At 57.7% G+C, this 57,671-nt stretch carries 47 protein-coding genes, 1 tRNA gene and 1 other RNA gene (1 of these 49 only partly in view); 26 read left to right on the forward strand and 23 right to left on the reverse strand.

Features of this window, described 5'->3' with window-relative positions:
• From tsaA to PKY88_09120, 12 genes are all read left to right on the forward strand, one after another.
• On the forward strand, positions 1-449 hold the 3' portion of the coding sequence (gene tsaA / locus PKY88_09065) for a tRNA (N6-threonylcarbamoyladenosine(37)-N6)-methyltransferase TrmO (GenBank protein HOQ05349.1). It extends 31 nt beyond the left edge of the window; 449 of the gene's 480 nt are visible here — the last part of the coding sequence; its start codon lies beyond the left edge, outside the window; it ends in the stop codon at positions 447-449.
• A gap of 1 nt (position 450) precedes the next feature.
• Positions 451-684, forward strand: a complete 234-nt coding sequence (locus tag PKY88_09070; protein HOQ05350.1) for a thioredoxin family protein — start codon at positions 451-453, stop codon at positions 682-684.
• 34 nt (positions 685-718) lie between these two features.
• Positions 719-1,096 (forward strand): putative zinc-binding protein, encoded by a 378-nt coding sequence (locus tag PKY88_09075; protein ID HOQ05351.1) that lies wholly within the window; start codon positions 719-721, stop codon positions 1,094-1,096.
• 26 nt (positions 1,097-1,122) lie between these two features.
• Complete coding sequence (locus PKY88_09080; protein HOQ05352.1) at positions 1,123-1,713, forward strand: thioredoxin domain-containing protein; 591 nt, start codon at positions 1,123-1,125, stop codon at positions 1,711-1,713.
• Positions 1,714-1,733: 20 nt separating this feature from the next.
• On the forward strand, positions 1,734-2,666 hold the full coding sequence (locus tag PKY88_09085; protein ID HOQ05353.1) for a thioredoxin family protein: 933 nt from the start codon (positions 1,734-1,736) through the stop codon (positions 2,664-2,666).
• Positions 2,666-3,364: a cytochrome c biogenesis protein CcdA gene (locus tag PKY88_09090; protein ID HOQ05354.1), complete on the forward strand. Its 699-nt coding sequence runs from the start codon at positions 2,666-2,668 to the stop codon at positions 3,362-3,364. The genes PKY88_09085 and PKY88_09090 overlap by 1 nt, the downstream gene beginning before the upstream one ends.
• Positions 3,365-3,485: 121 nt before the next feature.
• Complete coding sequence (locus tag PKY88_09095; GenBank protein ID HOQ05355.1) at positions 3,486-3,854, forward strand: metalloregulator ArsR/SmtB family transcription factor; 369 nt, start codon at positions 3,486-3,488, stop codon at positions 3,852-3,854.
• Positions 3,851-4,306: an arsenate reductase ArsC gene (locus PKY88_09100; protein HOQ05356.1), complete on the forward strand. Its 456-nt coding sequence runs from the start codon at positions 3,851-3,853 to the stop codon at positions 4,304-4,306. Before PKY88_09095 ends, PKY88_09100 begins: the two co-directional genes overlap by 4 nt.
• A complete protein-coding gene (locus tag PKY88_09105; GenBank protein ID HOQ05357.1) occupies positions 4,303-4,743 on the forward strand; it encodes an arsenate reductase ArsC in 441 nt (146 codons plus the stop codon). Before PKY88_09100 ends, PKY88_09105 begins: the two co-directional genes overlap by 4 nt.
• An 8-nt stretch (positions 4,744-4,751) precedes the next feature.
• A complete protein-coding gene (gene arsM / locus PKY88_09110; protein HOQ05358.1) occupies positions 4,752-5,591 on the forward strand; it encodes an arsenite methyltransferase in 840 nt (279 codons plus the stop codon).
• The gene (gene arsB, locus PKY88_09115) at positions 5,588-6,790 is read left to right on the forward strand and encodes an ACR3 family arsenite efflux transporter (GenBank protein HOQ05359.1); all 1,203 of its coding nucleotides are present in this window, start codon (positions 5,588-5,590) and stop codon (positions 6,788-6,790) included. The genes arsM and arsB overlap by 4 nt, the downstream gene beginning before the upstream one ends.
• A gap of 16 nt (positions 6,791-6,806) precedes the next feature.
• The gene (locus PKY88_09120; GenBank protein ID HOQ05360.1) at positions 6,807-7,220 is read left to right on the forward strand and encodes a thioredoxin family protein; all 414 of its coding nucleotides are present in this window, start codon (positions 6,807-6,809) and stop codon (positions 7,218-7,220) included.
• 6 nt (positions 7,221-7,226) lie between these two features.
• On the opposite strand, the gene PKY88_09125 is transcribed toward PKY88_09120, so the two are convergent.
• The 10 genes from PKY88_09125 to PKY88_09170 all read right to left on the reverse strand — a co-directional run bounded on the left by PKY88_09125 (position 7,227) and on the right by PKY88_09170 (position 22,796).
• Positions 7,227-8,153: a fused MFS/spermidine synthase gene (locus PKY88_09125; protein HOQ05361.1), complete on the reverse strand. Its 927-nt coding sequence runs from the start codon at positions 8,151-8,153 to the stop codon at positions 7,227-7,229.
• Positions 8,146-8,775 carry a fused MFS/spermidine synthase gene (locus tag PKY88_09130; GenBank protein HOQ05362.1) on the reverse strand — a complete coding sequence of 210 codons (630 nt, stop codon included), beginning with the start codon at positions 8,773-8,775 and terminating at the stop codon, positions 8,146-8,148. Before PKY88_09130 ends, PKY88_09125 begins: the two co-directional genes overlap by 8 nt.
• A gap of 111 nt (positions 8,776-8,886) precedes the next feature.
• A complete protein-coding gene (locus PKY88_09135) occupies positions 8,887-12,021 on the reverse strand; it encodes an efflux RND transporter permease subunit (GenBank protein ID HOQ05363.1) in 3,135 nt (1,044 codons plus the stop codon).
• Positions 12,018-12,452: a hypothetical protein gene (locus PKY88_09140; protein ID HOQ05364.1), complete on the reverse strand. Its 435-nt coding sequence runs from the start codon at positions 12,450-12,452 to the stop codon at positions 12,018-12,020. Before PKY88_09140 ends, PKY88_09135 begins: the two co-directional genes overlap by 4 nt.
• A 72-nt stretch (positions 12,453-12,524) precedes the next feature.
• A complete protein-coding gene (locus PKY88_09145) occupies positions 12,525-13,271 on the reverse strand; it encodes an efflux RND transporter periplasmic adaptor subunit (protein HOQ05365.1) in 747 nt (248 codons plus the stop codon).
• An 8-nt stretch (positions 13,272-13,279) separates the two neighbouring features.
• Positions 13,280-14,677 carry an efflux transporter outer membrane subunit gene (locus tag PKY88_09150; GenBank protein ID HOQ05366.1) on the reverse strand — a complete coding sequence of 466 codons (1,398 nt, stop codon included), beginning with the start codon at positions 14,675-14,677 and terminating at the stop codon, positions 13,280-13,282.
• Between the two features lie 222 nt (positions 14,678-14,899).
• Positions 14,900-14,975 (reverse strand) — tRNA-Pro (locus PKY88_09155).
• Between the two features lie 96 nt (positions 14,976-15,071).
• Positions 15,072-15,632, reverse strand: a complete 561-nt coding sequence (gene efp / locus PKY88_09160; GenBank protein HOQ05367.1) for an elongation factor P — start codon at positions 15,630-15,632, stop codon at positions 15,072-15,074.
• Positions 15,633-15,736: 104 nt separating this feature from the next.
• The gene (gene addA, locus PKY88_09165) at positions 15,737-19,432 is read right to left on the reverse strand and encodes a helicase-exonuclease AddAB subunit AddA (protein HOQ05368.1); all 3,696 of its coding nucleotides are present in this window, start codon (positions 19,430-19,432) and stop codon (positions 15,737-15,739) included.
• The gene (locus PKY88_09170; GenBank protein ID HOQ05369.1) at positions 19,425-22,796 is read right to left on the reverse strand and encodes a PD-(D/E)XK nuclease family protein; all 3,372 of its coding nucleotides are present in this window, start codon (positions 22,794-22,796) and stop codon (positions 19,425-19,427) included. Before PKY88_09170 ends, addA begins: the two co-directional genes overlap by 8 nt.
• Before the next feature lie 151 nt (positions 22,797-22,947).
• Here PKY88_09170 and PKY88_09175 point away from each other — a divergent pair, with 151 nt between their 5' ends.
• Positions 22,948-24,153: an enolase C-terminal domain-like protein gene (locus PKY88_09175; GenBank protein HOQ05370.1), complete on the forward strand. Its 1,206-nt coding sequence runs from the start codon at positions 22,948-22,950 to the stop codon at positions 24,151-24,153.
• A 68-nt stretch (positions 24,154-24,221) separates the two neighbouring features.
• Here PKY88_09175 and PKY88_09180 read toward each other — a convergent pair whose 3' ends face one another.
• Positions 24,222-24,344, reverse strand: a complete 123-nt coding sequence (locus tag PKY88_09180; protein ID HOQ05371.1) for a hypothetical protein — start codon at positions 24,342-24,344, stop codon at positions 24,222-24,224.
• Between the two features lie 120 nt (positions 24,345-24,464).
• Between PKY88_09180 and rpmH the strand changes: the two genes are divergently transcribed.
• Positions 24,465-24,608, forward strand: coding sequence for a 50S ribosomal protein L34 (rpmH, locus tag PKY88_09185; GenBank protein HOQ05372.1), 144 nt, complete (start codon positions 24,465-24,467; stop codon positions 24,606-24,608).
• Between the two features lie 55 nt (positions 24,609-24,663).
• Here rpmH and PKY88_09190 read toward each other — a convergent pair whose 3' ends face one another.
• The 10 genes from PKY88_09190 to PKY88_09235 are packed head-to-tail and all read right to left on the reverse strand — an operon-like array spanning position 24,664 to position 38,497.
• Positions 24,664-25,467 carry a hypothetical protein gene (locus PKY88_09190; GenBank protein ID HOQ05373.1) on the reverse strand — a complete coding sequence of 268 codons (804 nt, stop codon included), beginning with the start codon at positions 25,465-25,467 and terminating at the stop codon, positions 24,664-24,666.
• Between the two features lie 38 nt (positions 25,468-25,505).
• Entirely contained in the window at positions 25,506-26,567 is a 1,062-nt protein-coding gene (gene ispG, locus PKY88_09195; GenBank protein ID HOQ05374.1) for a flavodoxin-dependent (E)-4-hydroxy-3-methylbut-2-enyl-diphosphate synthase, read from the reverse strand.
• 38 nt (positions 26,568-26,605) lie between these two features.
• On the reverse strand, positions 26,606-28,543 hold the full coding sequence (locus PKY88_09200) for an ABC transporter permease (protein HOQ05375.1): 1,938 nt from the start codon (positions 28,541-28,543) through the stop codon (positions 26,606-26,608).
• A gap of 12 nt (positions 28,544-28,555) precedes the next feature.
• Positions 28,556-29,917: a hypothetical protein gene (locus tag PKY88_09205; protein HOQ05376.1), complete on the reverse strand. Its 1,362-nt coding sequence runs from the start codon at positions 29,915-29,917 to the stop codon at positions 28,556-28,558.
• The gene (locus PKY88_09210; GenBank protein ID HOQ05377.1) at positions 29,914-30,609 is read right to left on the reverse strand and encodes an ABC transporter ATP-binding protein; all 696 of its coding nucleotides are present in this window, start codon (positions 30,607-30,609) and stop codon (positions 29,914-29,916) included. The genes PKY88_09205 and PKY88_09210 overlap by 4 nt, the downstream gene beginning before the upstream one ends.
• A gap of 27 nt (positions 30,610-30,636) precedes the next feature.
• A complete protein-coding gene (locus PKY88_09215) occupies positions 30,637-31,932 on the reverse strand; it encodes a glycosyltransferase family 4 protein (protein HOQ05378.1) in 1,296 nt (431 codons plus the stop codon).
• 20 nt (positions 31,933-31,952) lie between these two features.
• Positions 31,953-35,102 carry a multidrug efflux RND transporter permease subunit gene (locus tag PKY88_09220; GenBank protein ID HOQ05379.1) on the reverse strand — a complete coding sequence of 1,050 codons (3,150 nt, stop codon included), beginning with the start codon at positions 35,100-35,102 and terminating at the stop codon, positions 31,953-31,955.
• A 33-nt stretch (positions 35,103-35,135) separates the two neighbouring features.
• Entirely contained in the window at positions 35,136-36,350 is a 1,215-nt protein-coding gene (locus PKY88_09225) for an efflux RND transporter periplasmic adaptor subunit (protein ID HOQ05380.1), read from the reverse strand.
• Positions 36,351-36,386: 36 nt separating this feature from the next.
• On the reverse strand, positions 36,387-37,853 hold the full coding sequence (locus tag PKY88_09230; GenBank protein HOQ05381.1) for an efflux transporter outer membrane subunit: 1,467 nt from the start codon (positions 37,851-37,853) through the stop codon (positions 36,387-36,389).
• A complete protein-coding gene (locus PKY88_09235; GenBank protein HOQ05382.1) occupies positions 37,850-38,497 on the reverse strand; it encodes a TetR family transcriptional regulator in 648 nt (215 codons plus the stop codon). Before PKY88_09235 ends, PKY88_09230 begins: the two co-directional genes overlap by 4 nt.
• Positions 38,498-38,605: 108 nt before the next feature.
• Between PKY88_09235 and PKY88_09240 the strand changes: the two genes are divergently transcribed.
• The 12 genes from PKY88_09240 (at position 38,606) to PKY88_09295 (ending at position 55,080) form a co-directional block, all read left to right on the forward strand.
• Positions 38,606-39,925, forward strand: a complete 1,320-nt coding sequence (locus PKY88_09240; GenBank protein ID HOQ05383.1) for a lactate racemase domain-containing protein — start codon at positions 38,606-38,608, stop codon at positions 39,923-39,925.
• Positions 39,926-40,204: 279 nt separating this feature from the next.
• Positions 40,205-40,822, forward strand: an RNA gene (gene rnpB / locus PKY88_09245) — RNase P RNA component class A.
• Positions 40,823-40,893: 71 nt separating this feature from the next.
• Entirely contained in the window at positions 40,894-41,658 is a 765-nt protein-coding gene (locus tag PKY88_09250; GenBank protein HOQ05384.1) for a S24 family peptidase, read from the forward strand.
• 158 nt (positions 41,659-41,816) lie between these two features.
• A complete protein-coding gene (locus PKY88_09255; GenBank protein ID HOQ05385.1) occupies positions 41,817-44,819 on the forward strand; it encodes a hypothetical protein in 3,003 nt (1,000 codons plus the stop codon).
• A gap of 72 nt (positions 44,820-44,891) precedes the next feature.
• Positions 44,892-45,836, forward strand: a complete 945-nt coding sequence (fba, locus tag PKY88_09260) for a class II fructose-1,6-bisphosphate aldolase (protein ID HOQ05386.1) — start codon at positions 44,892-44,894, stop codon at positions 45,834-45,836.
• 92 nt (positions 45,837-45,928) lie between these two features.
• Positions 45,929-48,250, forward strand: a complete 2,322-nt coding sequence (locus tag PKY88_09265; protein ID HOQ05387.1) for a S41 family peptidase — start codon at positions 45,929-45,931, stop codon at positions 48,248-48,250.
• Between the two features lie 15 nt (positions 48,251-48,265).
• The gene (gene lysS, locus PKY88_09270; GenBank protein ID HOQ05388.1) at positions 48,266-49,747 is read left to right on the forward strand and encodes a lysine--tRNA ligase; all 1,482 of its coding nucleotides are present in this window, start codon (positions 48,266-48,268) and stop codon (positions 49,745-49,747) included.
• A gap of 35 nt (positions 49,748-49,782) precedes the next feature.
• Positions 49,783-51,132, forward strand: coding sequence for an FtsX-like permease family protein (locus PKY88_09275; protein HOQ05389.1), 1,350 nt, complete (start codon positions 49,783-49,785; stop codon positions 51,130-51,132).
• Position 51,133: 1 nt separating this feature from the next.
• Positions 51,134-52,486, forward strand: a complete 1,353-nt coding sequence (locus PKY88_09280) for an FtsX-like permease family protein (protein ID HOQ05390.1) — start codon at positions 51,134-51,136, stop codon at positions 52,484-52,486.
• Positions 52,487-52,512: 26 nt separating this feature from the next.
• On the forward strand, positions 52,513-53,217 hold the full coding sequence (locus tag PKY88_09285) for an ABC transporter ATP-binding protein (GenBank protein HOQ05391.1): 705 nt from the start codon (positions 52,513-52,515) through the stop codon (positions 53,215-53,217).
• Between the two features lie 17 nt (positions 53,218-53,234).
• Positions 53,235-54,092, forward strand: coding sequence for a branched-chain-amino-acid transaminase (gene ilvE, locus PKY88_09290; GenBank protein HOQ05392.1), 858 nt, complete (start codon positions 53,235-53,237; stop codon positions 54,090-54,092).
• Positions 54,079-55,080: a polyprenyl synthetase family protein gene (locus PKY88_09295; protein HOQ05393.1), complete on the forward strand. Its 1,002-nt coding sequence runs from the start codon at positions 54,079-54,081 to the stop codon at positions 55,078-55,080. The genes ilvE and PKY88_09295 overlap by 14 nt, the downstream gene beginning before the upstream one ends.
• Positions 55,081-55,142: 62 nt before the next feature.
• On the opposite strand, the gene PKY88_09300 is transcribed toward PKY88_09295, so the two are convergent.
• Together PKY88_09300 and PKY88_09305 are read right to left on the reverse strand one after the other, a co-directional pair.
• Positions 55,143-55,904 (reverse strand): hypothetical protein, encoded by a 762-nt coding sequence (locus PKY88_09300; GenBank protein HOQ05394.1) that lies wholly within the window; start codon positions 55,902-55,904, stop codon positions 55,143-55,145.
• 183 nt (positions 55,905-56,087) lie between these two features.
• Entirely contained in the window at positions 56,088-57,440 is a 1,353-nt protein-coding gene (locus PKY88_09305; GenBank protein ID HOQ05395.1) for a folylpolyglutamate synthase/dihydrofolate synthase family protein, read from the reverse strand.
• Between the last annotated feature and the right edge of the window lie 231 nt (positions 57,441-57,671).

Genomic DNA, 57,671 nt, shown 5'->3' on the forward strand with positions numbered 1-57,671 from the left:
CTCCCTTCTGTCAGGCCGACGGAACACCGATTCAGTCAGCGGCGGCGCGTCAGGCCCGCGGCCGACTGGAGATATTTCCGGAGTATGCGGAAGGTCTTTCAGACCTGGAGGGCTTTGAGCGCATCTGGCTTCTTTACTGGTTTGACCGCGCCGCCGCCCCGCAAATGAAGGTGGTCCCCTTTCTGGACACCGGTCCTCGAGGCCTCTTTGCCACACGGGCACCCTGTCGGCCCAATCCGATTGGAATGTCCTGTGTAAAGCTCCTGAAAATTGAGAACAATTTAATTGAGATAGAAGACGTCGATATTCTCGACAACACCCCGCTGCTGGACATCAAACCGTATGTGCCGGCGTTTGACGTGTTTGATGTCAGAAAAATTGGCTGGCTGCAAAACAAAAAGCCGGAAAACCGGCAGGCAGATCAGAGGTTTTGGAGAAAGGAATTCTGAGATGAAAAAAATCCAGATTTTAGGGACGGGCTGTCCCAAATGCAAAAAGCTGGCAGAGAATGCCGAACTTGCCGCCAAAGAACTGGGGATTGAATATCAAATTGAGAAAATCACGCAGATTAACGACATCATGAAAATGGGGGTGATGATGACGCCGGCGCTGGCTGTCGATGGGGTGGTCAAGGTCGTCGGCAAGGTTGTTTCCCCCGAAGACATCCGAACCATGCTTGTCTGAAACAGAAACTTTTTTTGCGAAAGGAGACCGTACTATGACTTCCGGCAATTCCTGTGCGTGCAGCGGCGGAACAACACTGATTTTCGCCTGTTCGGGGGCTGCCGACGTCGGAGCCGTCGCCGACCGGGCCGCCCGCAAAATGATGCAGATGGGCCTCGGAAAGATGTTCTGCACCGTCGGCATCGGCGGACGCATCAGCGGCATCCTGAAAACCACCGAGGCCGCCGAAAAGATTCTGGCCGTGGACGGCTGTCCGCTCAACTGCGTCAAGCAGTCGCTCGAGCTGGCCGGCTTCAAGAAATTTCGGCATCTCCAGCTGGCGGATTTGGGGATGGAAAAAGGCAAAACCCCCGTCAGCGACGAAGCCGTTGAAAAAGTCGCCGCCAAAGGCAGAGAACTGCTGACCGATTGAGCACAGTGCCATAAACAAGGAAAGTGATGGAGATTCTTCTTCCGCGTCCCTGCTGCGGTCCCGGCGGATGGATGGTTTGGCTGCTGACAGCGGCAGGGGTGTGGCTGTTCATTCAATGGATGCAGCCGATTATCCGTTCGAAAGGGGGTACAATGAACAAGACCGTTAAGATTCTGATTGTTGTCGGGTTGGCGGCGGCGGTGCTGCTTGTTTTCGCCGCCAGACATTCCAGAACCGACAAGACAGCCTCGGCCTCGGCGCATTCTCTTTTCCAGCCGACAGGTCCCTCTTCGCTGCCGCGTCTGGTGGACCTCGGCGCCGGCAAGTGCATCCCCTGCAAAATGATGGCCCCCATCCTCGAATCACTGAAAAAAGAATATGCCGGCAAATTTGATGTGGTTTTCATCGACGTCTGGGAAAAACCGGACGAAGGGGCACAATACGGCATCCGAATGATTCCGACACAGATTTTCTTTGATCCGTCCGGCAAAGAACTGTTCCGCCACGAAGGATTCTTTTCCAAAGAAGATATTCTGGCCAAATGGAAGGAGCTGGGCTTTGACTTTTCCGCCCCGGCGGGTGAATCGGCACCGCAAACAGAGACTCTGTCTCCATAAAGAAAAAGGATGAAACCTGTATGAAGCATTTTTCCTTTGTCTTGCTTTTGCTTGTATTCCTCTGTGTACTTGTTGTCACCAAAGCCGAGGAAACCCCGCCGGCTTCCAAACAAACCGTTCAGCAGCTTTATCCGGATTTAACGCAGGGAGCCCTTTCGCTGGCGGTTCTCGAGGACCTCCCGGAGGGCATCCTGCTGCAGGCGGGCTCGGTGCAAATTACGCTGGATACAATCGCCAAACTCATCGATTCCCAGCCCGCTTCCGTCCGTGACGAGTTCAAAAACAATGCCTTCTTCCTTTTGGAGCAGGAAGCCGTTCAGAGAATTCTCCCGGAACTTGCCAAACAGGCGCTGGCCTCCACCGGGACCGAGCCGCCGAAGGAGGATTTTGCCCTGATGGAGCAATTCTTCCAGACAGTCGTCTTTCAATCCCTCCAGGTGTCCGAGCCGGAAATAAAAACCTTTTACGAGGCCAACCCGGACCTGTTCGGCGGGGCCTCCTTTGAGCAGGTCAAGGCGCCGCTGAAAGCGTATCTGCTCGACCGGAAAAAACAGCAGGCCGCCTCCGAGTACATCCAAAAACTCGGAGAGCAGATTCCGATCCGTGTCTCTAAAGACTGGCTCATCAAACAAGCGCAGGCGGCCCTCGAGAATCCCGTGGACAAGGCCCGCCGCAGCGGAAAACCGTCTTTGGCGGACTTTGGGGCCGACGGCTGCCGCCCCTGCGAGATGATGACTCCCATCCTCGAAACCCTTCGCAAAAAGTACGAAGGGAAATTGAATGTCGTGTTTGTTCACATACGCAAACACCCGATTCTGGCCTCCCGATACGGCATCCAGGCCATCCCCGTTCAGATTTTCTATGATGCATCCGGCAAAGAGGTCTTTCGGCACGAAGGGTTCTTCCCTCAGGACGAAATCGAAAAAAAATTAAAAGAAATCGGAGTGCCCTAATGCAGGAGCTGTTCGCCCAGCTGACCCGTGCCGTAGAAGGCGCCGGATGGATTGCCGTATTTGCTTCCTTCATCTGGGGCGTACTGAGCATCCTGCTAAGCCCCTGCCATCTGGCCAGCATTCCGCTGATTGTAGGGTTTATCGACGAACAGGGACGGATTTCCGCCCGACGGGCCTTCTGGATTTCGCTGCTGTTTTCCGTCGGGATTCTGACAACGATTGCGGCGATTGGGGCCCTGACCGCCGCTGCCGGACGAATGATGGGCGATGTCGGCAAATACGGAAACTATTTTGTTGCACTCATCTTTTTCGCCGTAGGGCTGCATCTTGTAGAGGTCATTCCAATGCCCTGGTCCGGACCGGGACAGGTGAACACACGACGCAAAGGACTTTTGGCGGCCTTCTTTCTCGGACTGATTTTCGGCATCGCGCTGGGGCCGTGCACGTTTGCCTATATGGCCCCGATGCTTGCCGTGACCTTCAAACTGGCCTCTGCCCATACGGTTTACGGCATTTTTCTGCTGCTGATGTACGGCATCGGTCACTGCTCCGTCATCGTCCTGGCGGGCACCTTTACCGAGGCGGTTCAGCGGTATCTGAACTGGAATGAACAATCCAGGGGAGCCGTCCGATTAAAGAAAATCTGCGGCGTTCTGGTCCTGCTGGCCGGACTGTGGCTGATTTACACCGCCCCGTGAAACCGAAGGGTTTTGAATACCCAAAACGGCAGAAAAACAGAATCCGAAAAATTTTTTCTTTTCAGAAGAAAACCGCCGCGCTATTATATGCGTATATGTGCATATATACAGAAAGAGGCATATGGAAAAAGAAGCGGCCTATTTAAAAGGTCTGTCGGACCCGATTCGCCTGCGGCTGGCGGTGATGCTGGCGGTCCGCGGAGAGCTGTGCGTGTGCGTGCTCGCCGAAGCCCTGCGCCAGCCCCAGTACAAAATCTCCAGACATCTGAGCATCCTGCGCCGTGAGGGAATCGTCGAAGTTCGGCGGCAGGGCACATGGATGTATTACCGTCTGCGTCCGCCCGCCTGTCCTGTTGAACAATCCCTTCAGCACTGCCTGGCGGACTGCTTCCGGAGCCATCCGACGGTCCGGCAGGACCTTCAGCGCCTCGGCCGGGCCCGATGCGGTCCCAAAACATCCGGAAAACCTGGAAGGAAACAACGGTCATGACGGAAGATGAAAAAAAACTTCGCATTCTTTTTCTTTGTACAGGCAACTCCTGCCGAAGCCAGATGGCCGAGGGCTGGGCCCGTCATCTTAAAGGCGGCTGCGTGGAGCCCTATTCGGCGGGCATCGAAACACACGGCTTAAACCCGCTGGCCGTCCGCGTGATGGCCGAAGCGGGCGTGGACATCTCCGCCCATCGCTCCAAGCACCTCGACGAGGTCCGCCATATCCCCTTTGATTACGTCATCACCGTCTGCGACCATGCCCGCGAAAGCTGTCCGCTCTTTCCCGGCAAAACCAAAATCCTGCACGTCGGGTTTGAAGATCCGCCGCGCCTGGCCAAAGCCGCCAAAACGGAGGAAGAAGCCCTGAACTGCTACCGCCGCGTGCGCGACCAAATCCGCGCCTTTGTGGAACAGATTCCCGATATCCTCACAAAGGGAGGAAGTCAATGAAGAAAGAACGTGTGCTGTTTTTCTGCAAACACAATTCCTGCCGGAGTCAGATGGCCGAGGCATATCTAAAGAAACTGGCCGCCGACCGCTTTGAGGTCTTCAGCGCCGGCCTGTTCCCGGAAATGATTCATCCGCTGGTTGAGGTTGTGATGCTGGAGGACGGCGTGAGCATCCGCGGCCAGACCGCCAAGAGCATCGACCTGTATCTGGGCAAACAGCCGCTGGATCATATCATTATCGTCTGTCAGGAAGGCGAGGCCGAGTGCCCCCGGCTGTATCCCTTTGCCCTGCATGTCGAGCGCTGGCCGCTTCCCGACCCAGCGAGCGTTCAGGGCGACAGGGAAACCATTCTGGCCGCCTTCCGTCAAACCAGAGATGCCGTCAAAGAACGCGTAAAAGACTGGCTGAAAAAGAAAACGGAACCGCAGGGAAAATGAGGTTTGCTATGGCGGAGCCTTCCAAAGAAACCATCCGACAAACCGTTCGGCAGGAGTATTCCAAAATTGCTCAGAGGAAGTCTTCCTGCTGCTGCGGCTGCACTCCTTCCGCTCAGCTGGCACAAAATCTTGGCTATTCGAGCGATGAACTGGCCCTTTTGCCGGACGGAGCCAACCTCGGGCTGTCCTGCGGCAATCCGACGGCGCTGGCAGACCTGAAACCCGGACAGGTTGTACTGGACTTGGGCAGCGGCGGCGGAATCGATGTCTTCATCGCCGCCTGCAAAGTCGGCCCGGCCGGACGAGCCGTCGGGGTGGATATGACCCCGGACATGGTCAGCCGGGCCCGGGCCTCTATTGCCGTCTTCACACAAAAAACCGGACTGTCCAATGTGGAGTTTCGACTCGGAGAAATTGAACACCTGCCCGTCGCCGACGGCACCATTGACGTGGTCATCTCCAACTGCGTTATCAATCTTTCCCCCGACAAACAGCAGGTCTGGAATGAAATCGCCCGGGTTCTCAAGCCCGGCGGCAAGGCCTGCATCTCCGACCTGGCCCTCCGAAAACCGCTGCCGGAAAACATTGCCCGCTCGGCCGCCGCACTGGTCAGCTGTGTTGCCGGAGCTGTTCCGGTCGAACAAACCCTTCAAATGGCCCAACAGGCCGGCCTGTGCAGTCTGAAGATAGAAGAACATCCCTACAGCATCGAGCTGGCAGCCGACTGCAATGACCCGCTGTATCGGCAGGTCAAAGAATCCCTGCCGCCGGGGGCCAAACTAAGCGACTATGTCATCAGCATCAATCTGACGGCCTTCAAACCTGAAAGAAAAGAGGTCTTACAATGAACCAGGAGCCGATGATTCAGAAACCGCAAAAGGGACTCAGCATCTTCGAGAAATATCTGACCGTGTGGGTGATTCTCTGTATTGCCGGCGGGATTGGGCTGGGCAAACTGGCCCCCGGTCTGGCCAAAACCCTGGACGGAATGGCCGTATATGTCAATCAGGCGCCGGTCATCTCCATCCCGATTGCCGTGTGCCTGTTTTTTATGATGTACCCGATCATGGTCAAGATTGACTTTGCGGAAGTCCTCCAGGCCGGCAAGAGCATCAAACCCGTCGCCCTGACTCTCTTCGTGAACTGGGCGATTAAGCCGTTCACCATGTACGCCATCGCCCTGTTTTTTTTAGGCACGCTTTTTTACGGCTTCATCGGTCCGGACGCCGTGGACTTTGTCAAGATGCCCTTCGGGCTGGATTTGCCCGTCGGCGCTTCCTACGGCGTCGGCACCGTCGTGCTCGAAAACGGCGTCAAGATGCTTCAGGTTCCGCTGTGGCGCAGCTACCTGGCCGGCTGCATCCTGCTGGGCATCGCCCCCTGCACCGCAATGGTGCTGGTCTGGGGCTATCTGGCCAAGGGCAATGACGGGCATACGCTGGTGATGGTGGCGATTAATTCGCTGACGATGCTGGTTCTGTACGGCCCGCTGGGCGGCTTCCTCTTGGGCGTCGGCAAGCTGCCGGTTCCCTGGCAGGCCCTGCTGCTGTCCATCGCCGTTTATGTCGCTCTGCCGCTGGCCGCCGGATTCTTTTCCCGCCGGTGGATTCTGGCCCGCAAGGGTCCCGAATGGTTCGAAACAAAATTCCTGCATATCCTCACGCCGATTACCATCGTCGCTTTGCTGCTGACGCTGGTGCTGCTGTTTTCCTTCAAGGGCGAAACGATTCTGAACAATCCCCTGACGATTCTGTGGATTGCCGTCCCGCTGTTTATCCAGACCTGTCTGATTTTTGCGGCGGCCTATGTGCTGGCGCGTTGGCTGAACCTGAATTATACGGATGCGGCGCCGTCGGCGATGATTGGGGCCAGCAATCATTTCGAAGTGGCGATTGCCACGGCGACGATGCTTTTCGGCCTGTCCTCCGGCGCGGCACTGGCCACGGTGGTCGGCGTGCTTATTGAAGTGCCGGTGATGCTGATGCTGGTCAAAATCTGCCTGAAAACGCAGCACTGGTTCCGGCCCGCCGTCGTAGAAACCCGTTAGAAAGGAAACGGAACCGATGAAGCAGAAAAACTCTGTGTGGCTGGTGGTTGCGGCGGCGCTGGTGCTGCTGCTGATTGTCCAGTTTATCCAGACCCGCCGCTATGAGGCCCAGACTGAGAATTTTCCGGATGACTCCATCGTCGGACAGGGCAGGCCTGTGCTTGTGCAGATTACCTCGGCCTCCTGCATTTACTGCCGGCGGATGATGCCAACCCTGACGGAGCTGGCCCGGACACACGCCACGCACTTTGCGATTGCACTGGTTTCCCTGGACCGGCAGCCCCAGGCAGGCCGAAAATACGAGGTGCAGGCCCTTCCGATGCAGATTTTTTACGATGCACAGGGAAAGGAGCTGTCCCGTCACGTCGGTGCGATGAGCCGCGAGGAAATCCTGCAGCAGTGGCGTCAGGCGGGGCTGGAGATTCCGTAGCGCAGTTTATTCCCGCCGCTGCTGCTGGCGCAGGTAATCCACAGGCGCCCGGTCATCCGTCAGCACCCGCGCCTGCGGGTCCGGCTTCAAATCCGGACGAAAGCAGCGGGCAACAGCCGGAAGACTGAACGCAAACTTGTGCTTGTCCTGCAGCATTCGGGCCCGCTCCAGAAACGCCGGCCCCTGCGGCACCTGCACCTGAGCCCCCGGCGAAATCAGAATCGCATTGCCGCTGGTTCGTCCCAGAAAGACATCGCACCGGTCAAACACCTTCAAAAACGTCACCCACTCTGCGTCAAACAGCTGATTATCATAGAACACATTGGCCGCAACGACCCCCGTCGGCGACAGGACCCCCTTGACCTCCTCCAGAAATTCGCGGGTCATCAGATGAAACGGAATATAATCGCCGTTGAAGGCGTCCAGCACGATGATGTCATACTGCGTGGGATTGGGGCGGCGGAGCCGCTTTTTAATAAACATCCGCCCGTCATCCACATAGACTTTCATTTTGTCATCTTCCGCAAAGGCAAAAAACTCTTTGGCCAGCGGCGGGATGGCCTCGTCAATTTCCACGACATCAATTTGGGCCTGCGGAAAATAGAAACGAAAATCGCGCGGAATCACCCCTCCGCCCAGTCCGAGCACCAGAATGGAATTGGGCTCCGGCACATAAAGAAGCGAGGCATAAATCAGTTTGGTATATTCAAGCTGATGATTCCGCAGATTTTCCAAATCGACCTGCGTCTGAATCGGCACGGCGGCCCGCCGCCCAAACCGCAGCGTTACCACAGAATCTTTCTGATAAACGAAGATCGTATTGTACAGCGACTCTCTGCGGGCTGCCAGACGGCCCCATTCCTCCGGAGCCGCCGCAGACAGCACGGAAATAACCAGAAAAACATACAGAGAACCCCACCGTTCTTTAAGCATTTTGTTTCCTCCGCACCAGCGCCGTGACAAGCACGACCATTCCTAATAGGGCCAGAATCAGGCCGGAAATCGACAGTACCAGACGCATCGAATACAGAATCAGATAAAATGCCGTCACGACGCAGCCCGCAAAACTGGCAATTGTCGAAAGGGCCATCACCAGACCGGCACTGACTCCCGCCTCTTCCGGCCGCTGTGTCAGCCAGCGGACTACCGTCGGCGAGACCGTTCCCAGAAAGGTCGTCGGCACGGCAAACAGCACCAGCGCCGCCAGCAGCGAACCCCATTTTTCATCCAGCCCCCAATCGAAAATCCTGTCGCACACCGGACCGGTAAAAAAAGGCAGAACGGCCGTCCAGACGCCCGCCAGCAGGATAAATACCCCCAGCAGAATGCCGCTGTTTTTTAGAGCCGACAGGCGTCCCCCCAGCAGATACCCCACGGACAAGCTCAGCAGAAAGGTTCCGATGACGCTGCCGGTGACTACATAGACTGCACTGCCGAAATAGGGGGCCAGCATCCGCACCCCCAGAATCTCCAGCTCCATCACGAACCAGCCGCACAGACAGGCGACCAGGACGGCCGCCGCCGTGCGAACCTTGCTGTTTCTATCAGAATTCAATTCCGCTTCTTTCACCGATTCACGAAACACTGATGCGTTTCCGCCGCTATTATAGTCTGCCCCGCACAGTTACGCCGCAGGAAACATTGCATTTTCCCGAAAATTCCGCAATTACTCCACGGCATCCGGTGTGAAAACAGCAAATCCCCGCCGCTGCAGAAATTGGACGATATCCTCCACTATTACATACAGACAGGGCACCAGAATCAGCGTCACCACCGTGGAAAAGAGAATCCCAAAGCCCAGCGAGATGGCCATCGGAATCATAAAGCGGGCCTGACGGGAGGTTTCAAAAATCATCGGCGCCAGCCCGCCAAAGGTCGTCAGCGTGGTGAGCATCACAGGACGGAAGCGGCGGACAGCCGCCTGATGCATCGCCTCAAACGCCGAAACGGCGGGGTTCTCCTGTCGGAGCCGATTGGCATAGTCAATCAAAACAAGCGAATCATTCACCACCACCCCGGACAGCGCCACAATCCCCATCATACTCATCACCGACAGCTCGTAGCCCATCATCAAATGCCCCAGAACCGCCCCGACAATCCCAAAGGGAATGGCCACCATAATAATCAGCGGCTGAATATAACTGCGAAACGGAACCGCCAGCATCGCATAAATCGCCGCCAGCGCCCCCAGAAATCCTTTCCAGAGCGACTGCATGCTCTCCGCCCAATCCGCCTGACGGCCCTCCCAGGCGTACGAAAGTCCCGGAAAATCGTATTGAAGTTTCGGAAGAATCTCCTGAATCAGCGTCTCTTTGACCTGATTGGTTTGACCGATTGGTTCCACATTGGCCGTCACCGTTACGGTGCGGCGCCCGTTCCGCCGATTGATGCTCGTATACGAGCGTCCCCGCTCCAGCCGGGCGGCCTGACGGAGAGGAATCTCCGTGCCGGACGGCGTGCGAATCAGCAGCTCCTCCACATTGTACTCGCTGAGCCGCTGTTCCGGCGGAAACTTCACCCGCACCCGGATTTCATTCCGTCCCCGCTGCTGGCGCAGGGCTTCGGCTCCGTAAAAGGCATTGCGAATCTGCCGGGCAATTTCCCGAACGGTCAGACCGACGCTCTGCCCTTCCGGGGTGATGCGGAAATTCAGCTGCTGCTTGCCGGGCGTGTATCCGTCATTGATATCCTTGACATTGGGGAAATCCGCCAGAAGCGCCGCCAGCTTTTCGCTGGCCTGGTCAAGAACCCGGATATCGCGATGGCTCAATTCAATCGTCAAAGCCGCTCCCGAGCCCGGACCGCCGCGGTCGGCCTCAAAAAGAATGGATTCCAGACCCGGAATCGGCCCGACCCTCTCCCGCCACAGCTGCGTCACGCGGGTCGTACTGATCGGCCGCACATCCGGGTCGGTCAAAAAGATGCGAACATCAATCGTATCCTCATCAATCACCGCAAAGACTCCCTTGCTCAGACGCTCTCCTCCGTTCTCTTCGACAATCTTCCGGGCCGCTTCGACCAGCCGATTGCAGACAGCTGTCACTTTCTCCTGAGAACTCCCGAAGGGAAGCGTCGCCTGAACGGAGGCGTAATCGGATTCCACTCGAGGCATCAGAATCATCCCGATTCGTCCGCTCAGAACGATTCCCAAAACTATCAGAAAAACGGTGAACCCGACTGCGGCGGTCAGATATCGTATCCGGACGCAGCGATCGATGAACGGCGCAATCACCCTTTCCACAAACCGTTCAAATTCCCGGCTGAAGGCCTGCTGGCGCCCGTGGAGAAAAACCGCCAGAGGACGACGGCTTCGCGGACGGGCGTGTGCCAGATGCGTTGGAAGAATCAGCGTGCTTTCAATCCAGGAAATCGTGAAAACCGTAATCACCACCAGCGGAACGGTCTTCCAGATTTTGCCCATAATGCCGGGGATAAAATAAAGGGGCACAAAAGCAACCAGATTCGTCAGAATGCTGAAACTGACGGGCATCGCGACATCCCGTGCCCCCTGAACCGCCGCCCGAAAGAAACTCATTCCCCGATTGCGGTACTCATAAATATTCTCGCCGACCACAATCGCATCATCCACCACAATACCCAGTGCAATGATATAGGCAAACATCGAGACCATATTGATGGTCACATCCAGACTCGGCAAAAACAGGAACGACCCGAGGAAGGAAATCGGAATCCCCAGCGTCACCCACAGGGCCAGTTTGATTTCCAAAAACAGCCCCAGCAGAACAATCACCAGAATCAGCCCGTAAAAGGCGTTTTTCAAAAGCAGAGTCAGCCGCTGCCGGTACACATCCGCACGGTCCTGCGTAATGACCCAATGCACCCCCTCCGGCAGCTGCGGTTCCAGCCGCTTCATCGCCCGCTGAACGGCCTCGGAGATGCCGATGGGAGTCTGGTCCCCCACCCGATAAACACTAATCCCCACCGCACGTTTGCCGTTAAAAAAGGCCATCCGGTCCACATCGGCAAAATCATCCCGCACTTCGGCGATATCCTCCAGCCGGATGACGGTCCCGGAAGCGGTGGTCAGAATGGGAATGCGGGCAAATTCCCTCGCCCACTGCCGCCGCTCCGTTACACGAAGCAGCACTTCCCCGGCCCGGGTTTCCACATGCCCGCCGGGAAGTTCCAGGGCCGTGGCGCGAATGCGGTCGGCCACCTCCTGAAGTGTCAGACCGTACGCCCGAAGCGTCTCCTGCGGAATCAAAACCTGCAGTTCATAATCGCGGGCTCCGGCCAGGTCCACCTGCGTAATCCCCGGCTCCTGCAGAAGCCCGTCGCGGATTTCCTCCGCAAGCTCCCGGAGGACCCACTCCGAAACATCCCCGTAAATCTGCAGCTCCACAATCTGCTGCCGCCGCATCGCCAGCGACACTTCCGGACGTTCCGCATCCTCCGGAAACGTCGTAATCCGGTCGATTTCCTGTTTGATATCCTGATAAACCCGCTGCCGGTCGAATCCCTCAATAATTTCCGCCGTGACCGTTCCGAATCCTTCCGAGGCAACCGCGGTAATCTCCTTGATGCCCTCCAGACCCCGAATCGCCTCCTCCACAGCCAGAATAATGCCCTGCTCGACTTCCTTCGGACTGGACCCAGGATACGGCACCCGGACAATCACCAAATCCAAATCAAATTCCGGAAACACCTCCTGCCGGACGTTTAGCGCAAAAAAGAAGCCGCCGACTAAAAACACCACCATCATCAGGTTGGGGGTAACCCGATTGCGGGTCATCCAGCCGATCAAACCGCGGCTGTCATCCAGAACAGGCCGTTCCGTCATTGACCGCCTCCTGCATTCCCAGAGTTGCTCTTTTCCGCCGAAGGTTTCTCAGCCGTTCGAAGAAGCATCCCTTCCACCGGTGAAGACAGGTCGGTGGTGACAATCCGCTGGCCGTCCTTAAGTCCGCTGCGGATATAAACCGTCTCCGGCCCCCGAAAAACCGTCTGCACGGTGCGAATCCGCAGCCGATTCTGCTCATCCATCAGCCAGACCTGATTGCCGTTTCGAATGTATTCACGCGGAACGGCGAATACATCGCGGGCTGCCCGTCCGATGATTTCAGCCCGCACATACGAGCCCAAGAGCAGCGGCGGCAGCGTCCGTCCTTCGGGCGACTCCAGCGGCGAAGGCACCGAAACCAGAAGCCGGGCCATTCGCCCCTGTTCCTCCAAATGAGCCAGAAGCCGCAGAACCCTCCCGACCCGAAACACCTCCTGTCCCCACGCCGGGTCGGTAATGCGGACCTCCGCACCGCCCTCAAAACCCTCCCGAGGAATCTCAATTCAGCCCAGCTGGTCCACAGGCACCAGCAATTGGACCCAGAATTCATCCACCCCAACCAGCGAGGCCAGGGAAGTGGTGGGGGAAACCCGAGAACCCAGTTCAGCGTATTTGGTGCGAACCACGGCCCGGAACGGAGCACGAATTATACAGCGCTCCAAGTCCAGCTGCGCCTGACGCACGGCCGCCTCCGCCGCCTCTGCGGCCGCTTTTTTGGCGGCCAGATAGGGCCTTCGAAGAATCAGGTCCTCATCCGCTTCATCCAGAACCTCCTCCAGCATCCGATATTCCCGCTGGGCAACCCGCTGACTGCCTTCCTCAATCTTCAGATTCAGCCGGGCCTGCTCCAGTTCGCTTTGCCGCTGCGCCAAGGCCGTTTCATAGTTCCGCCGGTCAATCTCATACAGCACCTGCCCCGCCTCCACAATCCCGCCGGGCAGAACCTCCGGAGCAATCTTTTCCACCAGACCGGACACCTCCGGATACAGCGTAACTTCCCGGGCCGCCGTCACGGTCCCCATCGCCTGAATCACCACCGGCAGCGTTTGACGGTGGACCGTCTCCACCGTCACCAGCCGCGCCTGCTGGTCGGCAGGACGACGCGGCGCACGGGGACGGGTATCCATCAAATACTTAAAAAAAAGAACCGCTGCAGCGACAATCAGCAGAGGAAGAACAGCCCGTACAAAAATCTTAAGCAGCTTGTTCCCGCCGCCCGTTTGATGGGACACAGTATCTCGATTCTCCATAAAAAACCTCACTGTGAAGGTTCATTCAGCGCCCACGGACCTGCTATCGCACGGCACAAATCAATCCGCCGTTCCAGCTGGGCACGCTGCGCCGCCAGAAGCTGACGTTCCAGTCCCTGCTCCGACAATAACGACTCCAGTACACGCAGATAATCCAACTGCCCTTGAAGATATTTGCTTTCGGTCGTTTGACGCACCTGTCGGGCCAAATCCAGCTGAAGACGCAGATTGTCCGTCAGCCGCTGCCGACTGCGGTCTTCCTCGAGGGCTTCCTCCACCTCCTGAAGGGCCGTTAAAAGCGTCTGGCTGTATCGATGAATCCGCTCAGAAAGAACGGCCTTTCGTTTGCGTACTTCCGCCTTTCGGTACCCGGCATCCCAAAGGGGGCCGACCGCATCCGCCGCCAGCCGGCCCAGCCAGTCTTCAAACAAATCACGTACCCGTTCATCGGACGTCTGCGCTGCAGCACCTAATGTAATTTTGGGATACTGGTCGGCAATCGCCGCCGCCAGTCGCCGGTCCGCCGCCAAAACCGCTTTATAAGCGGAGGCCACATCCGGCCGGCGAGTGAGCGTTTGAGCCGGCAGTCCTATGTCCGGCAGCGGAGGCAGCGGAGGCAAAGAGCCCTCGGCGGCAAACAAACCCTGCGCAGGCGTTCGGCCCAGCAGAACCGCCAGCTGATACTCAAAAAGTACGATTGATTTTTCCGCCTCAATCAGCTGGCCGCGTGTGGCTTCCACCAACTGACGCTGACGGAGAACATCCGCCGCGGTTCCCTGCCCCTGCCCAAACTGCATTCGAACTATCTCTAAAACCTTCTCATTGGTTCGCAGCTGCTCTTTCAAAAGGGCCGCCTGAAGGCGGGCCTCGACGAGCCGATACCACGTCTGGGCCGCCGCTGCACTGAGCGAAACAGCCGCCGCCGCCAGGTCATCCCGGGCCGCCTGTGCATCCAAAAGGGCCGCCTGCTGAGCCGAACGCACCCGCCCCCATAAATCGGCTTCATAAGAGGCCGTCAGACCGGCGGAATATTCGCTTGCATACTGGGTCTGGCTGGAAACGTCCCGACGGGTTCTCGCCGCTTCCCCTGAATACTGAACCGCCGGAAACAAGGATGCCCCCGCCTGGACAGCCGCCTCTTCTGCCTGTCGAAGCCGGTCCCAGGCGGAGCGAATCGTAAAATTGTTCCCGAGGGCCTCTTCTATCAAAGCATTCAACAGAGGGTCCTGAAACGACTCCCACCATTTTTCCGGCAAAGGAACCGTGCCGCTTTGGGAAAACTGCTGCGGGATTTCCAGAGGAACTGAAGGCGATACCGGCTGCCGGCAGCCCAGACAGCACAAGACCGCTGTCAGAACTCCCCAGCTCGTCCGGGATGGATTTTTCCGAACACGTCCGCCCATCATTCCCCTGAAACAAAAAACTAAATAGACAAACCAAATCCATTATCCACGGTATCAACACCGCTCCCCCGCACGTACTTAAAAACAAGAACGCTGAATCCTAAAGGAATCTTTCAAAAAGAATCAACAGTTTTTTTTGAAGCAGAAAGAACTGGTGAAGTGCCGGAAATGTCCGATTTGGGATATTCTCCAAAAAGCCGCCGCCTGTTTCATCCGGCGGCCGAATCGGGGAGACAGGATTTGAACCTGCGACCTCTGCGTCCCGAACGCAGCGCTCTAAGCCAAGCTGAGCTACTCCCCGCATCCTCACAGGACCCCGAAGGGCCTGCTGGGTGCGAAACCAAAATACTACCAAAAATCTGCAAAAAATACCAGTCTTTTTTGCCGATGCCGTGGGTTATTCCTTCACGCGAGTGACATACTCGCCCGTGCGGGTATCGACGCGAACCACTTCCCCTATCTTAACAAACGGCGGCACCTGAATCACCAGACCGGTCTCGAGAGTGGCGGGCTTATACTGGTTGGTCGCCGTGGCCCCCTTGATTTCCGGAGCCGTATCAACCACTTTCAGGTCCACAGTATTGGGCAGCTGGACAACCACGGGCTTGCCGTTGTACATATTAATCAGAATCGGGGTGTTCGGCTTGCAGTACTTAGGGCCTTCGCCGAAGGCATCATCATCCAGCGTAATCTGATCGTATGTTTCCAGGTCCATAAAGACGTGCTCGTTGCCCGTCGAGTAAAGATACTCAAAGTTCCGCTTTTCGAGAAAGGCCTCTTCGAGCACTTCTTCGGCCCGGATGCGGACATCGCGGATGCCGCCGTCCGTCAGATTTTTCAGTTTGGTCTGATAGACCGCCCCGCCCTTGCCGAGTTTGACGTGCTGATAATCAACAATCACATACAGGACGCCATCCATCTTGATGGTCTGTCCTTTTTTCATTTCCGACGCTTTCATATTCATCTCCGCTTTGAAGAGGCCCACGACCGCAGCCGGGCCTTTTTATCCCGTTTTGTCTGATGCGGCAAAGTGCCGCAGTATGGCAAACCCGCCGGAAAAAGTCAAGAGGACAGGTCGATTGGAACGGATTTTGAATGCGCAAGGAAATACAAATAAGCCCGCAAAGGCATCCGGCCGAGGACCTTTTCCACCGCCAACGCATACAGCCGCAGCTGCGGACGATACCGTTCAACCCGCCCAGGCCATTGACCTTCAGAAACCCTGTCTGTCTTGAAATCGGCCAAAACCAGCCCATCCGGACTGTCCAAAAGAAGGTCCACAATGCCCTGAATAATGATTTTTTCATCCGTCGGTGCAATTCGGGCCTGTCGGGCGGAAACCGATACTGTAAAGGCCCATTCTCGATGCACTCTATCCGGATACTTCAGGACCAATTGTCCCAATTCACTGTCAAAAAAGCCCAAAATCCATTCCGTCTCCAGCGCAGCGGCTGTTTGTGAATTGATAAGTCCTTCTGCAGCAAGGGCTTCTATTGTATTTGCCACTTGTTGTCGGTCGGGTTTGGAATGCAGGTCCAGCCGGGCCAAAAGCAGATGAGCCGCCGAACCGATTTGGGCGGATGAGAGGGTGCTTTTTTTGCCGGTTTTTTCGAGAACGGCCTTCGGCACAGAGCCGAACGAATCTGCCCCGACGGCTGGTGCAAATTCATCCATCATTTCCAGCGCCCCGCTGACGGACAGTTTGGCGACAAGCCCAACGGCGGGAGAAAAAGGATATTTCCACTCGAGTATTCGCCGGCACTCTTCAATGACCGGCTGATACTGTTTTCGTTCGGCCTCCGTCAAGGTCGGCACGGATGCAGTACGCTTTCTTTGACAGGCGGCCTCAATTTCTCGGCTGCATGCCTCCAGAGCGTCTTGCTCCACACACTGGACGGTAAAAAACGTCGGACCCGCCGGGGGCTTATTCAGAAAGACCTCTTTCATCAGCGGCTGATGGCCCAACCCGTAAAGAATCCAGTCCATTGGACAGGATGCCCCCAAAAGGCACCCGTCGGGAACATCCTTATCGCCCAGCACGGCACACTCCTTCACAATTCGTTCACAGGCCGAGCCTCGGCGGGAGGCCGTCAGAATCAGTTTCTCCCGGGCGCGGGTGAGGGCCACGTAGAGAATCCGCATTTCCTCTTCGAGCATCGTCTTTCGCTTGCGTTCCTCCAGCACCTGCCAGGCCAGTGTAGGAAACTGGATATTTCGTTCGGGACAGACGGCCTGAATGCCGAGGGCATCTTCATCCGCCAGACAAACCCGATTGAAATCCTTCCAATTCCATTTCGCATTCAGCTCCGCCAGAAAGACAACGGGGAACTCCAGCCCCTTGCTCTTGTGCACACTCAAAAGCCGCACGGCATTTTCGGCGGCGCTGTCGGGCTGCGCCGGGGCCCAGTCCTGCTTTTCCCGGCGTATATCTTCGAGAAACTCCACAAACCGAGCCAGAGAGACCGACTGCGGGCCTGTGCTGAAATGTTCAAACTGGACGGCCCGCTGATGAAGTTTGAGCAGATTCGCCCGCCGCTGCCGACCGTTGGGCAGGGCCGAAACAAAGGCCAGATAGCCGGTCTGATCCAGAATCGAGCCCAGTACATCGGACAGCGAACCGATTCGAATCCGCCGGCGCCAGTCGGAAAGCTGCTCGAGGGCCCGGCGGGCCTTTTCCGCCAGGGGACCGGCGGCTTCGGCAGCCTTCTGCACGCATTCATAAAACGTATCGGACTTGCCGGCCGACAGACGAATTCGGGCCAGCTCGGAATCCGTGAAATTAAACAGGGCGCTGCGGAGCACGGCGGCCAGCTCGATATCCCGGATGGGGTTGTCCAGAACCTTCAGCAATGCCAGCATGTCGGCGATTTCCGTCGTTTCAAAATAGCCCTCCGAGGTTTGAGAGTGCAGCGGAATGCCCGCCAGCCGGAGGATTTCCGTGTAAGTCTGGGCCCGATTGGCCAGCGAACGCATCAGAATCACAATGTCGCGATACTGGACATCCCGGCGGCATCCCAACTCTTTATCGAAAATCTGAAACTCGGGTTTTCCGGTGTCGGCTCCGACGATTTGCCGGATGCGCCGGGCTATCCACATCGCCTGCCGCTGCTCTGCGGACAAATTCTCCGCTTCCGGCAGAACAGACTCCAAACTCTCTTCGGCCCCGTTCTCTTCTCCATCAAACTCCTCTTCTTCGAGGTCTTGCCCCTCTTCATCCAGCACAACAACCTCCACCGGCATCGAAATCTCCTCCGGCTTGACATCGTCCCGCCCGCAGACCAGAGCCGCCCGCTCGTCATAATCCATCGAGGCGGTCTCCTTCGTCATAATCCGCTCAAAGACTGCATTTGCAAAGGCCAGGATTTCCGGGCGTGAGCGGAAATTGTCCCCCAAATCAATCCGCTGCGGAACCAGCGGCTCGGTCGGGTCCTCCTTGGCCTCCTGCAGCGCCTCCAGAAACAGCTCCGGCCGGCTCCGGCGAAAGGCATAGATGCTTTGTTTGACATCGCCGACGACAAACACATTGTCCGGACGGCGGATGCTGTCGAGGATGCGCTTCTGGACGGCGTTGATGTCCTGAAACTCATCCACAAAAATAAAATCGAACCGGCAGCGGAGTTTTTCCGCCACCGCCGGATGCGCCTCCAGCAGCCGCACCGTCTTGTGCTCCAAATCCGAAAAATCCAGCGCCGCAATCTGTTCTTTGGCCTGCGTGTAGTGCTGGACATATCCCTCCAGCAGCTTCAGGATTGTCCGCATCTGAAGCCGCACGGAGTCGCCCTCCAGCGAGGCATACACAGGATGAACGGCCGCCAGATTCGCCAGTTCTTTCAAATCATCTCTCACATCTTTGAGAGGGGCCTTGATGCGGTTGCCAATGTCCTCCGGTATTTCCTTCGGCCGGTTGGGGGCTCGGGAAATCTCAAACGCTGCAAGAATCTCCCACAATTTTGCACAATCCCCCTGCCGAACGGCGGCCTGGAGCAAATCGAGGACAGAATGATACTCCGCCAAATGGCCTGTCAGCCAGTTCGACGCTCCGAATGCATCCTGCAGACGCCGAACCAATTCCACCTTCTGCCGGGCCTGCCGCAGCCGCCGTTCTATGATCCGGAGCTGTTCCTGCCGGAGTGCATCTGCCGCTGAATGATGCCCCGTGCAGAAGCCCTCAATCCGCTCCAGAAACCGCTGCGGGTCCGGAATGCTCTCCAGAAAATCCGCCAGCGCAAAAATCTCCTCCACAAACCCCTTGGCCCCGTACAGAGTGCGGCCGGACAGCAGCACCCGCAGCCCTTCCGCCAGCGTCGGCTCTCCCCAGGCCTCTTCGAGCGTCTGCAACAGGGCTTCCCTCTGGAGGAGCGTCTGCTGGTCAGGGTCCACAATGCCGAAATCCGGCGCAAGGTTCAGCAGATAAAAATGCTCCGCCAGAATGCGTTTGCAGAAGGCGTGAAAGGTGCTGATGGAGGCGGCATCCAGCAGAAGCATCTGCCGCCGCAGCGCCGAAGAAGGCCGGGCGCTGCAGGCCTTGCGCAGGGTGCGGGCGATGCGGTCGCGCATCTCTTCGGCGGCGGCGTCCGTATAGGTCAACAGGAGCAGCCGGTCCACATCCGTCGGACGCTGAACATCGCACAGCCGCTCCAGACACCGCCGGGCCAGTACGGCCGTCTTGCCCGTGCCCGCTGAGGCACTGACCCGGACGTCCCGCCCGACGGCACGAACGGCCTTCTCCTGCGCCTCTGTCCATTTGACCTCACCCATTGGCCTTCTCCTCCAAAGCCCTCAGCACATCTTCTTTTCGCATCGGAGAAAGCGTCCGATACCGATTGAGTTCCCAGTCAAACTTGCAGACGGATTGGTAATCGCATTCGCTGCAGGGACTTTTGCGGCTTAACCGATACGGGGCGGCGGCAATTTCCCCCTGGCGGATTTGTTCAGCAATCTGCTGAACCTTCTGCTGTGAGACCGCCAGCAGCCGCTCAAACTGCTCGGGATAAAGAACCCCGCTTCGAGCGAAATCACTGTAGGGCTGCCGGTCCTTTGTGCGGAATGCAAAATTATAATAGGCACTCCGCTGGCGGGCCTGCGTGTCCAGATATTCGGCAAAGCACCCGCTGAAAAAGCCCCTGGCTTTGAAGGGAAATTTGGCCGGTTCCTCTATCTTAGCCAATTCCCTTCGCTTAATGGGATGCTGAATGGGGATATAAAAGGCCCCCGCCGCCTGCGCAATCGTCACCCCTTCGACGGTTTGGCCCAGCAGCGCCTGCAGATACACCGGCATCTGCAGGTCCAGTCCGTAGTGCCACTTGACCCAGACAAACGGGTGCTTACCGGTTTTGTAGTCAAAAATGACCGCCGCCGCTCCCTGCGGTGTTTCCAAAATATCAATCCGGTCAATCTTGCCGCGAACCTCTATTCCGACCGACGGAAAGCTCAAAGCCGGCAGGCCGCCGCTGCCGAACTCCAGCTCCGTCGCCAACGGACGAAGGGTTCCGGCGGCCGTCATTTCCTTGAGGCCCTCGGCCAGCTGAATCAGCTGCTCAACCGCCGTTTGCAGCAGAAACCACTGATGAGCCGAATGCCGCTGAAAACTCTGGAGAAACTCGCTCCGCTCAATGACCTGCCCGCTCACCTGCCGGACGAGCTGGGCAATCTGCTCGTTTGTCAGCTGCCGCCAATCGAGCCCTTGCTGCCGGACGGTCTTAAACAGCGCATCGAGAACCGAGTGATAAAATGAACCCAAATCGACCGGCTCCATCTGCACCAGCCGGCGTTTTTTCAGGCGAAGCACATACGAAGCAAAATGCCGATACGGACAGGCCGCAAAAGTTTCCAGCCGGCTTACCGAGGTCTTCAGCGGCTCCCCGGCAAGCTGCCCAATCACCTCCGGCTCCAGCCGGGCCTGGTTGCGGTAATCCAACGCATGCCGAACCAGTCCGGCCGCCGCCCCGTCCGCCGATTCGAGCAGGGCCGCCGCCGTCCGGCGCACCGTCTCCTCCGCCGTACTGTCGCGACCGAGCACCTGACACAAATACAAGGCCCACTCCGACTCCGTCTGAATCTCCTGCGGCGTCTGCGGCTCCGGGGCAGGCCGGAGGGTCTTGAAGTCCGCAAACATCCGCTCCAGCAGCTCCAGCCCGCTCCAGGGCTGCAGGGGACTGCCGTTCTCATCCGCCAAAGGCCGTGTCAGAATCAGCCGGCGCTGCGGACGCGTGAGGGCAATATAGGCCAGATAGCGCCGACGCAGCAGCTGCCGCTGGAGCGGTTCGGCAAAATCCGGCTCAAACCTTTCCAGCACGGCCCGGTCATCGCGGCTGAAAAATCCTTCCGATTCCAGCGGCACTGGAAACTGCTTTTGCGTTGCCCCCAGCAGAAACACCGCCTCCACCTCCGGATGGCGGCTTCGCTCAATCTGTCCGATGAGCACCTGGTCCAGTGTCGGCGGGATGAGTTTGACCGTCAGCGTACTCAGCGCCGACTCCAGCAGCCGCAGATAGGTCTGTGCCGGATGCCGCCGTTCTCGATACACAATGCACAGTTCATCCAGAACCTGCACCAGTTTTTCCCACATCTGCCGATGACCGTACCGCTGGTCCGAAGGGTCCTCCTGCGCCCATTCAGCCAACACCTTCCGCACCCCGACGGCCTCCAGAAACTCCCAGAGCGCCTCGACAAACTCCTGCGGCTCTAAGGAATCCCCCTGCCGGATTTTCAGCCGCTCGCGCAGCTGTCCCAGCGGCTCAGCAATCCGCCGACGCAGCCGGTCAATCCATTGTTCAGGAAATCCATCCTGCGGGTCGGCAAACCGCCAGGGCTCCGCAATGAACCAATCATCCCCTTCGATTCCGCAGGCCCGGCAGTAATTGTCCAGCCAGTCGGCCTCCTGCCCGCTCAAACCGGTCAGGGCCGTCTTCAGATAAGCCGTCATATCCGGCAGGCGGAAGTGCAAGCAGACCGCCCGCAGGGCGCTGTCCAGCAGTTCGGCAGCCGGATGCGTTCGAAGCGGACGGGGCTGGTCAAGAAAATACGGAATCCGGAGCCGCTCCAAGGCCCACACGAGCAGATGCTGATACGAGGCCATCTCCGGCACGACGACGGCAATCTGCCGATAGCGAAGGTTTTCCTGCCGAACCAGCCGGCGGATTTCGCGGGCTGTCCACAGACACTCGCCGCGCACATCCGGCAGGGCCGCCGAGACCACCGCCCCGGCGGATGAAGGCAGAGTCGGCGGCCATTCCTCGGCAAAGTGCCGTTCCAGAAACTCCAGCGCCGGGGCCTGAGTCCACCGCCGCGGCTGCTCCAGCACAATCGGCTCCTGCATCGGCAGTCCCGCTCGGTGAATCTGCTCACAAAGCCGCTGGTAAGTCCGCTCCGTCGGGGCAAAGATGCTCAAGGGGTCCGGCGGACCGTTCAAGGCCGAGGGGTCCAGACACAGCGCAATCTGCGAGTGCGCACAGACCTTCAGCAATTCCAGCAGCACCGCTTCTTCGCGGGCGGTAAATCCGGAAAAACCGTCCACCCACAGACGAGCCCCTTTCAGAAAATCCGCTTCTGCAATCCGCCGGCTGACCTGCCGGAAAAGATGTTCCGCATCGTAAAAATCCTGATTGGCCTCCAGAAACTCCTGATAAGCTCCCAGCAGGACGGCCAGATCTTTGAGTTTGGCGTCGGTCCGAGAGCTGCCGGCCGACGCGGCCAGTTCGCGGGCCATTTCCTCCAGCCGCTGCGGGGTCATCTGGGCGCGGTACAGCTGAGCCAGCACGTCGGCCATCTGGCCGGCCGAGCCGGAAAAGTCATCATCCGAGCCGAGCAGCTCCAGCCGCCCCCGGCAGTCGGCCAGAAGCCGCCGGACTATCATCTGTCGGCCGACGCGGCTGAGCTCCCAGCGCCCGCCGACGGGGGACAGCCAGTACCCCAGCCGCTGAAACGACAGAATCCGCAGACGGTGGTATCCTTCGATGTCCGACAGCGAGAGCATCGCCTGTTCCATCTGGTAGGTGGCCTGCTCGGGCACCAGCAGAATCAGCGGGTGCGGCTCGTCGCGGCGCAGGGCCTCCGCCGCGGCCTCCAGACACAGCCGCGTCTTGCCCGTGCCCGCCCGACCCAGAATGAACTGAACTGCCATAGCCCGCCCTTTCCCTTGAATGTCTTTTTCTACCACAGAAAGACCAATTTTTCCATTCGTATTCCGTCCGGATTTGCCGTATTCTGTACAGCGACGGAATGAGCATTTTGGAGCATCGGCTGAGGAAACAAACGATTGAAAGGTTAACCGTATGATTATGAATCGGCGTCAATTTATCGGGCACACGGCGGCCTTGGCCGCGGCGGGTTTCAGTCCCCGCCTCTTCGCAGATTTTCCGGAAAACGCCGAGAGCTGGAAAAAGACCCTGGCAGGGCATCGCTTGTCTTCCCTGGACATACAAACCGTGCAGCTCAACTGGCCCCGACTTGTCGGAAAGAACTCGCGACTGGATGTTCACGGGCGAGGCGCGAGAGAAACGATCTGCCGCATTCGAACTGACCAAGGGGCAGGCGGCTGGGGACCATTTCTTGCAGACCCGCGGCGGGCCGAAGAGATTCTCCCGCCTTTCAAAGGAATGCCTGTCTCAGAGCTCTTTGACCCGGCGGTCGGAATCCTGAGGCCGGAGGCGCGTCCGTTGGATTTTGCCCTTCACGATTTGGCCGGAATCATCCTGAATATTCCTGTTTACCGGATGCTCGGCTCGCAGGGGCCGCAGGCCAATCCCTGCTACAGCGGTATGATTTATTTCGATGACCTGGAGCCGCCGGAAAATCCCGCCGGCATCGACCGGGTGCTGCAAAACTGCCGACAGGACATCGACTTCGGCTATCGTCAGCTGAAAGTGAAAATCGGCCGAGGAAACCGGTGGATGGAAAAAGAGGCCGGCCTCCGACGGGATATTGAAGTCACAAAGAAAATCGCAGAGGCCTTTCCGGGGACTGCCATTCTGGTGGATGGGAATGACGGGTTTACTTGTGAGGAGTTTCTTCGGTATCTGGAGGGAATCGGGGATGTGGATTTGTTCTGGATCGAAGAGCCGTTTCGGGAAACCCGCGAAGACTACGAGAAACTGAGGGCGTGGCTGGAGAAAAACAAGAAAAAAACGCTGCTGGCGGATGGAGAGGCAAATCCCGAGCACACATTGATTATGGAATTGCTCCGGGACGGTCTGCTGGATGTCAATCTGTATGATGTCTGCGGGTATGGATTGACCCAGTGGCGGGCGCTGATGGGACAGCTGAAAAAGATGGGGGCCCTCGCCTCGCCCCATGCCTGGGGCTCCGCCCTGAAGACGAATTATGTCGCTCACCTGGCGGCGGGTTTAGGGAATGTTGTGACTATCGAAGGTGTAACCTGCACGAGCGAGCAGGTCGATTTGGGCCGCTATGAATTGCGGGAGGGAAAACTGGTCGCTTCCTCGGCTCCGGGCTTTGGGATGGCCTTGAAGATTGACTGAATATAACCGGAGGATAAAAGGAAAAGACTATCGTCTCCCTCACTGCAGCCTCCTCATAGAGAAAAACTTTACGATTCGAATTCCTTCCGGCCGCTGGCCGCCGTCTTCCGGCTGCCGGGAAGATCTTCTTCATTCTTAAATTCGTAATCCTTCATCTCCCCAATCTGCGTCATCCGCGGTGAACACTCCATTTCCCTCTTTTCCAAATTACCCTCTTGCCGAACGCCTGCCGGCCGATATAATCTTTACGCTCCTGTATATACAGGATAAAATGAATCCATAAAAATCTAACGCCCAAAGCGGAGTAAACTATGGAAAATCATCGCAAGAGTTTAATCAAGCGGGCCCGCAAGCACGGATTTCGGGCTCGGATGCGGACAAAGAAAGGCCGTCAGATTCTGTCGCGCAAGCGCCGCACCGGACGCAGCACCAACGTCAAGCGGAGCTTCAGTTAAGCAGTCCTGCAAAGCGGATATCTTCTCCGCCCGCCCCGGGGGGATGGTCCGCCCCTTACCGGTCAAAGCGCGCCGGGTCGTTCTCAGGGGAGCGCTGGTTGGGCGGCGGACTTTGCAGGTATCCCCGGCGGTAAAACCACCGCATTAATCCCCGCCGCAGCTGTCGAAACGGCCAGGCCAGGGCGCGGTGAACCTGAATCCAGATGCTTTTGTGATAGCTTTCCTGCCGTTCCTGCGGGCTCATCAGGTCCGCTCGAAGCCGCCGCTTATGCTTGAGCAGATGATAGCGGTCCTCCCGCTGAAGCAGCCGGCAAAGCCGTCCGCTTCGGCTGAAGACCAAGGAAATCTGAAAATCAATCAGATAGGGTCGTCCGTCGCGTCCGACCAGAATATTGCCCCGCTTGTTCAAGTCAACATAGCAGATGCCGCGCCGATGCAGCCGCTCGAGCAGATGCGATAACTGGTCGAAAAAATCATCCGGAATCGGCGGCTTTTCATCCAGCGACCGCCCCTCAATATAGTCATACAGAAACCCCGTCGGCCCCCAGCGTCCGACCAGATGCGGCACCTGGTCCATATCCTGCAGGCGCTCGAGAATCTCCAGTTCCCGCCGGCACAGCCGCCGTCCCAGCCACAGAAGCCCAAACCCCAGAAACGGCTGCATCCGAGCGACTTTGAGCACCTTCAGGGTGCCGACCTCGGGCTTGTCGGCCAAAACGGCCTCATACAGCCCGGTGGCTGCAAAGAAATCGTGCTTGAAGGTGCGAAGGAGCCGATACCGCCGACCGTCCACTGTAATTTCCTTCGGCAGACCTTCCTGTCCGCAGGCATATAAATCGGATTTGAGCCGCTTGAACATCTCGTCCCCAATCCCCTGTGTTGATGGAGCTGCGTCGGTTATCGGCAGCGGCGAAGTTCTCCCCGCAGGGCCTCCAGCAGCCGTTCGGCAGGCACAATAGCCGTCCGGACCCCCTGCCGATACAAAAAGCCCTTGCCTTCGGCGGCACAGACGGCGATGTCTGCATCCGCCGCTTCGCCGGGGCCGTTGACCACACAGCCCATCACTGCCACACGAATAGGCTTGTTCAGATGTGTCAGTTCTTTTTTGACCTTGCGGGCCAGAGCAACCACATTGATGCGGCACCGCCCGCAGGTCGGACAGACAATCAGCTGCGGGCCGGTCGGCTCCTGCAGCCCCAGCGAAAGAAGAATCTGTCGAGCAATTTTGACTTCCTCGACCGGGTCGCCGGCGGCACTGACGCGAATCGTATCGCCGATGCCCTCCGCCAGCAGCGCCCCGAGCGTCACCGCCGAAGGAACGGCGGCATCCTCCGGAAGGCCCGCATGCGTGAGCCCCAGATGCAGCGGATAGTCAAAATCCTTTGCCAGAAGCCGATTGATTCCAATCGTCCGCACCGTATCGGCGCTCTTGGCGCTGAGAACCAGATTGTCAAAGCCGGCCTTCTCAAACAGCCGCACATACCGGGTCATTTCCGTGCGCATCAGACGCACGCGGCGGTCCAACGCCGTATCGCCGCTTGTTAAGTCGCGAATGCTCGCTTCATTGACGCCGATGCGGATGGCAATGCCGTGCCGTTTGGCGCAGTCGATAATCCGCAGGATGTCGCGGCGGTCCTTGATGTTGCCCGGATTGAGCCGAATCTTGGCGGCGCCGGCCTCAATGGCCTCAATCGCCCGCTCCGCCGAAAAGTGAATGTCTGCAACCAGCGGAATCGAAACCTGCTGGACGATGCGGGCGAAGGCCCGGGTGTCGTTTCGCGTGGGCACCGCCAGCCGAACCAGACCGCAGCCGGCCTCCTGAAGCCGGACAATCTGCTGCACACAGGCGGCCACGCGGGTGGTGAAGACCTTGGTCATCGACTGGATGACAATCGGATGTTTCGAGCCCAGCCGAACGGAACCCACCTGAACGGTTCGTGTTTTTCTTCGTGCAATCATAGCCGGCAGGATAATGGAAAAGGGCGTCCTTGTCTATCTTATTCGCTTCGCAGGGCGTTCAGAATCGGCCCGGACAGAGCGGTGGCCGCCGCCAGACGAATCCACAGCCAGCCGCTCAGGACAACAGCAGTCAGGGCCGTCAGCAGCAGTCCGAACGGCACCGGTTCAATCCGCCCGGCCAGGGCGGGCAGCACCGCCGGCACAGCGGACAGCAAGCCGCCAAGCACACCGGCCGACAGAACAAGCAGATGCTCCTGAACCAGCATTGAGACAAGAACCTGTTTGCGAAAACCGACGGCCTGCATCATCGCCAGTTCTCCCCGCCGCTCGAGAATATTCAGCCAGAGCACCCAGCCCATCCCGACCGTCCCCAGCAGAAGCCCCAGCCCGCCCAACACCAAAAAGATGGACAGATACGTATTTTCAACTGCCTGAAAGACCGCCAGCCGCTGACCCGTCGGAACGACCTCCAGCCCCCATCGACGGAATGTTCGGCTCAGAGCCGCAGAAAGGGCTTCGGCTTTCTGCGGCGGCGCATCGAGCAGGAAGACCTGATAGCCTGCCGTCGAAGGAAACCGCTCCAGAAACGCCTTTTCAGGAAGAATCAGGCTGCCCTGAAGCACAGAGGATTCGAGCATGCCGACAATCTTCAGGGTAAAGGGGCGTCCCTGCTCATCGGTCTGCACAAGTGTATCGCCCACCTTGCGTCCGAGGGCCCAATAGACCGTTCCGATATCGCCGACGGCCGGCACGATATCCGGCCCCCAGTCGGCCTCGAGCAGATGCCAGGCATCCTCCAGAGACGATGCTGTGCCCGGCAGAACCTCCCGAAAGACAAAGGCCCTGCGGTTGCGGAGCGAAGCCGGGTCAACCCCCAGAAGCCGCGGCTGAACGGCCCGATTCAGATTCAGACAGCTCGCCGGCTCGCCCTCTCGAACCCGAAAGGCGGCCGCTCCTTCCAGCCCCAGCGCATCCCAGGCTGTCTCGGGGGCAAGCCGAGCGGCGGCCTCCGGCAGGTTCTGCAGAATCGGCAGAGCACTTTCGGCCGTCAGAACAAATCCGCCGGTGCCGCTGCGGCGGTTGCGAACATCCTTCGGCGGTGACTTTTGATTCAGGGAAACAGCGGCAATCAGAAAGACGCCGGCGGCGGTCATAGCCGCTGCCGCCATCGAGCGGCCGGGCCGGCGGCAGGCATTCCGCCAGGCCGCCCAAATAAGACCGCTGACGGGTCGTTTGAAAACAAGAATACCCGATGCGGAAAGACTGTATCGCAGAAACAAAAGCAGCGACACCAGCAGCAGCGAACCGGACACAAAAAAGACAGCTGTGGCCTTCTGAAGGTCTGTGCGAAGCCCCCAGCCGCTCAGCACAAGGCCGAGGATTCCAAGAAGAACCGCGGTCCACAGAAGCCGCGGTTTGGGAGATTGCGGAGGGGCAATCTCTGCGGGCATTCCCAGCAGGACCGCGGCGGGCAAAGCCAGGCGGTGCCGCAGCGAGAGCATCATCGAAAAAAGCGAAACCGCCAGCCCGGCCGCCGCCCCTTTCAGAAGCGTAGCGGCGTGAAAATCAAATACCAAAGAAGCCCCGGCGACGGCCTGCGACCAGACGCCCGACAGGGCCCAAAGCAGCAGACGCGTATAGAGAACCGCCGGCACAATCCCCAGACAGGCCCCCGCCGCCGACAAAACCAGCCCTTCCAGCAGATACATCAGCCGGAGGCGGCTGCGGCGAAAGCCCAGCGCTTTAAGCAGACCGATTTGTTCGGACCGCCGCTCGACGGCAAAGCGAAACAGCAGCGCCGTCAGCAGCAGCGAGGAACCCAGCAGAAACATACTTAATCCGAAAAACAGGGAGCTGAAGTCCGTCATTCCGACGGACGACTGAGCGGCCTGCCGCCGAACCGGTTCAATCTGCAGTCCGGCAGCCGCAGGCGGCAAAGAAGCCCGCAGATGCTCCGTCAGCTGTTTTGCAGTCATCAAAGGACCGAGTCACACGGCTGTCAGATTCCCGAACCGTCCGCCCCAGAGCCGCTGGGCCTGCGGCAGAGAAATAAAGGCCTTGGGAGAACCGCGGTATCGATTCCAGTAGGCCTCGTCTTTTGGGCGAATGCGGCTCAAGTCGATGGGGATGCCCGGTTTCCAGTCGCGGCAGCTGTCGGCCTGCGCCAGCTGGGGATAATCCGGCATCAGCGTTTCGTCCGCCCCCAATCCCATCATCGGAATCACGGAATGCACCCGAAATTCCGCCGTCTGCTCAATCAGGGTTCGTCCGGTGGGTGCAGGAACATAATACGTCAGGGTGACAATATCGCCCGCATCGGCCTTCAGGTCGTCGGCCAGCCATTCATTGAGAATGATTTCATCATCGGCCAGCAGCGAAAAGACGGTCAAGTCCGCCGAAGACGCCGGAGCGATTGCCGAAACCGTCGAATAGGGACAGCGGCGGTCCTGATGAGCGATTTCGTTGACAAAATAGGTGAGGATGCCGACGGCCTGTTCATCCGCCCGCAGCAGCACCTCGGCAATCGGCTCCGGAATAAAGATGCGCCGGCTGAGCACCTCGCCGCCGGTTTGGCCCTTGAGAGAACGGACAATCAAGCCGATATCTTCAGGCAAAAAGGTCCGCCGAAGGGCCTGCTCGGCCTCCGAGAACCCGCAGCTATCCGGCAGAAGAATGGCGTTGGCCCGGTGCGGCTGCTCAATCCGCTCGGCCAGTTTTTCGAGGCGGACAAACACATTCAGCGCACCGGCCGTATCGGCCCGCAGACTGAATGTGCCGAAGGAGTCGGCATCCGCAACGGCCGAAACCGCCAGACGAACCGAGACAGACAGCTGGGACTCCGGAAACAGCACCGACTCGGCCGCCAGCCCGCCGATTTTTTCAAAGGTGAGGATGATTTCATCTCCCGCCCGAACGTTCAGTCGGGAGGCAAGGAGTTCATTAAGCACCGCTCCGTCGTCCAGACCGGACAGCCAGGGTGCTTTTCCGGACGGGGCAAAGTCGGCGAATGCGTCATCGACGCCGATGATCGAGACATTCACGGCCCGGGCGGTTCCGTCGGCATTTTCTGCCCAGCCGTTCAGCAGCAGAATCGCCGCTGCCGGCTGCTGGAGGGAATCGCAGAGGTCCTTTGCCAGCTGTGCCCGAAAAAGGGTCTGAGAAGCCGTCAGCACCAGACCGGTTCGGCCCAGCCGCAGATGGTTTTGCCGGGCCAGAGACAGTCGCACCGAATCGCCGACCAGCAGAGAACTGGTAAAGACCGTCACGGCTGCCGCCGCCGCCAGCACAACTCCCAGCCAGATGCGGCGGTCAAAAACCAGCGAGCGAATGAGCCAGCGAAACAGCGTCATCGCACAGCGTCCTGTGTCTGCTCAGAAAGCAAGCCGCCGGAGAGCACAAACCGCCTCTGCATCCGGGCGGCCAGAAGGGCTGAATGGGTTACAACAATCAGAGTCAGGCCGTGAAGACGGTGAACCTCGTCCAGCAGGTTCATCACCGATACGGCGGTCTGTTCATCCAGCGAGCCGGTCGGCTCATCGGCCAGCAGCAGCACCGGCCGCAAAAGCAGGGCCCGCGCGACCGCCGCCCGCTGACGCTGGCCGCCGGACAGCCGTCCGGGCAGTTCGCCGGCCCGGTCGGCCAGCCCCACCTGCTCCAACAGCTCCATCGCCCGCCGATGCAGAGCCGACGGCTCCTCCCGAAGCCGCCCGCCGGCCAAAGCCGGCAGGAGCACATTCTCCAGAACCGTACACTGCGGCAGGAGATGATGCTGCTGAAAGACAAAACCGACAAAACGGTTGCGAAAATCCGCCAGGGCCTCCTCATCCATTGTCGAAAGGTCCCGCCCCTCAACCCACACAGCCCCCTCATCGGGTTTATCCAGCCCGCCGATGAGGTTCAGCAGGGTGCTTTTGCCGCAGCCGGACGGACCGACGATGGAGGCCGACTGCCCTTTGTCCAGCCGCAGGTCGATTCCCCGCAGCACCTCCAGGGGGCCGGCGGCGGTCGAATAGCGTTTCCGGACCTGCTTGAGCTCGAGCATAGACGGCTCCTCAAAAGGGTCGAAAAACTACGGTCTGGTTTTCGGCTCCAGCCGCTGGAGAAAACGGCGGGCATTTTGTTCCATATCGAAATGATTCCGCAGGGCCTGCCGGGCAGTTTGTCCCATTTGAGCGGTCTGTTGCGGGCTGCGCAGAAGCGGTTCGAGGGTCTCTGCAAGGGCCTGCGGACTGTTCGGCTCATACAGGACTCCCCCGCCGGTCTGCTGGGCCCATTCCGGATAGACCCCTGTGCGGGGGGCGGCAAACGGCACCCCGCAGGCCATCGCCTCCAGCACATTCATCGCATACGCCGGACTGTACCGCACCGGGCAGACCAGCAGGTGAATCTGCTGCAGAAACGCCAGACGCTCGGCCTTTTCGAATCGTTCGAAAAAGCGAACCCGCTCGGACAGTCCCGCCTGAGCGAGTTTGTCCCGAACGGAGCAAATCATCGGCTCATCGGCGGCGTTCTTTCCCCCGCAAATCAGCAGCCGCAGACGCTCCAGCCCCGGCCTGGAGGTCAGCTGTGCAAAGGCCTCCGCAGCGATGTCCAGCCCATTGATAAACGCCATCCGCGCCAGAAAGCCGATCGTCGGCTCCGCAGGAGGCGTCTGTGCGGGCGCATAATCCGCCAGCTCCAGACCGGGCGGGCAGACAAACAGTTTCTCTTCCGCAATGCCCAGACGGTTTTTCATCACTTCGGCATAATAGCGGCTGACCGGCAGGAACAGGTCAAAATGTTCGAGCAGCTCCCTGAGCCGCTGCCAGACGCGCTTTGTCCAGGGCTCCCCCAGCCCGTCAATAAACCCGTCTTCATCCTGCAGCCAGCACATCAGCCGACAGCCCAGCCGCTGCCGAAGCGGTCCGGCCAGGCCCGCCAAAAGCAGATTGGACAGAAGAATCACATCAGGCCTGCGGTCCAAGGAAGCCAGAAAATCCGTCAGACGGTCCAGTTCAGCGGCCTGGCGTCCCTGCGGGCCCTCGAGCATCGACAGCGTCATTTCCCCCAGCTGGCGGGCACTGGTCATTCCGGCCCGTCGGCTGATGCGCCGCAAAAGGGCCTCCGAATCCAGCCAGCGCCGCAGCGGACCCGGAAGGCGCCCCAGCGGCCCCAGCTTCTGCTGAAGATAGACATTGATGCCGCCGAAAAAGACTTCCGTGCGCTCCAGCGAATTGTCTCCGTCCAGCGACAGCGGCAGGTACATCGGCACCAGCACCACATCCGTCCCCAGCCGGCGCATCGCCCGCACCAGTGCGGTATCGCGCAGGCAGTTCTCACAGTAAAACTGGTCGCCCGAGCCCGGTGTTATCTGTACAATCCGCATCCGCATCTCTCCGCGGACTATTATCCCGGCCAATGCGTTGCGGCGTCAAGAATCTTCCCTTCCAGTTCAGCGGCTTTTTCTTTGGTTCGCTGAACCACCGTGTAGAAGACAGGAATCAGCACCACGCCCAGCACGGTGGCGACAATCATTCCGCCGAAGACCGTGGTTCCCAGCGCCTGCCGAGCTGCAGCACCGGCTCCCTTGGCCACCACCAGCGGCACCATTCCCAGCGCTGTCGTCAGCGCCGTCATCAGAATCGGGCGGAAGCGAATCCGGGCGGCCTCCACCGCGGCATCCACCACCGAGCGGCCCTCCTCGTGCAGCTGCTTGGCAAACTCCACCAGCAGAATCGAGGTTTTGCAGACAACGCCGATCAGCAGAACAATTCCCATCTGGGTATAGATGTTATTGTCCAGTCCCCGCAGCCAGGTATAGCCCGCCGCTCCCAGAATGCCCAGCGGCACCGCCAGCACAATCGCAATCGGAATCGTCCAGCTTTCGTACTGGGCACACAAAAACAGGTAGGCAAACAAAGACGCCAGCAGAAACAGGTATATCATCATTCCGCCGGCCTTGACTTCCTGCAGACTCATTCCCGACCATTCATACCCCATTCCCTCCGGCAGTTTTTCCTCGAGCAGCTGACGGACCCGCTCGATGGCCTGACCGGAGCTGCAGCCGGGCCGGGCGGAACCGGTCAGCCGCGTCGCCGGATACAGATTGTAGTGCGTAATCGTCTGCGGCCCGGCCGTTTCGCGAACGGAAACCAGCGTACGCAGCGGCACCATCTGACCGGACCGATTGCGAACCTCCAGCCGGCCGATGTGCTCGGCTTTCGAGCGGAAGTCCGCCTCGGCCTGCGCCATCACCTTAAACGTCCTGCCGAACAGATTAAAATCATTCACATAGGTGCTTCCCAGATAGGTCTGAAGGGCGTTAAAGACGTTCTCCAGCGGCACATCGAGCGTCTGGGCCTTCACGCGGTCCACCTCCAGATACAGCTGAGGTACGGCGGCCTCAAATGTGCTGTTCAGCTGCGTAAGGATTGGATCATTCTGACCTTCAAAGACCAAGTCGCTGCCGATCCGCGCCAGAGTCTCCAGCCCGACGCCGCCGCGGTCCTGAATCTGCACCTCAAAGCCGCTGGTGGTCCCCAGACCCATAATCGCCGGCGGCTGAAAGGCCAGACACAGCGCATCCGGAATCATAAACAGCTGCTGCTGAAGCCGCTGCACAATCGCCGACACATGCAGCTGCGGGTCGCGCCGCTTGGACCAGGGCTCCAGCCGGATAAAGCAGGTTCCGCCGTTGGCCATCATTCCCCCCTGCAGCATTGAAAACCCGCTGATGCTGGCAAAATTGGCCACGCCGGGCGTCTGCGCCAGAATCGCATTGACTCGTTCCATCACCTGCTCTGTGCGGTGCAGCGAAGCCCCTTCCGGCAGCCGCACACCCAGAAAGATGGCCCCTTCGTCCTCTGTCGGCAGAAAGCCGGTCGGCAACTTTTCAAAACCGGTCAGTCCCACGACTGTCAGGACGGCAAAGACGGCCAGCGCAATCACTGTCCGCCGCAGGATGCTTTGAACTACTCCCGTATAAGCCGTTGTCGTGCGCTTCAGCCAGTGATCAAACCAGCGGAAAAAGCGGCCTCTTTTGTGCTCCTGCGGCCGCAGCAGAAACGCACAGAGCACCGGACTGAGCGTCAGGGCATTGAGGGTCGAAAAGCAGACAGCCACCGACAGCGTCACGGCAAACTGCTGATAGAGTTTTCCGGTAATCCCCGGGGCCAGAATCGTGGGGGCAAAGACCGCCAGCAATACCAGCGTGGTGGCAATCACCGGGCTGGTTACCTGCTCCATCGCTTTGATGGCCGCCGCCCGCGGAGACAATTTCTCATCCGCAATCAGACGCGAGCAGTTTTCCACCACGACAATCGCATCGTCCACCACAATCCCGATGGCCAGCACCAGACCGAACAGCGAGAGCGTATTGATGGTAAAGCCGAGGGCCAGCATTACCGCCAGTGTTCCAATCAGCGAGACGGGAATCGTCACCGCCGGCACGAGCGTCGCCCGCCAGTCCTCCAGAAAAACAAAGACCGTCAGTACCACCAGTGCCACAACCATCAGCAGTGTTGAAACCACTTCCCGCAGAGATTCCCGAATAAACAGCGTCGGATTGTACGGCTCTTCGTAGGTGAGTCCCTTGGGGAAGGATTTGGACAATTCCGCCAGTGCATCCCGCACCCCGTCGGCCACCCGCAGGGCGTTGGCTTCCGGCGTGGCATAAATGGCCATCGCCACCGCGGGCTTGCCCCGCAGACGCACCGACCAGGAATAATTCTGGGCCCCCAGCTCGACCCGCGCGACATCCTTCAGCCGCAGCAGACGCCCGTTTTCCTCCGCCCGAAGAATAATATTCCCGAATTCCTCCGGCGTGCTCAAACGGCCCTTGGTCTGAATCGTCCACTGGAACTGCTGGTCCGGCGGGCTGGGCATACCGCCGATTTGTCCGGCGGCCACCTCAATATTCTGTCGGCGGACCGCCGCGAGCACGTCATCCGTCGTCAGCTGCCGGGCCCGCATCTTCTCCGGGTCCAGCCACAGACGCATCCCAAAATCCTTGGCCCCGAACACCTCCACCTGTCCGACGCCGGGCACACGCGTCAGAACATCCTTAATATATAGATTGATATAGTTGCTCACATACACATCATCGTAGCGGCTGTCTGATGACTGAAAAACCAGAAGCATCGTAATATTCGGGGAGCGCTTGTGCGTGCGGATGCCGTAGCGCTTGACCTCCTCCGGCAGCTGCGGCTCGGCGGTCGCCACCCGGTTCTGCACAAGCACCGTCGCCATATCCACATCCGTGCCGACTTCAAACGTCACCGTCAGCATCATCATTCCGGTGTCGCTGCTGCTGGAGGTCATATAGAGCATTCCGTCCACGCCGTTGATGGCCTGCTCCAGCGGCGTGGCGACGGTCTGCGCAATCACCTCCGCACTGGCGCCCGGATACTGGGCTTCCACCATCACGGTCGGCGGAGCAATATCGGGGGTTTTTTCCACCGGCAGAAGCGGCAGGGCAATCAGCCCCACCAGCATAATCACAATCGAGATGACCGTCGCAAATACCGGCCGATCAATAAAAAATCTGCTGAACTGCATCGCTTTTTCTCCTCAAATCGGCTCTGAAAACGGTCAGGGTTTTCCGGCCGGAGCCGGACCGCCTGCGGCGCCCGGTGCTCCGCCGGCTCCCGGCGGCATCTGACCCGCCGGAACGGGCTGAATCGGCATCCCGGGGCGAGCCATATAAAAGCCGCCCGCAAGAATGGTCTCACTGCCGTCCAGACCCTGCAGGACAATCCGCATCGTTCCTTCTGATGCTCCCAAAACAATATCGCGCCGCTGGAGCATCTGCCCCTCTCCGACAACCAGGACATATTTCCCGCCCAAATCCGTCTGAATCGTCTTTTCGGGAATCAAAACAGCTTTCGGACGCTGTCGAATCGGCACCCGTACGCGGACAAACATCCCCGGCAGCAGCTGTTCTTTTTCGTTGCTCAGCTGCCCCCGAACATAGACCGTCCCCGTCCGCGGGTCCACCGTGTTGTCCGCAAAGCACAGACGCCCCTCAAACGGATAGTCCGTCCGGTCGCCGAACCCGACAAAAAACGGCACCGGATTGTCCCCGTCCGCCTGACGAATCCGGCCAAGAAGGTCGGCATCCAGCAGCGACTCACTCATATAAAAGAACACATACATCGGCTCCGTTCGGACCACAGAAGCCAGGACCGGTTTGGACTGGGGACCGACCAGATTGCCCACATCCGCCAGATGGCGTCCGATGCGTCCGCGCAGCGGGCTTCGAATCTGGGTATAACTCAGATTCAGCTCCGCATCGGCCAAAGCGGCACGGGCGGCATCGACCGACGCCTGAGCCGACAGAAAAGCCGCCCGGCGAGTGGACAGGTCCTGCCGGCTGACGGCGTTGGTCTCAATGGCCTTTTCGATTCGCTCCAAATCCACGCGGGCCCGTTCCAGCTCAGCTTCCGCCGCCTTCAGACGGGCTGCCGCTTCATCCCGGCGGGCGGCGTAGGCCTGCGGTTCAATCGTAAACAGCAGCTGCCCTTCTTCGACCAGCTGGCCGTCGGTAAAATGAATCCCCTGGAGATACCCCTCCACGCGGGCCCGAATCTCCACGGAATCAACGGCCTCCGTCGTGCCGGTAAACTCGTAATAATCCGTCACATCCCGAACCTCACAGGCGACAACCGGCAGGGGCATCGGTCCCCGCTGAGCCGACTGTGCGCCGACTTTAGGCCGGTGCATCCAAAACCAGATACCGACAGCCAGAATCAATACAAGCAGTACGGTCACGGCAGCAGCAACGGCAACGGCTTTTCGACTTTTCATAAACTTGTATCCTTTCGAAAGTCCCCTCAAAACCAGTTAGGATTGTTTCTGAGATTCTGCGGAGGAAGGAAGATTTTGTTCCTGAGACGGGTCCCATCCGCCGCCGAGAGCTTTGTAGAGCCGAATCAAGTCCAGCACCACGGCCCCTTCGCCGGCGGCCAGAGAATCCTGCTGGGCATACAGCGTCCGCTGGGCATCCAGTACATTCTGAAAATCCGTCAGCCCGTTTCGATACAGGGCTTCTACCAGCCGAACGGCATCTTCTGCGGCCGCCGCGGAACGCCGGAGAGCCCCCAGACGCTCTTGATGGCGGGCATAAGCCGCTATGGCGTTTTCGACCTCTTCGACGGCGGCCAGAACCGTCTGTTCGTAAGCCGAATACAGCTGCTCAAACCGCGCCTTTTCGGCCTCCACAAGACGGCGAAGCCGCCCGCCCGCAAACAGATTCCAATCCAGTCTGGGGCCGAAGGAAAACGTCCGGCTGGACCAGCGGCCCAAATCGGAAAAATGCTCCGACGACAGCCCGAACACCCCGGACAGAGACAATGACGGATACAGCTGCGCGGCGGCGATTCCGATGCGGGCGCTTTGGGCCGCCAGCTGACGCTCAGCCCGCCGGATATCCGGACGCTGGCGAAGCAAATCCGCCGGCACCGTGGGAGGAATGCCTCCTTCTGAGGGTGTCGGAATTAAATCGGCACGTGCGGCTCCAATCTCAAAATCCCGCGGAAAACGCCCCAGAAGCACCGCCAGCCGATGGATCGCCTGCTGTTCGGCCAGCCGAAGAAGCGGAATCTGGGCTTCTGTGTTCGCCAGATTCTGACGGGCCTGCGCCACATCCAGTTCCGGGGCCAGTCCGGCGTCAAAACGACTGTAGGTCAGACGAAGCGTTTCCTGCTGCGTTTGAAGATTCTGCAGGGCATAGCGAAGCCGCAGCTGAGTTGTGCGCAGCTCCACATAAACTGACGCGACCTCTGCACACAAACTCACCCGCACCGCCCTTTCGGATTCGACCGTCGCCTCCAGGGATGCCTGCGCCGCTTCGACGGAACGTCGGATTTGTCCGAACAAATCCAGCTCCCAGAGGGCATCCAGACTTGCCGAATAGGTACTGATTTCCGTGCCCCCGCCGTATGCAAACGCAGTATTTTCACTCTGTCGGCTGCGCGTATAGGAACCTGAAGCGCCTACAGACGGATACCGTCCGCCGGCGGCGGCATCGCGCAGGGCCCGCGCCTCCTGAATGCGGAAATAAGACTCCTGCAGGGACAGATTGCTTTCAAGGGCCTGCTGAATCAGTCCTTCCAGCACAGGGTCGTCCAGCACCGTCCACCAGTGTTTGAAGAGGTCCGGCGACGGGGCGGAGGCATCCTCCAGCCGGCTCCAGGCCGCAGGCATCTGCGGCTTCGGCGGCTGATAATCCGGCCCCACCCTACAACCCGCCGTAAAAATCATCCCCATCGGCAGCAAAACAAGAAATCCTCTGACAGATGCGTTCATCATTCCGCTGTTCCTTTCAAACAACTCCGAAGCCCGGCTGCTCCAACCCGAACGATCTGCTCGGTAATTTCCTCTACCGTAAAGCCCGGCAGCACCAGGTCATACATCTCAAAAAACAAAATCGGGTGCATCACGAGCGATTCGAATGTCAGGACCGCCCGCCACGCCGCCCGCTTCTCAAGCCCCGGAAGCAGCTGCTGAAATGCCGCCGCCAGCCGCTCAAAAAATTTGTCAATCAGTTCCGCGGCGATTTTGTCCCGATCAAAACGTCGATGAAGGGCCTCCCGAACCAGAAACCGCGCCACACGCGACCAGGTATCCCCCCGCAAAGCCGATTCCATCGTCGGACGCACCAGTTCGCGCAGCAGGTCTTCAATCGTCGCATCGGACCGGCCGCAAACCCGCTCGATGGTTTTCATGTGACCCTGAATCTTTTCCGAAAGCCGCCTGTGAAACATCTCTTCGTAAAGTTTTTCCTTGCTTCCGAAATAGTAATTTACCGCGGCGATGTTGCAGCCGGCTTCGGCGGTGATGTCCCGAACCGACGTTCCCTCGAACCCCCGCTGGCAAAAGAGCTTTTCCGCAGCATCGAGAAGCCGATTTCGAGTATCTGAACTGATTTCAGGGTTATTATCGGTATTTTCCATAAATCAAACGTTTGTTTAAAACGAACATATTAAACATATGTTTCAATCGTGTCAAGTTTCTTTTTCGATTTTTTTTGAAGCCTTGTTTCCATCGAAGCAGCGCGTACAATGAGCTGTATGGAAGTGTCGCTTCACTACGGCCGGGAACAGATGAAACTCTACCTGCCTTCGGAAAATCTGGCCGGCTGGATTCGGCCCAGACCGATGGCGGATGCTCACCCGCAGGATTCCCTCGTAAATCTGTCTGCCCGCCCGCAGGCCCGGCAGTTTGTTCAGCAGATTCAGGGAAAGCGTCTTTGTGTGCTGCTGCCGGACGGGACAAGAGATTTTCCGTGGAATGCGGTCCTGCCGCCGGTCTTTGGGCTGCTGAAAGGCGCCGAACAGCTGTCCTTCCTGATTTGCACCGGCACCCACACCGCCCAAACACCGGAAAACAAAGCCATCCTCGAAAAAATTGTGCAGCTGGTGCGGCAGGCGGGAATCTTTTCGTATGAAACCGTCCTCCACGACTGCCAGACGTCCCGGATGTCGGATGCGGGCAGAACAAAATACGGCACGCCGATCCTTTACAACGCCGTTCTGGACAATGCGGATGTGTTTCTTGTCTTCAGCGATGTCAAATTTCACTACTTTGCGGGCTACTCCAACCCCGTCAAAAACTTTGTGCCGGGCGCCTGCGCTTTCCAAACCGCTCAGGTCAATCACAGTCTGACCTTTGACAGCCGCTCGATTTCCGGCGCGCATCCCTGGCATCCGAACCCGGCCCGCCGACTTCAGCCGCTGGCGGCGGATCAGCTGGAGGCAATGGAAAAAATTGTTCGGGGGCGAGCCGTTTGGGCTGTCGTGACCATCAGCGACAAAAGCAAACTGTACTGGGCCCGGTTCGGACCGGCTCAGGAGGTCACCCCGCAGGCCTTCTTCGCCGTGGATGAACATACGGAATATACCCTTCCGCGCGTGGAGCGAATGGTCATCTCCTGCGGCGGACATCCGGACGACAGCGATTTGTATATCGCCCAGCGGGCGCTGGAGCTGACCCATCGGGTCGTGCTCGACGGGGGGCAAATCCTGTTTCTGGCGGCCTGTACCAACGGCATCTGTCCGCAGATTGCCTACAGGGATTTTTATCTGAAGCTGACCGAGCCGATTGAACAAATCCTCCGCGAAAAACCGGCGCAGTACAAACTGTACAGCCACAAGCCCTACCGGTTTGCCCAGCTGCTGCGTCGTCTGAGCAGGTTTTATATCTACACCCAGCTCGAGGAGCCGCTGGTGAAAAAGATTCATTTAACGGCCGTGAAAAACCCCCAGTCTCTGGTCAACGAATGGATTGAAGAAAACCCGCTGGTCAAAATCCTGTTTGTGGATGGAGCCAACAAACTGGCCATTCGCCCCAAAACTGAAAAACAGGGGTCAACGGCGGAATGAGATGTTCAGTCCGAAAAACGCGCAAAAGTTAAGGAGGATAGTCCCGAAGGGATTACCCTCCTTCTCCTAACTTAGCAACTATTATATCCAAAATGTTAACCAAGACAAAATTAAAAAGACGTGAAAAACGAAAATATTTTCAGAGATTACAAGGCGTATTATATCCTTTATTGTAAACCGTTTCAGACAATCAGGTTATTTTCGCCGCTTTGTTTCCCGGAAATAGAAATAATTTTTGAATCGTTGCTCTCGAAAGAATTTTTTTCGTATAATAAAAGAAGAGTGGGTCGGGCGGTTGCCCCGCACCTACTTGGAGTGTTTGAAGTCTCTTGCAGCGGATGGTTCAACCCCTCCGCAGAAAAACCGGATTACGCTCCAAGTAGGTGCGGGGAGGAAAGTCCGAGCAGGACAGGGCACGGCGACGGCTAACGGCCGCCCGGGGCAACCCGAGGGAAAGTGCCACAGAAAACACACAGCCGATGGCCCCGCACCTACTTGGAGTGTTTGGTATCTCTTGCAGCGGGTGCTTCAACCCTTTAGCGGAAGAAACGGACTACCCTCCAAGTAGATGCGGGGTACAGGCAATGGTGAAAAGGTGCGGTAAGAGCGCACCGCGCTGTCGGCAACGGCAGCGGCACGGCAAACCCCGCCGCCTGCAAAACCAAGTATGCCGGAGCCTGGCCCGGGCAATTCCGGCGGGTAGGTTGCTTGCCGGAGGGGAAACCTTCCGGCAGAGCCGATTGGCAACAATCGGTCCAGTGTAATAACCGCCGCCCCGCACCTACTTGAAGAACAGAGGGTTTTGATTTGGACGACTTCAATCTTTCAAGACAGAACCCGTTCGGCTTTTCAAGTAGGTGCGGGGAACAGAACTCGGCTTACAGACCCACTCATTTTTTATCTTTCCCTTGTTAGATATTTATCAAATATTCTTTGATTGTTTTACAAACAGTTGTTAAACTGGCCGTATGACCTTCGGACAAGTCATCCGTCAAAAGCGCAAGGAACTCCGGCTGACCTTAGATGAAGTGGCCGCCAAGACCGGCTTTTCCAAGCCCTACCTTTCCACCATCGAGACCGGACGAGTCAAAAACCCGCCGTCGGATGAATTGATTTGCAAACTCGAAAAAATTCTCCGGTTCAAGAGCGGTTATCTCCTGCATCTGGCCCATAAAGAGAAAATCCCTGCTGATATCCGCAGGGAATTTGAGACCCTCAGCGCCGAAAACCGCAAGTACAGAACGCTCATCCAAAACATCCTCACCCGACGGCAAAGCATCTCGGAATTGCACAAATTATTCCGTCAGGGGGACCCGGATGCTCTGAACCGCACTCCTGGAAACTGGATACCTGTCATCAACAAAGTAGCTGCCGGCTACCCGAACGATTTTGACGACCTCGGCTATCCGGCCGGGGTGGCCGATGACTATGTCCTGGCTCCGGACCTGCACGACCCGAACGCCTTTGCCCTGCGGGTGGTCGGCGATTCGATGGAGCCGGAGTTTCGTCAGGGCGATATCGTGATTTTTTCCCCGGCCGCACCGGTCCAAAGCGGGGCGGATTGCCTAATCCGCCTCCAAAACCCCTATGAGACCACCTTCAAGCGGGTCTTTTTTGATTCCAAAGACGAGATTCGCCTCCAGCCCCGCAATGAAAAGTATCCTCCGCAAATCATCAGGACCGCCCGGCTTAACGGGCTCTATCGGGCGGTTATCCAATACAGACGACTGTAAAAAACAAAGCCCCTCTCCCCCGCCGAAACCTCTCGATTATTCGCTTTTTTGTATGGAATTGACCCGCTGAATCGATATAATCTCCAGGTTTGAAGAGCCGATTGTTCTCCACGGAAAAGATACAGAGAGTCTGGTTTGCTTCCGGAAAGGTTTAACTCATGCAGATTCGAAGGATCGGATGGCTTTTCTGGTTGTTCGGCGCCGCGGCGGGAACAGCCCTGGCAGAGAGTACCTCTCTGTTCCCGGCAGGCCAGGATTTACATCTGTCCGCCTCCCGAATGGTTCGAACAGCAGCAGATTCCCAGGGACAAAGCCGCCTGCTCCTCGAAGAGGGAGTTGAAGGAACAATCGGCGACAATCAATTCTCCGCCGAGCGGGCCGTGGCCCTGCTCCAGTTGCGCGGGGAAACATCCGGCCTTTCCGAAGGGCAGTATTACGAAGTCCATCTGTATCTGGAAGGCGGGGTCTCTTTGAAAAAAGGGAGCCGTTCCAAAATGACGGTTCTTTCCGTGCCGATAGCAGAAAATGCACACCGGCTGGCGGTTCGGTTTCTGGTAACCGGACAGGTTTTCGTAACGGCCCGTCAGGAAAAAACCCTCCCAGCCGAATCCCTCGAGAGTGAGCCGCTTTACACGCGAGCGACGGAAACATTCCGGCGAGTTCGGCAGGGGCCCGTACCTCCTTTGACAGCGTATGTGCCGCAGATGAAAGACCGTTTTCTGTCTCCGCACATTCCGGCCGTCCAGAAAGCCGCCGCTGCCCAAAACTGTCTGGCTCAGCCGCCTGCCGCCCCAACAGAGTCCAAACCCGCGGTATCCTATCCGATTCACATCAACGCCCTTTGGGAACCGGCCCCGGAAATCGAAACCCGAACCCTGCCGGACGGCCGCAAAGCCGCCACCATTTCCGGGCGCTTTTATCTGTGGCAAAAACGCGACGAGGAAGGCACGCTGCTGGAGTTCCTGGCCGACAGCGCTGTGGTTTATTATGCCGGCGACTCGCTGACCCAAAGCCGACCGGGTCCCGGCGGCAACGAAATCGCCTCCGGAACCATCGAAGGCGTCTATCTGGCCGGCAATATCGTGATGACCGAAGGCGATATGACCATCCGGGCCGACGAAATCTATTACGATTTCTTCCGCCGGCAGGCCTTAGTGGTCCACGCTGAACTGCGGACCTTCAGTCCCTCCCGCTCCATCCCGATTTACATTCGGGCCGAAACCCTGCGGCGAATCAATGAAACTACATTCGAGGGAGAAAATGTCGAACTGACGGACAGTGAGTTTTATCTGCCGCAAATCTCCGTCCACGCCGCCCGAATGGTTTTGATGACAACCGAACAGCTGGAAGAACGAGAACGTCAGCAGGCCGCCGGTGAGAACCCGCAGGCAGACTTCCAAGATGTGTCGTTCCGATACGGACGTACAACCCTTTGGAAATGGCCCGGTCTTCAGACAAATTTCGCCCGTCCGGTCTTTCCGCTCAGTCGGCTTCGTGTGGGCAACGATAATGAGTTCGGCACATCCGTAGAAACCCGATGGAATCTGGCAAATCTCCTCGGCAAACCCCAGCCGGAAGGGACGGATACGGAACTGGCCCTCGATTATTTCAGCGACAGAGGGGTCGGAGCAGGCATCGAATCCGAGTACCAGCTTCCCGACTCCTTCGGAGAACTGCTCGGGTATGTGATGAGTTATCGGGGGACCGACGACCTCGGACGTGTAGGTGCTGACCGCCGCAACCTCGACCCGGAAGAAGACATTCGCGGCCGCTTCAGCTGGCGGCACCGCTCCTATCTGCCCGAAGACTGGCAGCTGACCCTCGAAGTCGGATATCTGTCCGACCGCTATTTCCAGGAATGGATGTATCGGGGAGAATATTATACGAATAAGCCCCAGGAAACCCTTGTTCACCTGAAACGCCTGAAAGACAACTGGGCCTTCTCGATTCTCGGTAAGACCCGCATCAACGATTTTGAAACAACGGTCGAAGAACTGCCGACGGTGGAATATCACCTTAAAGGGGCGTCCCTCTGGGATCATCGTCTGACATTCTACAGCGATACCCAGGTCGGACGGCTTCGCAACCGGTTCGATGAAGACCTCGCTTCGCCGGCCACAAAGGAAGATTTCTACACCCTGGCTTACACCCGCAATGAAGTGGACTGGCCGCTGATGCTGGGCACCGTGAAAACCGTTCCCTACACGGCGGCGACCTTTGCCTTCGAGGACCACGATGAGTTCAATCTGGATTTGGACGGCACACCCGTTGCGCCGGAGGACACACCCGTTTTGGGTGAATACGGCGTGCGGATGTCCACGATGTTCTGGAAGACGAACCCGTCCGTCCGGAGCCGCCTGTGGGACTTAAACGGCATCCGACATCTGGTCAAACCCCACTTTGAAGCGGTCTTTTATGAAGACAACAGTCCCGCCGTCGAAATGCGGAATATGTACAACCTGGGCCTTGCCCAGCGCTGGCAGACCCATCGGGGACCCGAAGGCCGACAGGAAACCGTGGACTGGCTCCGCTGGGATTTGGATGCAACCTGGGTCAGGAATCCGGCGGAGGAGGACACCGATCCGCTGGGGCGGTACGGACCGGCTGATTTTCTGTTCAGCGACTCCGCGATTCCGCTTCGGACGCGACGGAATAATCCCTTCTTCGGACTTGTACGCAATACTCTCCAGAGCGACGTAGAATGGAAAATCAGCGATACAATGGCCGTGCTCAGCGACCAGAATTTCGACATCGACAGCGGACAGATTCAGCAGGTGGATGTCGGCGTGAATCGATACGTCTATCCGGAATTAAGCTATTATCTCGGCAGCCGCTATCTGCGGCCCGTCCGTGTGGATATCCCTTCTGAAGGGATTCACGAAGAGGGTTCCCATTCCCTCGTAGCAGCCCTGACATATTCACTGGGAACCCGCTATACAGCGATTCTGGCTCAGGAATACAACTTCGATTACGGCAAAACCGTCCGAAGCGAATTGACGTTAATCCGCCGCTATCACCGCCTGTTTTACGGGCTGAGTTTTTCGCTGGATGAATCCCTGAACCGCCGGCTTGTCTCCATGAGCATCTGGCCGCAGGGAGTCAGAGAGCTGGCGATTGGGCGAAGATATATGGGCATGACCGAACCGGTGCGGGAGGAATAATCCCCCAAAATCCGCGGCAGCCGACGGCATACAGTTTTTCAGGAACGTCAATGCAAGAAGAAAGGAAGTGCTATGGCTTTAGTCACAACCAAAAAAATGTTTGAAATGGCCTACAAAAACGGCTACGCCATCGGGGCGTTCAACGTCAACAACATGGAAATCACACAGGGCATTGTGGCCGCGATTGCCGAAGAAAAGGCCCCGCTGATTCTGCAGATTTCCCGGGGGGCCCGCGAATACGCCAAGATGAGCTATCTGAAGGCGATTATCGATGTGGCCGTGGCGGAAAATCCGGATATCCCCATCTGCATGCATCTGGACCACGGCGACACGGTTGAAATCTGCAAGCAGTGTGTCGATGACGGCTTTACCTCGGTGATGATTGACGCCTCCCATCATCCGTTTGAGGAAAACGTCCGCATTACCAAGGAAGTGGTCAAGTATGCCCATGCCCACGGCGTTGTCGTGGAGGCCGAGCTGGGCCAGCTGGGCGGCATCGAAGAAGATGTGGTCGGCGTGGATGATGTATCGGCTCACCTGACGGACCCGGCTCAGGCGCAGACCTTTGTGGAAAAGACCGGCTGCGACTCGCTGGCGGTGGCCGTCGGAACCAGCCATGGGGCATACAAGTTCAAAAGCGAGCCGAAAATCGCCTTTGACGTCATTGAAAAGATTCAGCGGCGTCTGCCCGGCTTTCCGCTGGTGATGCACGGGGCCAGCAGCGTGCTGAAGGAATTCAAAGACCTGATTAACAAATACGGCGGCAAGATGCCCGATGCGATGGGCGTGCCGGAGGAAGCCATCAGCCGCGCAGCCAAAATGGCGGTCTGCAAGGTCAATATCGATACGGACCTGCGGATGGCCCTGACCGCCAAGATTCGCCAGGTGTTTGCGGAAAAACCCGGCGAATTCGACCCGCGCAAATACCTGGGCCCGGGCCGGGAAGCCATCAAGCAGATGGTCAAGCACAAACTGCACGTTCTCGGCTGCGCCGGCAAAGCCGCCGAATGCCTGTAAAGTTCGGTTTGCTTTCGAAAACCATAGAATCAACTCGGCAGGACGGCACAGGCCGTCCTGCTTCTTGATGAAGAAAGAACCTGTACGTTGTTATGAATCTGAAAAATCAGAAGAACGCAAAATCAGTCATTCGGTGGGTCCTGATCATAATGGGCCTGTGGCTGGTGCTCGGCTGTGAACCGGACAGCCCGGGTTATCCCTCCAAAAACTCATCGGAATCGAACGAAACATCCTCCGCCTCTGTTTCCCTGCCGGTATCTCTGAAAGCCGCATCGGCCATCGACTTCTTCTGCACCGGCAATCCGGCGGCCGCCCGGGAAACCCTCGAAGCTGCCGCCGGTGAAAACGGTACTCTGGAGACTTTCCGGCAGATCCTCCTCAATTGGGAGCAGATGCAGCAGCGCCGACAAAATGTTCGTCTTCAAGTCTGGGCCAAACAGCAGGAGCGGTTAAAAGAGCTGGAAAAAAATCTCGGCGATTCCCTGAAAACGGAAATGTCCGCAGCCAACCCTGCACCGGAAGAACCGGCTCTGTCAATGGACGAAGACCTGGCGGAAACTGTTCCGGATGCGGACCCCAACGGCCTGGAAGGAGTGCTGGCGGCCGCCATCCGCCTGCGGGACCTGGCTACAGACGAGGAAAAACAGGCCCTGCTGCAGCAGCCCTTCATTCAGCAGGCCGTCCAGGCCGCTCTTCAGCGGGCCCGTCTCTATGAGGAACAGGGACGCTGGACAGATGCCTATATCCGGGCCTATTACTGGCTGACGGCTTTGGATGAGGACAATCCCGAATACCGAAACAAAGCCGAGGAACTTTCCGAACTGCTCGAGATTGAACTGTCTTTGAAAGACGGCTCCTGCGATGACACCGTCAAGAAACGGTACGAGGACATCAAGACAGAGATGTTTGAACGAGCCCTCTACCTGCTGGATAACAACTATGTACGGCCGCTCGAATACAAGGAAATGATTCAGAAAGCCTTTCAGCGATGCCGCCTGCTGGCACGGGTCCTCGAAAAATCCTCCGCGGAAATCGCCTATCACACCGACGCCCAAACAGCCCGGCAGTTCCTGGAAAAACTGGACGCCGTCGAGACGGAAATGAAGGACAAAACCGACCTCCAGGCCGCCGACCTCAAGGGTCTGCTCGAGTCCCTGCTCGACCTCAATCAAAACACACTGAACCTCCCGCCGGAAGTGCTCATTGCCCACTTCTCTCAGGCCGTCTTTCAGACGCTGGACCCCTTTACAGAGCTGGTCTGGCCCTGGTACGTGAAGGATTTCGAAAAGAATCTCACCCAGCAGTTCAGCGGCATCGGCGTGGAGATCTCCAAAGCCACCGGTGTGCTGACAATTGTCAGTCTGCTGCCGGATACGCCCGCCTATCGGGCCGGCCTGGATGCGTATGATGAGATTCTGGCCGTCAACGGCGAACCGACGGAAAAGATGACGATTTTCTGCGCAGTCAGCAAGATTACCGGCCCCAAAGGCACCAAAGTTACGCTCACCATTCGGAGGCCTTCCACCGGCGAAGTCAAAGACTACACCATTGTCCGCGACCGCATTGTCGTTCAGCCCATTCGCGGCTGGCAGCGGACCGAAAACGGTCAGTGGGACTTCTGGGTGGACAAGGCCAACCGCATCGGCTACGTGCGGCTTACTTCCTTTTCGGAAACCTCCCGCGACGAACTGGATCAGGTTTTGACTCAGCTGGAAAAAGAGGGAATGAAGGCCCTGATTCTGAACTTGCGGTATAACAGCGGCGGGTATCTGAACAGTGCCGCCGAAGTGGCCGACTTATTCCTCAGCAAAGGCATCATCGTCAAAAGCAATCCCCGGCACGGATTCGCCGCCTATGAGATGGCCCACGAAAAAGGCACCCATCCGAACTACCCGATGGTCGTTCTCATCAACGGCGGCAGCGCCAGCGCCTCGGAGATTGTCGCCGGCGCTCTTCAGGACCCCAAATATCGTCGGGCCACGCTGGTCGGCACCCGCAGCTACGGCAAGGGCTCCGTTCAGGTCGTTACGCCCTTTACCGGCGGCGGCTCCCAGCTGAAATACACTGTGGCCTATTATCACCTGCCCAGCGACCAGCCGGTGAAAAACCGCTATCAAATCGAAAAACTCGGACGCAAGGACTGGGGCATCGCACCGGATGTCGAAGTGGAAATGTACAGCCACGAAATCCGCCGAATGCTCGAAATCCAGCGCAGAAACGATATCCTCGTGCAGGCCTTCCACAACAATGGAGAGGAACGCCGTTACACCCTTGAGGAAACTCTGCTGTCCGACCCGCAGCTGTCGGCCGCCCTGCTGATCGTCCAGGCCAAACTGCTCCAGCAGGGCTGTGCGGTTCAGCCGCCGGATTTGAATCTCTGGCAGCAGCCGGTCGATCCGAATGAAGTCTTGTAAAGGACAAACAGCCCTATGAACAAACTCGAACAGCAGCGAAGAGAGAAATGTCAGCAGATTCGCCAAATGGGCATCGACCCGTACGGCGGCCGTTTCCCGAACACGGAACCGGCTCAGTCTGTCAAAAACCGCTATATCGACGGACAGGAAGGCCAGCGCGCCCGCTGCGCCGGACGCATCGTGCTCCTGCGCGACATCGGCAAACTGATTTTCATCACCCTGCGGGACTCCAGCGGAGCTATCCAGCTGGGGCTGAGCAAACAGCTCCTGGCCGAACAGTGGGAACTGGTCAAACGCATCGATCTGGGAGACCTGGTCGGAGCCGAAGGGGCGTTGGGCAAAACCAAAACCGGCGAAATCACCATCTGGGTCGAGCAGCTGACCCTGCTGAGCAAGGCCCTGCTGCCGCCGCCGGAAAAGTTTCACGGCCTGGCGGATGTGGACTTGCGCTACCGCCGCCGCTATGTGGACCTCTGGGCCAATCCGGAGACAATGCAGCGGTTCCTGAAACGCAGTGCCCTGGTGGCCTCCATCCGCGCCTTCCTTCATCAGCAGGGCTTCGTCGAGGTGGAAACGCCGATGATGCAGGCCGTTGCCGGCGGGGCCGCCGCACGTCCCTTCATTACACATCACAACGCACTCGACATCGATTTGTATCTGCGCATCGCACCCGAACTGTTCCTCAAACGGCTCTTGGTCGGAGGTATGGAAAAGATTTTCGAAATCAACCGAAACTTCCGCAACGAGGGCCTGAGCACCCGGCACAACCCGGAGTTTACGATGATGGAGCTCTATCAGGCCTATGCGGACTACCGCGATATGATGGACCTGACCGAATCGCTCATCAGCTCTCTGATAGAGACCCACTGTCAGGGACCGCTTCTGCCGTTCGGCTCGATGCAGGTCAACTGGGCCAGGCCCTGGCGTCGGGCCCGATACAGCGACCTGCTGGAGGAATATGCGGGCTGCCGGATTGACGATATTCCAGCCGTCCGTGCCAAAGCCCGCGCTCTGGGCATTGACGAAACCCAGATGGAAGACGCCGTCGTCATTAATGAACTCTTCGAAGCGGCCGTGGAGTCCAATCTGGTTAATCCGACCTTCGTGCTCGATTATCCGGCGGAACTGTGTCCGCTGACCCGAACCAGCAAGGCCGACCCCCGCTACGCCGAACGCTTCGAGCTGTACGCCGGCACGATGGAACTGGCCAACGCCTATACAGAGCTGAACGACCCGGATGTTCAGGAGGCCAACTTCCGCCGGCAGCTGCGGGGGCTGAGTGCCGATGAAAGCATGGCGCGAATGGATGAGGATTTTATCACGGCTCTGAAGTACGGGATGCCGCCGGCCGGCGGATTGGGCATCGGCATCGACCGGCTCGTGATGCTGCTGACGGATGCACCGAGCATTCGCGATGTCATCCTCTTTCCGCTGCTCAAGCCCGCTCCCGCCGGGCCGCTGCCGGAATGTGCGGAGGAAACGGACGCTTCCTCCTGACGGTCGAAGTTTTGGAATTCGCAGGAGCAGTCTGTGTGAAACACGTATCCTTTTTTTTATGCGGCCGCTACCTTCGTCGGCGCCGGATGATGCTGCTGAGCATCACCGCCGTGGCCCTCAGCTGTGCCCTGCTGCTGATTACCGCCAGTCTGTTTACCGGCTTTATCGCCGCCCTCGAAACCAGCACAACACGCCATCTGGGCGATATTGTCCTGGAGGCCCCCTCCGGACAGCTGATTACCGACTTTCAGACCCTGATTGAAGACCTCCAAAAACCCGCCGCCGTTCAGGCGGCCGCAGCCGTGCTGAAAAATCACGGGCTGCTTCTGGCCGGCCCCGGCAAAGTCCGTCCCGTGCGGGTCTGGGGCATTCAGCTGCCCCAACGGCTGTCTGTCAGCCCCCTGCAGGATACGCTGCTGGTTCAGAAAGGACAAACAGCCCCGTCCTTCGACCCGCAGAATACCGGCGAAATCGGCGGCTTTGTCGGCATCGGCGTTCTCGCCCAGCCCGATGAAAAAACCGATGAATACAACCTCGACGAGGTCCGACGCTACATCGGTCAGAAAATGGCCCTGACAACCGGCTCGCTGCAATCCGCTCCCGCCGGCGAACAGACCGGTCCGGCTCAAAGGCAGTTCCGGCGGCGAGTCCTGCGGTTTACCTGCACCGATGTGATGCAGACCGGGGTATGGGACCTGGATGAACAGAATGTCTTTGTCCCCATCGAAGCCCTCTCCGCCGTTTTGTATCCCGACCTGCCCTCTCCGGCGGCGGATATCATTCAGATTCGGCTGGCCCCCGGCGTTTCCGAAGAGGCGGGCTTGGCAATCGTCCGGGGCATCTGGGATAATTTCGCCAAAGACCGATTTGCATGGGGACCATTTGCCTCCATTGAAACCTCCCGCCGGCTTCAGGCCCGTTTGATCGCCGAGTACCGTAAACAAATGGGGGTCTTGCTGCTGATTTTCGGATTGGTCAGCTTATCGGTGATTCTGCTGGTCTTCTGCATCTTTTCGCTGCTGGTGATGACCAAACAAAAAGACATTGCCATTCTCAAAAGCTGCGGGGCCTCCCGAGGCGACATTGCCGGACTGTTTCTATCCTTCGGATTTCTCAACGGATTTGCCGGAGCCGCTCTCGGCATCCTCCTCGGCTGGCTTATAATCTCCCATATCAATTCGATTGAACATCAAATCAGCCGCCTGTTCGGCCTGAAAATCTGGAAAGCAGGCGTGTATATGTTTTCGCAGATTCCCAACACTGTGGATTGGCCGGCCGCCGGTTGGATTCTTCTGGCCGCAGTAGCGGCTTCCGTAATCGGTGCGCTCATTCCGGCCTTCCGGGCAGCCTGGATTGAACCGGTCCGGCTGTTGAGGTACGAATAAGATGTTTGCTTGGAAACTGGCTGTCAGATACTTCCGAAACCGTCCCAGTTCCTGGCTGGCTGTGGCGGCCGTCGCCCTTTGCACGTTTATTGTGGTTGTTGTCCTGACCGTAATGAACGGTCTGGCCTTCGACTTTAAGGAAAAAAACCACCTCGCCGTCGGCGACTGCATCCTCTCCACAGATTCTCTGGTTGGGTTTCCGGATGACCCCAACTGGCTAACCCTGCTCGAATCCCAGCCCTTTATCGAAGCGGTGTCTCCCGCGATTCTCGGTGTCGGTCTGGTTACTCAGCCCGGAGCCGACTGGAATATCGCCGTCCAGTTTCTCGGCATCGACCCGGTTCGTCACAGTGCCGCCACGGGATTCGGCCGCTCCCTGTACTATCGAAAAAACCAGCCCCATCTGGCATTTGTTCCTTCGTATGCCCCGCACGAGCCGGGCTGCGTGGCCGGCATCGACCTGGCCGGAATCAGCCGGACCTCGCAGGGAACCTATCTCCACCCGCTCCAGCAGATGCCGATTCGGCTGATTCTCAGCAGTTTCCCCCTGACCCCCCGCGGGGCCATGGCACGCGGCGGAACAGACCTGGTCAACAGCAAGACCTATTACCTGGCCGATGACAGCCACACAGGCATCCCGCAGATTGACGGCAGTATGATTTACCTGCCGCTGGAGGAGGCCCGTCTGCTGACCGGAATGGACAGTCCCTTCCCACGCATCAGCTCCATTCACATCCGTTTCAAGTCCTCCGTAGGTCTTCAAGAGGGTGTTGAAAAGGTGCGGAAACTATGGACGGAATATCTGAACAGCCGCCGGAATCATCCCTATTTCAATCTGCTCGAAGCGGTACGCGTCCAAAGCTGGCTGGAAAACCGCCGCAGCCGAATCGCCGCCATCGAAAAGGAACAAACCATGCTGATTCTGCTCTTCCTGATGCTCGGCCTCATCACTGTTTTTATTGTCTTCGTAATTTTTTACATGCTGGTCGGCCACAAAAGCAAAGACATCGGCATTCTCAAAAGTGTCGGAATGTCAAAAGTCAGAATCGCTCAGGTTTTCCTCAATTTCGCCGCGCTCATCGGCCTTTTCGGCTCCCTATTGGGAGCGGCCGGCGGCTGCCTGTTCCTTGTGTACATTAACCCCATTGAAAACTGGCTTTTCGAACACTTTGATTTCCAACTGTGGGACCGAACCATCTACGCCATTGGACAGATTCCGAATCAGATTCAGCCGGGATTTCTGGTGAGTGTCGGGCTGGCCGCCATCGCAGCTTGTCTGACGGGGGCACTGATACCGGCCGTTCAGGCCGCCCAAAAAGAAACTGTGGAGGTGCTTCGGGTCAGCCAGGTATAATCGCCCAAACAAACACAGGAACAAAAATGAAAACAATCATCGAAGCAAAGAATATCCACAAGTCCTATCCGATGGGCAAGCAGACCCTTCACGTCCTCAAAGGGGTTTCGCTGAAGATTCAAACCGGCTCCTTCACTGCCATTGTAGGCGCCTCCGGCAGCGGCAAAAGCACACTGCTTCACATCCTCGGTGCCCTGGATAAACCGGACAGCGGAAGTGTAGAATTTCAAGGAAAAGACATCAGTCGGCTTTCCGCCGCTCAGCTGAATCGATACCGCAACCAATCCGTTGGTTTCGTATTCCAGTTCTATCACCTCCTCAATGAACTTAATGTCCTCGAAAACACCCTGCTTCCGGCCATGATTTCCAACGGCTCAGCCGGATATTTGAAGAAAAAAAAGGAGCTTCAGGAGGCTGCAACGGTTTTGCTCGAGCGCTTTGGGCTGGGCGGTCGCCTCCGACACCGGCCCTTTGAACTGTCCGGCGGAGAACGTCAGCGGGTGGCCATCGCGCGGGCCCTGATAAACAAACCCGCCCTGCTGCTGGCTGACGAACCCACCGGAAACCTTGACTCAAAAACCGGTTCGGGTATATTAGAAGTCCTAAATGAGCTTAACCGAGGCGGGCAAACCATTATCATGGTCACGCATGACCTTCGGATTGCAGAAATGGCCGGAGAAATTGTTCACCTCGAGGACGGCAGAATTGTCGAGGAACCGAAAATCAAATAATGCATTCGGAGTTGCTCATGGGTTTGAAAATCTGGCTGGATGACAAATTAGTCAATCAGGAGGAGGCAAAAATTTCCGTTTTTGACCATGGTTTGCTCTATGGAGACGGGGTCTTTGAGGGGATTCGAGTTTACAGCGGAAAAATATTTGAACACGATGCCCACCTTGAACGCCTTTACAAGTCCGCCAAGGTCATCCGCCTGACAATCCCGATGGACCTGCCGACGCTCAAAAAGGCCGTGGAGGAAACCGTCCGAGCCAACCAGATTACCGACGGCTATATCCGTTTGGTTGTGACCCGAGGCGTCGGCGACCTGGGACTGAATCCCTTTTTGTGCAAACGCGCCTGCGTGATTATCATCGCCGACAAAATCCGCCTCTATCCGGCGGAACTGTATGAAAAAGGGCTCAAAGTCATCAGCGTTCCGACGATTCGCAATCACCCGATGAGCATCCCGCCGCAGGTGAAAAGCCTGAACTATCTGAACAACATCTTTGCAAAAATCGAAGCCGTCGATGCCGGTGCTTCCGAAGCGATTCTCTACAGCCATGACGGCTACGTGGCCGAGGCCTCCGGCGACAATATCTTCATTGTTTCGGAGGGAACGCTTTATACTCCGCCCGTGCAGGCCGGTTCGCTGGACGGCATTACGCGAAGGGTTATTATCAAATTGGCCCGGGAAGAACGGATTCCCATTATCGAAAAAAATCTGACTCGGTTCGACCTCTATACGGCCGACGAATTTTTTCTGACCGGCACAGCGGCGGAAGTCATCGGCGTTGTAGAGATGGACGGCCGCATCATTGGCGACGGAAAGCCGGGGCCGATTACGCGAAGACTGCGCGAGAAGTTCTACGCCTATGCCCACGCCTGAATCATCATCTCAAACGGCCTTCGAGTCGATTGAACAGGCCGTGCAGGCGGACCTCCAGCGTGTTCAGGATACAATTCGCCGAACCCTCTTGACGGATAAGCCGTTTTTGGCCGAGCGGCTGAAAAAACTGACCGAAAATCCCGGAAAAATGCTCCGCCCTCGGCTGCTCCTGCTCAGCGCCAGGGCCTGCGGACAAGCCAAGCCGATTCATATTGACCTGGCGGCAATTGTCGAACTGATTCATACCGCAACCCTGCTTCACGACGACGTCGTGGACCGGGCGGTTCTCCGCCGCGGACGCCTGTCCGCCAATGCCCTGTGGGGCAATACGGCGGCCGTCCTGCTGGGCGATTTTCTGCTCAGCCGCGCTTTGGCCCTCGGCGCCAGGCTCCGTCCGCCCGTTATCTCCGAGCAGATTCTCCAAACCGCTCAGCAAATCTGTGAGGGGGAACTGCTCCAAAACTATCATCGCGGCGACTGGCAAATCTCCGAAGAACTCTACCGGCAAATCATCGCATCCAAAACGGCCGCTTTGTTTGCCTTCAGCTGCACGCTCGGCGCCCAATGGGCCGAAGCGGACGAAACATCGGTCAAATCGCTCGCAAAATACGGCCGTTATCTCGGCATGGCGTTCCAAATTCGGGATGATGCAATGGACCTGTTTTCCTCCGAAAGAAAAACCGGAAAAACCGTCCGAACCGACCTGGCGGAGGAAAAGCCCACCCTGCCGGTTATCCTGTGGCTCAAAACCCTCTCGAACAAAGAAAAACAGCAGGCTGTTGTTTCTCTCGGCAACCCGAAAAAACATAAAACAATCGCCAAACAAATTAAACAATCACCCGTCCTTCTTCACGTCAAACGGCGGATCGAACATCTCAAAAAAAAGGCCTGCGATTGTTTGAAACCGCTGGCAGACTCCCCCGCTAAAGACGCTCTCTGCCGACTGGCCGAAGAGATTGCAGAAGGACTCGGCCCTCTCCTTCGGTAAAGCAACAAAAAAGGCCGGGTTCATAGCACCCGGCCCTGAATAACCGAAAACGATGCGCTTGCTTAGAACGCAAAGCTGTAGGAAATCGTGCCCCAGTACTCATCGCTTGTGTTGACTGTGTCCTCGAAGGAATTCTGGAAATAGACAGCCGGTACAATCTTGGCACCGGTCATCGGGCACTTGAACTGGCTCTTCAGGCCCCAGACCATGTGCGACCAATCGTGATCGGAATACATCGCACCGTCATTAAAGACCAGATCCCACGAGAACGTCAGCGGCAGGTCGGTCGGAAGGTTGTAATTAAAGCCCATCAGATAAATCGTGCCGGAAGCATCCTTGATGTCTGACTTGCTGCGGGCAGGCCACAACTGATAAACCGCTACGTGCGGAACGACTTCATTGCCGGTCAGCTTGGGCATCTCGGCTTCCACAAAGACTTCCTGCTTATCCCAGGCCTTTGTGTATGTATCAATATAATCAAAATACCGCCAGCCGAGTTTGTAATTGGTTTCCCAGCAGTCACCGCCGAGGGCCTTGCCTTTATAGTAAACGGTGTAGTCGTACTCGGTCAGATTCACACGGCTGTCCAACAGGTCATTGGTCCAGCCGCCCCGCTCCGGATAAGACATCCAGACGCTGGCGCCCAGTCCGCTCTCATGCGAGAAATCAATGCTGGGCTGGAAGGCGCCGGCATTATCCAGAATATCATAGCCGCGCCAGATGTACCGAGAGGTGTAGCTTAAATCCACTGTTGTCGTCCATTCCTGTGCACCGGCAGCTGCTGCCATCGCGCACAACACCAACACAACCATCATCTTCTTCATAATTCGGTTCCTTTCCATTGCTCCCTAATACAATTCCCTTTCCGTTTTGCTTGTGAAGATTGCAAGCTCCTGACCGACAATTATGAACAGAAACACAGCAACCTTCAATAAAAAAAACAAAAAAAGAAATGCTTTCACGTCCTTGTTAAAATAGGCAAAGTTGCCCGCTCCGCTTGTTGAATATTAGGTGGGTGGGCGGGTTTCTATTTGTTCTTTGGCCTGTCCCACTAAATAGAAACTGCCCGTGATGCAGATCAAATCTTCACGCGTGACCACACTGCGGGCGATGCGCACCGCCTCCCGCAGCGACATCGCCGTCTGGCACATTTTGCCGCAGATCTCCGTATAGAGGTCCGCCAATTCCTGCGGATAGACAGCCTTAGGGCTGTTGCTTCGCGTAAAGATGACTTTGTCGGCTCCATACTGAAGCTGCGTGAGCATCCCGCGAACATCCTTGTCGTTGTTGCAGCCGAAAATAATAATCATCGAATCATACGGAATATGCTGACCGATGGCCTGAATCAGGGCCCGAATGCTGGCGGCATTGTGAGCCGCATCGACCAGAATTCGCGGGTCATTGCAAATCATTTCCATCCGCCCAATCAGCGAAACCTTGCTGAGCCCCTCGACGGCCTTGCTGTCGTCTACCTGGAATCCGCGCTGTTTGAGCTGATCCAGCATCGCCAAAGCCAGACCGCAGTTGATGACCTGATGCTCTCCGGGCAGCGGCACACGCAAATGCTCAAACCGGCTGTACGGCGTCGTCAGGCAGATTCGATTGTGCGGTCCATGCTCTCGTGACGACTCAAACCGATACGAAAAATCAATATCCTTGCCCGTCACGCACAGCGGGGCTTTCAGGGCCTGCGCCTGCTTCTTGATGACCCGCATCGCCAGCGGGTCCTGCGGAACCGTCACGACAGGAATGCCTTCCTTGATGACACCGGCCTTCTCGCGGGCAATACAGTCAATCGTCGGCCCCAGCAGATTCATATGGTCCAGACTGATGCTCGTAATGCCGACAACCTCCGGTGTAATCACATTGGTGCTGTCCAGCCGTCCGCCCAGGCCGGTCTCAATAACGGCAATATCAACCTTTTCCTCCACAAAATGCAGAAAGGCCAAGGCCGTAAAGATCTCAAAAAAGGTCGGCGTATCCTGCCGTTCGGCCATCTTTTCCACAACCGGATACACGCGATTGAGAAGGTCCAGCATCGCCTTCTTCGAAATCATTTCCGAGTTGACGACAATGCGCTCGTGCAGCGTCGTTACATGCGGAGAGGTGTACAGTCCAACTTTGTAGCCGTTGGCCTCGAGCATTTTGGCCAGCATTGTCGCCGTAGAACCCTTGCCCTTTGTACCTGCAATGTGGACACACCTTATCTTCTTGTGGGGGTTTCCAAGCCCCTTTAGAAGATTGTTCATCCGGTCAAGGTTGAACGTGGTGATATTATAGCGCAGCCGCTCCTGCCTCTCGTAGTCCGTCCGATCGAACAGGTATTTCATCGCCTGTTCGTAAGTCCGAAACGCACTCACAGTGCGTTTGATTTTTTCGACAGCAACGGAGGAGGTGGTTTTTTTCGCCTTAGACTGCGTCGTCCGTGATAGTCTTTTAGTTGTTGTCATGATTGCAAAGGATAATACTCGAAAAAACTTAATAAGTCAATTGTATTATGCCGCAAACCAAACAAAAACAAATCTATGCCGAAAACAGTTAATCATATATCAATTATTTATAAGAACTTACAAAAACACCTTCTTCGTCGT

Source organism: Anaerohalosphaeraceae bacterium (genome assembly GCA_035378985.1).
Classification (GTDB): domain Bacteria; phylum Planctomycetota; class Phycisphaerae; order Sedimentisphaerales; family Anaerohalosphaeraceae; genus JAHDQI01.

What these genes read in the sequence shown, in the direction of transcription:
- efp (HOQ05367.1), bottom strand. Translation starts at nt 15,632, where the DNA reads ATGAAAGCGTCGGAAATGAAAAAAGGACAGACCATCAAGATGGATGGC.
- arsM (HOQ05358.1), top strand. Translation starts at nt 4,752, where the DNA reads ATGGCGGAGCCTTCCAAAGAAACCATCCGACAAACCGTTCGGCAGGAG.
- PKY88_09080 (HOQ05352.1), top strand. Translation starts at nt 1,123, where the DNA reads ATGGAGATTCTTCTTCCGCGTCCCTGCTGCGGTCCCGGCGGATGGATG.
- PKY88_09295 (HOQ05393.1), top strand. Translation starts at nt 54,079, where the DNA reads ATGCCCACGCCTGAATCATCATCTCAAACGGCCTTCGAGTCGATTGAA.
- PKY88_09265 (HOQ05387.1), top strand. Translation starts at nt 45,929, where the DNA reads ATGAATCTGAAAAATCAGAAGAACGCAAAATCAGTCATTCGGTGGGTC.
- PKY88_09125 (HOQ05361.1), bottom strand. Translation starts at nt 8,153, where the DNA reads ATGCTTAAAGAACGGTGGGGTTCTCTGTATGTTTTTCTGGTTATTTCC.
- PKY88_09095 (HOQ05355.1), top strand. Translation starts at nt 3,486, where the DNA reads ATGGAAAAAGAAGCGGCCTATTTAAAAGGTCTGTCGGACCCGATTCGC.
- PKY88_09210 (HOQ05377.1), bottom strand. Translation starts at nt 30,609, where the DNA reads ATGCTCGAGCTCAAGCAGGTCCGGAAACGCTATTCGACCGCCGCCGGC.
- PKY88_09075 (HOQ05351.1), top strand. Translation starts at nt 719, where the DNA reads ATGACTTCCGGCAATTCCTGTGCGTGCAGCGGCGGAACAACACTGATT.
- PKY88_09180 (HOQ05371.1), bottom strand. Translation starts at nt 24,344, where the DNA reads ATGGAGTGTTCACCGCGGATGACGCAGATTGGGGAGATGAAGGATTAC.
- arsB (HOQ05359.1), top strand. Translation starts at nt 5,588, where the DNA reads ATGAACCAGGAGCCGATGATTCAGAAACCGCAAAAGGGACTCAGCATC.
- PKY88_09070 (HOQ05350.1), top strand. Translation starts at nt 451, where the DNA reads ATGAAAAAAATCCAGATTTTAGGGACGGGCTGTCCCAAATGCAAAAAG.
- PKY88_09205 (HOQ05376.1), bottom strand. Translation starts at nt 29,917, where the DNA reads ATGACGCTGTTTCGCTGGCTCATTCGCTCGCTGGTTTTTGACCGCCGC.
- fba (HOQ05386.1), top strand. Translation starts at nt 44,892, where the DNA reads ATGGCTTTAGTCACAACCAAAAAAATGTTTGAAATGGCCTACAAAAAC.
- ispG (HOQ05374.1), bottom strand. Translation starts at nt 26,567, where the DNA reads ATGATTGCACGAAGAAAAACACGAACCGTTCAGGTGGGTTCCGTTCGG.
- PKY88_09280 (HOQ05390.1), top strand. Translation starts at nt 51,134, where the DNA reads ATGTTTGCTTGGAAACTGGCTGTCAGATACTTCCGAAACCGTCCCAGT.
- PKY88_09300 (HOQ05394.1), bottom strand. Translation starts at nt 55,904, where the DNA reads ATGAAGAAGATGATGGTTGTGTTGGTGTTGTGCGCGATGGCAGCAGCT.
- ilvE (HOQ05392.1), top strand. Translation starts at nt 53,235, where the DNA reads ATGGGTTTGAAAATCTGGCTGGATGACAAATTAGTCAATCAGGAGGAG.
- PKY88_09135 (HOQ05363.1), bottom strand. Translation starts at nt 12,021, where the DNA reads ATGACGGAACGGCCTGTTCTGGATGACAGCCGCGGTTTGATCGGCTGG.
- PKY88_09285 (HOQ05391.1), top strand. Translation starts at nt 52,513, where the DNA reads ATGAAAACAATCATCGAAGCAAAGAATATCCACAAGTCCTATCCGATG.
- PKY88_09235 (HOQ05382.1), bottom strand. Translation starts at nt 38,497, where the DNA reads ATGGAAAATACCGATAATAACCCTGAAATCAGTTCAGATACTCGAAAT.
- PKY88_09190 (HOQ05373.1), bottom strand. Translation starts at nt 25,467, where the DNA reads ATGTTCAAGCGGCTCAAATCCGATTTATATGCCTGCGGACAGGAAGGT.
- PKY88_09170 (HOQ05369.1), bottom strand. Translation starts at nt 22,796, where the DNA reads ATGGCAGTTCAGTTCATTCTGGGTCGGGCGGGCACGGGCAAGACGCGG.
- PKY88_09230 (HOQ05381.1), bottom strand. Translation starts at nt 37,853, where the DNA reads ATGATGAACGCATCTGTCAGAGGATTTCTTGTTTTGCTGCCGATGGGG.
- PKY88_09085 (HOQ05353.1), top strand. Translation starts at nt 1,734, where the DNA reads ATGAAGCATTTTTCCTTTGTCTTGCTTTTGCTTGTATTCCTCTGTGTA.
- PKY88_09225 (HOQ05380.1), bottom strand. Translation starts at nt 36,350, where the DNA reads ATGAAAAGTCGAAAAGCCGTTGCCGTTGCTGCTGCCGTGACCGTACTG.
- PKY88_09145 (HOQ05365.1), bottom strand. Translation starts at nt 13,271, where the DNA reads ATGGAGAATCGAGATACTGTGTCCCATCAAACGGGCGGCGGGAACAAG.
- PKY88_09150 (HOQ05366.1), bottom strand. Translation starts at nt 14,677, where the DNA reads ATGATGGGCGGACGTGTTCGGAAAAATCCATCCCGGACGAGCTGGGGA.
- PKY88_09255 (HOQ05385.1), top strand. Translation starts at nt 41,817, where the DNA reads ATGCAGATTCGAAGGATCGGATGGCTTTTCTGGTTGTTCGGCGCCGCG.
- PKY88_09220 (HOQ05379.1), bottom strand. Translation starts at nt 35,102, where the DNA reads ATGCAGTTCAGCAGATTTTTTATTGATCGGCCGGTATTTGCGACGGTC.
- PKY88_09250 (HOQ05384.1), top strand. Translation starts at nt 40,894, where the DNA reads ATGACCTTCGGACAAGTCATCCGTCAAAAGCGCAAGGAACTCCGGCTG.
- PKY88_09215 (HOQ05378.1), bottom strand. Translation starts at nt 31,932, where the DNA reads ATGCGGATTGTACAGATAACACCGGGCTCGGGCGACCAGTTTTACTGT.
- lysS (HOQ05388.1), top strand. Translation starts at nt 48,266, where the DNA reads ATGAACAAACTCGAACAGCAGCGAAGAGAGAAATGTCAGCAGATTCGC.
- PKY88_09105 (HOQ05357.1), top strand. Translation starts at nt 4,303, where the DNA reads ATGAAGAAAGAACGTGTGCTGTTTTTCTGCAAACACAATTCCTGCCGG.
- PKY88_09240 (HOQ05383.1), top strand. Translation starts at nt 38,606, where the DNA reads ATGAGCTGTATGGAAGTGTCGCTTCACTACGGCCGGGAACAGATGAAA.
- PKY88_09090 (HOQ05354.1), top strand. Translation starts at nt 2,666, where the DNA reads ATGCAGGAGCTGTTCGCCCAGCTGACCCGTGCCGTAGAAGGCGCCGGA.
- rpmH (HOQ05372.1), top strand. Translation starts at nt 24,465, where the DNA reads ATGGAAAATCATCGCAAGAGTTTAATCAAGCGGGCCCGCAAGCACGGA.
- PKY88_09120 (HOQ05360.1), top strand. Translation starts at nt 6,807, where the DNA reads ATGAAGCAGAAAAACTCTGTGTGGCTGGTGGTTGCGGCGGCGCTGGTG.
- PKY88_09175 (HOQ05370.1), top strand. Translation starts at nt 22,948, where the DNA reads ATGATTATGAATCGGCGTCAATTTATCGGGCACACGGCGGCCTTGGCC.
- PKY88_09100 (HOQ05356.1), top strand. Translation starts at nt 3,851, where the DNA reads ATGACGGAAGATGAAAAAAAACTTCGCATTCTTTTTCTTTGTACAGGC.
- addA (HOQ05368.1), bottom strand. Translation starts at nt 19,432, where the DNA reads ATGGGTGAGGTCAAATGGACAGAGGCGCAGGAGAAGGCCGTTCGTGCC.
- PKY88_09200 (HOQ05375.1), bottom strand. Translation starts at nt 28,543, where the DNA reads ATGACTGCAAAACAGCTGACGGAGCATCTGCGGGCTTCTTTGCCGCCT.